Annotated in this window: 51 protein-coding genes, 1 tRNA gene and 1 riboswitch (2 of these 53 cut by a window edge); of the genes, 24 read left to right on the forward strand and 28 right to left on the reverse strand. The window is 69.9% G+C overall.

Annotated elements, in window-relative coordinates; translation table 11 throughout:
* Positions 1-510, reverse strand: partial view of an AI-2E family transporter gene (locus M3195_RS07020; protein ID WP_251585960.1) — the start only. Its footprint begins 687 nt before the window's first position; 510 of the gene's 1,197 nt are visible here — the first part of the coding sequence; the start codon lies at positions 508-510; its stop codon lies beyond the left edge, outside the window.
* 114 nt (positions 511-624) lie between these two features.
* On the opposite strand from M3195_RS07020, the gene M3195_RS07025 reads away from it, so the two are divergent.
* A complete protein-coding gene (locus M3195_RS07025) occupies positions 625-1,902 on the forward strand; it encodes a winged helix-turn-helix domain-containing protein (RefSeq protein WP_251585962.1) in 1,278 nt (425 codons plus the stop codon).
* Positions 1,899-2,378, forward strand: coding sequence for a hypothetical protein (locus tag M3195_RS07030; protein WP_251585964.1), 480 nt, complete (start codon positions 1,899-1,901; stop codon positions 2,376-2,378). The genes M3195_RS07025 and M3195_RS07030 overlap by 4 nt, the downstream gene beginning before the upstream one ends.
* 39 nt (positions 2,379-2,417) lie before the next feature.
* Here the strand turns inward: M3195_RS07030 and M3195_RS07035 are convergent, their stop codons facing one another.
* From M3195_RS07035 to M3195_RS07045, 3 genes are all read right to left on the reverse strand, one after another.
* Positions 2,418-2,984: a LemA family protein gene (locus M3195_RS07035; protein WP_050721493.1), complete on the reverse strand. Its 567-nt coding sequence runs from the start codon at positions 2,982-2,984 to the stop codon at positions 2,418-2,420.
* Between the two features lie 83 nt (positions 2,985-3,067).
* A complete protein-coding gene (locus tag M3195_RS07040) occupies positions 3,068-4,381 on the reverse strand; it encodes a D-arabinono-1,4-lactone oxidase (protein ID WP_251585965.1) in 1,314 nt (437 codons plus the stop codon).
* Complete coding sequence (locus M3195_RS07045) at positions 4,378-5,625, reverse strand: alanine racemase (protein WP_251585966.1); 1,248 nt, start codon at positions 5,623-5,625, stop codon at positions 4,378-4,380. Before M3195_RS07045 ends, M3195_RS07040 begins: the two co-directional genes overlap by 4 nt.
* 86 nt (positions 5,626-5,711) lie before the next feature.
* Here M3195_RS07045 and M3195_RS07050 point away from each other — a divergent pair.
* Positions 5,712-5,787 (forward strand) — tRNA-Leu (locus tag M3195_RS07050).
* 11 nt (positions 5,788-5,798) lie between these two features.
* Here M3195_RS07050 and M3195_RS07055 read toward each other — a convergent pair.
* The 9 genes from M3195_RS07055 to M3195_RS07095 form a co-directional block, all read right to left on the reverse strand.
* On the reverse strand, positions 5,799-6,584 hold the full coding sequence (locus M3195_RS07055) for a cation-transporting ATPase (protein ID WP_251585967.1): 786 nt from the start codon (positions 6,582-6,584) through the stop codon (positions 5,799-5,801).
* A 279-nt stretch (positions 6,585-6,863) separates the two neighbouring features.
* The gene (locus M3195_RS07060) at positions 6,864-8,441 is read right to left on the reverse strand and encodes an NAD(P)/FAD-dependent oxidoreductase (protein ID WP_251585969.1); all 1,578 of its coding nucleotides are present in this window, start codon (positions 8,439-8,441) and stop codon (positions 6,864-6,866) included.
* Between the two features lie 39 nt (positions 8,442-8,480).
* Positions 8,481-9,770 (reverse strand): S8 family serine peptidase, encoded by a 1,290-nt coding sequence (locus tag M3195_RS07065; protein ID WP_251585971.1) that lies wholly within the window; start codon positions 9,768-9,770, stop codon positions 8,481-8,483.
* Positions 9,767-10,309: a DUF501 domain-containing protein gene (locus tag M3195_RS07070; RefSeq protein ID WP_251585972.1), complete on the reverse strand. Its 543-nt coding sequence runs from the start codon at positions 10,307-10,309 to the stop codon at positions 9,767-9,769. The genes M3195_RS07065 and M3195_RS07070 overlap by 4 nt, the downstream gene beginning before the upstream one ends.
* Positions 10,310-10,370: 61 nt before the next feature.
* Positions 10,371-10,799, reverse strand: a complete 429-nt coding sequence (locus M3195_RS07075) for an FtsB family cell division protein (RefSeq protein ID WP_251585974.1) — start codon at positions 10,797-10,799, stop codon at positions 10,371-10,373.
* Positions 10,800-10,989: 190 nt separating this feature from the next.
* Positions 10,990-12,270 (reverse strand): phosphopyruvate hydratase, encoded by a 1,281-nt coding sequence (gene eno / locus M3195_RS07080; protein ID WP_251585976.1) that lies wholly within the window; start codon positions 12,268-12,270, stop codon positions 10,990-10,992.
* Positions 12,271-12,369: 99 nt separating this feature from the next.
* Positions 12,370-13,029 carry an O-methyltransferase gene (locus tag M3195_RS07085; RefSeq protein ID WP_251585978.1) on the reverse strand — a complete coding sequence of 220 codons (660 nt, stop codon included), beginning with the start codon at positions 13,027-13,029 and terminating at the stop codon, positions 12,370-12,372.
* A gap of 32 nt (positions 13,030-13,061) precedes the next feature.
* Positions 13,062-14,108 carry a DUF1648 domain-containing protein gene (locus M3195_RS07090; protein ID WP_251585980.1) on the reverse strand — a complete coding sequence of 349 codons (1,047 nt, stop codon included), beginning with the start codon at positions 14,106-14,108 and terminating at the stop codon, positions 13,062-13,064.
* On the reverse strand, positions 14,105-14,539 hold the full coding sequence (locus tag M3195_RS07095; protein WP_251585982.1) for a GntR family transcriptional regulator: 435 nt from the start codon (positions 14,537-14,539) through the stop codon (positions 14,105-14,107). Before M3195_RS07095 ends, M3195_RS07090 begins: the two co-directional genes overlap by 4 nt.
* Before the next feature lie 104 nt (positions 14,540-14,643).
* Here M3195_RS07095 and M3195_RS07100 point away from each other — a divergent pair, with 104 nt between their 5' ends.
* Both M3195_RS07100 and M3195_RS07105 read left to right on the forward strand, forming a co-directional pair.
* Positions 14,644-15,114 carry a DUF4442 domain-containing protein gene (locus tag M3195_RS07100; RefSeq protein WP_251585984.1) on the forward strand — a complete coding sequence of 157 codons (471 nt, stop codon included), beginning with the start codon at positions 14,644-14,646 and terminating at the stop codon, positions 15,112-15,114.
* 58 nt (positions 15,115-15,172) lie between these two features.
* Positions 15,173-16,429, forward strand: coding sequence for an APC family permease (locus tag M3195_RS07105; protein WP_251585986.1), 1,257 nt, complete (start codon positions 15,173-15,175; stop codon positions 16,427-16,429).
* Here M3195_RS07105 and M3195_RS07110 read toward each other — a convergent pair.
* The 3 genes from M3195_RS07110 to M3195_RS07120 form a co-directional block, all read right to left on the reverse strand.
* Positions 16,395-17,222, reverse strand: a complete 828-nt coding sequence (locus M3195_RS07110) for an SGNH/GDSL hydrolase family protein (RefSeq protein WP_251585987.1) — start codon at positions 17,220-17,222, stop codon at positions 16,395-16,397. The genes M3195_RS07105 and M3195_RS07110 overlap by 35 nt on opposite strands.
* A gap of 51 nt (positions 17,223-17,273) precedes the next feature.
* The gene (locus tag M3195_RS07115; RefSeq protein WP_251586449.1) at positions 17,274-18,545 is read right to left on the reverse strand and encodes a histidine--tRNA ligase; all 1,272 of its coding nucleotides are present in this window, start codon (positions 18,543-18,545) and stop codon (positions 17,274-17,276) included.
* Positions 18,546-18,608: 63 nt separating this feature from the next.
* Positions 18,609-19,214 (reverse strand): MazG family protein, encoded by a 606-nt coding sequence (locus M3195_RS07120; RefSeq protein ID WP_251586451.1) that lies wholly within the window; start codon positions 19,212-19,214, stop codon positions 18,609-18,611.
* Positions 19,215-19,363: 149 nt separating this feature from the next.
* On the opposite strand from M3195_RS07120, the gene M3195_RS07125 reads away from it, so the two are divergent.
* Together M3195_RS07125 and gdhA are read left to right on the forward strand one after the other, a co-directional pair.
* A complete protein-coding gene (locus tag M3195_RS07125; protein WP_251585988.1) occupies positions 19,364-22,051 on the forward strand; it encodes a phosphoenolpyruvate carboxylase in 2,688 nt (895 codons plus the stop codon).
* A gap of 100 nt (positions 22,052-22,151) precedes the next feature.
* A complete protein-coding gene (gene gdhA, locus M3195_RS07130) occupies positions 22,152-23,477 on the forward strand; it encodes an NADP-specific glutamate dehydrogenase (RefSeq protein ID WP_374209313.1) in 1,326 nt (441 codons plus the stop codon).
* 83 nt (positions 23,478-23,560) lie between these two features.
* Here the strand turns inward: gdhA and M3195_RS07135 are convergent, their stop codons facing one another.
* From M3195_RS07135 to M3195_RS07150, 4 genes are all read right to left on the reverse strand, one after another.
* A complete protein-coding gene (locus tag M3195_RS07135; RefSeq protein ID WP_251585992.1) occupies positions 23,561-24,988 on the reverse strand; it encodes an APC family permease in 1,428 nt (475 codons plus the stop codon).
* A gap of 151 nt (positions 24,989-25,139) precedes the next feature.
* Positions 25,140-28,070 carry an aminotransferase gene (locus tag M3195_RS07140; protein ID WP_251585994.1) on the reverse strand — a complete coding sequence of 977 codons (2,931 nt, stop codon included), beginning with the start codon at positions 28,068-28,070 and terminating at the stop codon, positions 25,140-25,142.
* Positions 28,067-28,684, reverse strand: coding sequence for a gamma carbonic anhydrase family protein (locus tag M3195_RS07145; protein ID WP_251585996.1), 618 nt, complete (start codon positions 28,682-28,684; stop codon positions 28,067-28,069). Before M3195_RS07145 ends, M3195_RS07140 begins: the two co-directional genes overlap by 4 nt.
* Before the next feature lie 39 nt (positions 28,685-28,723).
* Entirely contained in the window at positions 28,724-28,885 is a 162-nt protein-coding gene (locus tag M3195_RS07150; RefSeq protein WP_251585999.1) for a hypothetical protein, read from the reverse strand.
* A 170-nt stretch (positions 28,886-29,055) separates the two neighbouring features.
* Here M3195_RS07150 and M3195_RS07155 point away from each other — a divergent pair, with 170 nt between their 5' ends.
* Both M3195_RS07155 and M3195_RS07160 read left to right on the forward strand, forming a co-directional pair.
* Positions 29,056-29,937, forward strand: coding sequence for an SDR family oxidoreductase (locus tag M3195_RS07155; protein ID WP_251586001.1), 882 nt, complete (start codon positions 29,056-29,058; stop codon positions 29,935-29,937).
* A gap of 46 nt (positions 29,938-29,983) precedes the next feature.
* Positions 29,984-30,349: a VOC family protein gene (locus tag M3195_RS07160; RefSeq protein ID WP_251586003.1), complete on the forward strand. Its 366-nt coding sequence runs from the start codon at positions 29,984-29,986 to the stop codon at positions 30,347-30,349.
* A gap of 6 nt (positions 30,350-30,355) precedes the next feature.
* Here the strand turns inward: M3195_RS07160 and mfd are convergent, their stop codons facing one another.
* Complete coding sequence (gene mfd / locus M3195_RS07165; RefSeq protein WP_251586005.1) at positions 30,356-33,946, reverse strand: transcription-repair coupling factor; 3,591 nt, start codon at positions 33,944-33,946, stop codon at positions 30,356-30,358.
* A 212-nt stretch (positions 33,947-34,158) separates the two neighbouring features.
* On the opposite strand from mfd, the gene M3195_RS07170 reads away from it, so the two are divergent.
* From M3195_RS07170 to M3195_RS07200, 7 genes are all read left to right on the forward strand, one after another.
* Complete coding sequence (locus M3195_RS07170; protein ID WP_251586007.1) at positions 34,159-34,725, forward strand: GNAT family N-acetyltransferase; 567 nt, start codon at positions 34,159-34,161, stop codon at positions 34,723-34,725.
* 48 nt (positions 34,726-34,773) lie between these two features.
* A complete protein-coding gene (locus tag M3195_RS07175) occupies positions 34,774-35,637 on the forward strand; it encodes an Fpg/Nei family DNA glycosylase (protein WP_251586008.1) in 864 nt (287 codons plus the stop codon).
* Positions 35,638-35,718: 81 nt separating this feature from the next.
* A riboswitch (FMN riboswitch) is annotated at positions 35,719-35,864 on the forward strand.
* Between the two features lie 64 nt (positions 35,865-35,928).
* Positions 35,929-36,993, forward strand: a complete 1,065-nt coding sequence (ribD, locus tag M3195_RS07180) for a bifunctional diaminohydroxyphosphoribosylaminopyrimidine deaminase/5-amino-6-(5-phosphoribosylamino)uracil reductase RibD (RefSeq protein WP_251586009.1) — start codon at positions 35,929-35,931, stop codon at positions 36,991-36,993.
* Positions 36,993-37,622 (forward strand): riboflavin synthase, encoded by a 630-nt coding sequence (locus M3195_RS07185; RefSeq protein WP_251586010.1) that lies wholly within the window; start codon positions 36,993-36,995, stop codon positions 37,620-37,622. The genes ribD and M3195_RS07185 overlap by 1 nt, the downstream gene beginning before the upstream one ends.
* Positions 37,619-38,887 carry a GTP cyclohydrolase II gene (gene ribA / locus M3195_RS07190; protein WP_251586012.1) on the forward strand — a complete coding sequence of 423 codons (1,269 nt, stop codon included), beginning with the start codon at positions 37,619-37,621 and terminating at the stop codon, positions 38,885-38,887. Before M3195_RS07185 ends, ribA begins: the two co-directional genes overlap by 4 nt.
* Positions 38,884-39,360 carry a 6,7-dimethyl-8-ribityllumazine synthase gene (gene ribH / locus M3195_RS07195; protein WP_251586014.1) on the forward strand — a complete coding sequence of 159 codons (477 nt, stop codon included), beginning with the start codon at positions 38,884-38,886 and terminating at the stop codon, positions 39,358-39,360. The genes ribA and ribH overlap by 4 nt, the downstream gene beginning before the upstream one ends.
* Before the next feature lie 101 nt (positions 39,361-39,461).
* Complete coding sequence (locus tag M3195_RS07200) at positions 39,462-39,821, forward strand: Fe-S protein (protein WP_251586016.1); 360 nt, start codon at positions 39,462-39,464, stop codon at positions 39,819-39,821.
* A gap of 145 nt (positions 39,822-39,966) precedes the next feature.
* Here M3195_RS07200 and M3195_RS07205 read toward each other — a convergent pair whose 3' ends face one another.
* Positions 39,967-40,950, reverse strand: coding sequence for a LacI family DNA-binding transcriptional regulator (locus M3195_RS07205; protein ID WP_251586453.1), 984 nt, complete (start codon positions 40,948-40,950; stop codon positions 39,967-39,969).
* 158 nt (positions 40,951-41,108) lie between these two features.
* Between M3195_RS07205 and M3195_RS07210 the strand changes: the two genes are divergently transcribed.
* The 4 genes from M3195_RS07210 (at position 41,109) to M3195_RS07225 (ending at position 46,149) form a co-directional block, all read left to right on the forward strand.
* Positions 41,109-42,026 (forward strand): carbohydrate ABC transporter permease, encoded by a 918-nt coding sequence (locus M3195_RS07210; protein WP_251586018.1) that lies wholly within the window; start codon positions 41,109-41,111, stop codon positions 42,024-42,026.
* A 1-nt stretch (position 42,027) separates the two neighbouring features.
* The gene (locus M3195_RS07215; RefSeq protein ID WP_251586020.1) at positions 42,028-42,918 is read left to right on the forward strand and encodes a carbohydrate ABC transporter permease; all 891 of its coding nucleotides are present in this window, start codon (positions 42,028-42,030) and stop codon (positions 42,916-42,918) included.
* 65 nt (positions 42,919-42,983) lie between these two features.
* Complete coding sequence (locus M3195_RS07220; RefSeq protein WP_251586023.1) at positions 42,984-44,339, forward strand: ABC transporter substrate-binding protein; 1,356 nt, start codon at positions 42,984-42,986, stop codon at positions 44,337-44,339.
* Positions 44,340-44,400: 61 nt separating this feature from the next.
* Positions 44,401-46,149 carry a glycoside hydrolase family 35 protein gene (locus M3195_RS07225; RefSeq protein WP_251586025.1) on the forward strand — a complete coding sequence of 583 codons (1,749 nt, stop codon included), beginning with the start codon at positions 44,401-44,403 and terminating at the stop codon, positions 46,147-46,149.
* Between the two features lie 37 nt (positions 46,150-46,186).
* Here the strand turns inward: M3195_RS07225 and M3195_RS07230 are convergent, their stop codons facing one another.
* Both M3195_RS07230 and M3195_RS07235 read right to left on the reverse strand, forming a co-directional pair.
* Positions 46,187-46,681: a GAF domain-containing protein gene (locus M3195_RS07230; RefSeq protein WP_251586026.1), complete on the reverse strand. Its 495-nt coding sequence runs from the start codon at positions 46,679-46,681 to the stop codon at positions 46,187-46,189.
* Positions 46,678-47,175: a metallophosphoesterase family protein gene (locus M3195_RS07235; RefSeq protein WP_251586028.1), complete on the reverse strand. Its 498-nt coding sequence runs from the start codon at positions 47,173-47,175 to the stop codon at positions 46,678-46,680. Before M3195_RS07235 ends, M3195_RS07230 begins: the two co-directional genes overlap by 4 nt.
* Before the next feature lie 141 nt (positions 47,176-47,316).
* Here M3195_RS07235 and M3195_RS07240 point away from each other — a divergent pair, with 141 nt between their 5' ends.
* Positions 47,317-48,777, forward strand: a complete 1,461-nt coding sequence (locus M3195_RS07240) for an MFS transporter (protein WP_251586030.1) — start codon at positions 47,317-47,319, stop codon at positions 48,775-48,777.
* A 61-nt stretch (positions 48,778-48,838) separates the two neighbouring features.
* On the opposite strand, the gene M3195_RS07245 is transcribed toward M3195_RS07240, so the two are convergent.
* Complete coding sequence (locus tag M3195_RS07245; protein WP_251586032.1) at positions 48,839-49,465, reverse strand: HAD family hydrolase; 627 nt, start codon at positions 49,463-49,465, stop codon at positions 48,839-48,841.
* A gap of 119 nt (positions 49,466-49,584) precedes the next feature.
* Here M3195_RS07245 and M3195_RS07250 point away from each other — a divergent pair, with 119 nt between their 5' ends.
* A complete protein-coding gene (locus M3195_RS07250) occupies positions 49,585-49,791 on the forward strand; it encodes an AsnC family protein (protein ID WP_251586034.1) in 207 nt (68 codons plus the stop codon).
* A gap of 74 nt (positions 49,792-49,865) precedes the next feature.
* Positions 49,866-51,752 (forward strand): ABC transporter ATP-binding protein, encoded by a 1,887-nt coding sequence (locus M3195_RS07255; RefSeq protein WP_251586036.1) that lies wholly within the window; start codon positions 49,866-49,868, stop codon positions 51,750-51,752.
* Positions 51,753-51,991: 239 nt separating this feature from the next.
* On the opposite strand, the gene M3195_RS07260 is transcribed toward M3195_RS07255, so the two are convergent.
* Positions 51,992-53,854, reverse strand: coding sequence for a phosphoenolpyruvate carboxykinase (GTP) (locus M3195_RS07260; protein WP_251586038.1), 1,863 nt, complete (start codon positions 53,852-53,854; stop codon positions 51,992-51,994).
* Between the two features lie 110 nt (positions 53,855-53,964).
* Between M3195_RS07260 and M3195_RS07265 the strand changes: the two genes are divergently transcribed.
* Positions 53,965-55,407, forward strand: coding sequence for an XRE family transcriptional regulator (locus tag M3195_RS07265; protein ID WP_251586039.1), 1,443 nt, complete (start codon positions 53,965-53,967; stop codon positions 55,405-55,407).
* A 76-nt stretch (positions 55,408-55,483) separates the two neighbouring features.
* Here the strand turns inward: M3195_RS07265 and M3195_RS07270 are convergent, their stop codons facing one another.
* A complete protein-coding gene (locus tag M3195_RS07270) occupies positions 55,484-56,539 on the reverse strand; it encodes a winged helix DNA-binding domain-containing protein (RefSeq protein WP_251586041.1) in 1,056 nt (351 codons plus the stop codon).
* 138 nt (positions 56,540-56,677) lie between these two features.
* Positions 56,678-57,116, reverse strand: partial view of a glyceraldehyde-3-phosphate dehydrogenase gene (locus tag M3195_RS07275; protein WP_251586043.1) — the 3' end only. Its footprint extends 1,010 nt past the window's final position; only the last 439 of its 1,449 coding nucleotides appear in the window; its start codon lies off the right edge, out of view; it ends in the stop codon at positions 56,678-56,680.

Below are 57,116 nucleotides of genomic sequence, written 5' to 3' on the forward strand. Positions count from 1 at the left end.
CTGGGCCTGCTCGTTGATGATCTGCAGACCCTGATCGATGTACCCCTGGATCTGAGCCTCGCTCAGGTGAAGAGGTCCGTTCAGGAGGAACTGACGGAAGTCCTGGATCGCCTGCGTGCTGCGCTGCTGCACGTCCGGCAACTGCTGGCGGATCTGCCAGACGACCAGCCACATGAGCACCGTCACGATCGCGATGGTGCCGATGATGGAGATCGCCACCGCTGCCCACCGCGGGAAGCGGTGTCGCAGCATCCATTGGAACGCCGGCCACAGCAGGGCGGTGATGAGGATGCCGATCATGAGCGGGATCACGAGCAGTTTCAGCTCGATCACGAGCCAGATGAACCCGGCGGCGACGGCCGCGATGAGGAGCAGTCGCCATGCGTAGGCGGCGGTGATGCGCAGGCCGCGCGGTACCGCCTCATCGGCTGCCGTCGTGACCGTGCGCTCGGTCGAGGTCGGACGCGGACGGAAGAGGTCTCTCAGCCGCGGACGCTGCTCTTCGCTCATCGCCCAAGTCTACGGCGCTGGACCAGGCTCCCCCGACGCGGTTCGGCAACATGACGAGGCGTCGAGGGCCGTCGCCGAGGCCCGGATGTCGGAGCACCTGGATACGCTGGCCGGGTGACCGACACTCTCAGCTCAGCGCAGGCGCGTCGTATGGCCCTCGCGGCTCAGGGCTTCTCCCGCGCCCGTCCAGCGGCGCCCTCGACGCGTCACATCCACCGGGTCATGGAGCGTCTGGGCGTGCTGCAGATCGACTCGGTCAACGTGTTCGCCCGGTCGCACTATCTTCCCCTCTTCTCCCGTCTCGGTGGCTACGATCCCGCACTGGTCGACCGGATGTTCCTGTCGCGCGCGACCCGCTACGTGGAGTACCTGGCCCACGAGGCGACGTTCATGCCGATCGAGGACTGGCCGCTGTGGCGTTTCCGCATGGAGAGGTTCCGGCGGCGCGGGGCGGACCCGGAGTCGTGGGCGAGTCAGAACGCGCAGACCATCTCCTGGGTCCTCGACGAGCTCCGCGCCCAAGGCCCGTTGCGACCGGCCGACCTTCGAGCGGACGCTCCTCGCGAGCGCGGCACCTGGTGGGACTGGGACGACGTGAAGCTGGCGCTGGAGCATCTGTGGCGTACGGGTGACGTGGCGATCAGCGGAAGGAAGGGGTTCGAGCGGAGCTACGCCCTGGCCGAGAACGTCATCCCCGACAGCATCCGTTCGCGCGAGCTGTCGTACGACGACTCCATCCGCGAACTGATCCGCCGGGCGGCACGCTCGTCGGGCGTCGCCACGATGGCCGACCTCGCCGACTACTACCGGATCCGCGATCGGGCCACGATCTCCCGGGCTGTCGCGGACCTCGTCGATGAGGGTGAGCTCCTCCCCGTCCGGGTGCTCGGATGGGAACGAGCCGGCCGTCCCCTGGCGGCGTGGCGGCACCGCGATGCCGTGCTCCCCCGCCGCATCGACGCGGCCGCACTGCTCACGCCGTTCGATCCCGTGGTGTGGTTCCGCGAGCGGGCGCTCCGCGCCTTCGAGCTCGACTACCGCATCGAGATCTACGTCCCTGCGGCCAAGCGTCGCTACGGCTACTACTCGCTTCCGGTGCTGGTCGGCGACCGGGTCGTCGCCCGCGTCGATCTGAAGGCCGAGCGGGCCACGTCGACGCTGCAGGTGCAGTCGGCATGGTGGGAGCCGCAGGCGCATGCCGAGGCGGACGCCGAGCGCATCGCGAGCGAGCTCGTGCTCGCTGCGTCGTGGCAGGGCCTGGAGCACGTCTCGGTCTCGGGCTGGGGAACGGCCGCGGAGGCCCTTCACAGCGCCCTCAGCGCTCTGTCCGTCGCCGCCGGGTCCGCCGTCTCGGTGCGTCGACACGTCCACACCAGAGAGGCGACTCCGTGACTCGGCGCGCGAAGTGGATCCTCGGCGGCGCGGCGCTGGTCGTTGTGATCGTCGCGATCGTCGCGATCGTCTGGTCGACGGCACGCCCGGCACCGGAGGCATCAGCGAGTCCGGCTCCGACGCCGACCCCTTCAATCGACCTGCTCGCCTCCGCTCAGGCTGAAGTGGACGAGCACCTCGAGCAGTGCGCGGCCGCGGGTGCGCCCGATGGTGTCATGCCGGAGGCGTGCGGAATTCGCATCCCGTGGGGAACAGAGTTCGCAGCCGTGTCCGACGCACGGTTCCGCATCGAGCGGATGCCGGAGGTCTCCCTCACCGATGACGGTTTCGTCGCGCAGGGCGGCGAGCTGATCGCCACGGTCACGGGCACCGGTCAGGACGGCGCCCCGCGCACCGAGACCTATCGCACGCAGAACTGGTCGGTGCGCGGCGATGCCGAGCGCACGAGAACGGGCGTCGACATCACGGTGTGGTGAGGTCGTCGCCCGCTGTCGTCAGGTGAGAGGGCCGTGCGGTCAGAACTGCACGCGCGGCGGCTCGGAGATCGCCCCGCTGTCGGCGACCTCGAAGAACTCGCGCTCGGTGAATCCGAGTCCCTTGGCGAACAGATTGTTCGGGAAGACCTTGATCTTCGTGTTCAGCTCGCGCACGCCGCCGTTGTAGAACCGACGGGCCGCCTGGATCTTGTCCTCGGTGTCGACGAGAGCCTGCTGCACCTGCAGGAAGTTCTGGCTCGCCTGCAGCTGCGGATACGCCTCGGCGACCGCGAACAGACTGCGCAGTGCCTGCTGAAGGTGCCCCTCCGCGATGCCGGCCTCGCCCGGTCCGCTGGCCGACAGCGTCTCCGCGCGGGCGCGCGTGACGTTCTCGAACACCGCCTTTTCGTGGGAGGCATAGCCCTTGACCGTCTCGATGAGATTCGGGATGAGGTCGGCTCGGCGCTTGAGCTGCACGGTGATGCCGCTCCACGCCTCGTCGACGCGGACGTTGAGCTGCACCAGCGAGTTGTACGTCGCCCACAGGTAGATGCCGACGAGCAGGATCACTCCGACGACGATCAGTACCGGCACGAGCCATTCCATCAGAGGCCCACCCTTCCTCGTGTTTCTCTCATCCTATCGGCGCAGTCTGCGCGTCGACTGGGCGCATGACGGTGCGCTCCGGGTCAGGCGCCGAGGACGCGGTCGAGGTAGCGGTTGGCGAAGCGTCGCTCCGGATCGAGTCGGTCTCGGAGAGCGACGAAGTCGTCGAACCGCGGGTAGCGCTCACGCAGCTGCTCGGCGGTCAGTGTGTGCAGCTTGCCCCAGTGCGGCCTGCCGTCGTGCTCGAGCATGATCCGCTCGACCGCCTCGAAGTACTCGGTGGGGTCGGCCCGCCAGTAGCGGTGCACGGCGATGTATCCGCTCGCACGACCGTGCGCGGTCGAGAGCCACCGGTCATCGGCCGCGGCGAAGCGCACCTCGATGGGGAACTCGATGCGCCACCCGCGCTTCGCGATCAGGGCCTGCACTTCTCGGAACGCCGGCACCACGTTCTCGGCGGGCAGGGAGTACTCCATCTCCCGGAAGCGCACGGTACGGCTCTGCGTCAGCACACGGTGCGACAGATCGGTGTACTCGCGGTCGCCGGTGACCTTCACGGCGAGGCGGCTGAACGGCGGCGTGACCGCCGGAACCACCTGCCCTGCGGCACAGGCGGCTCGATAGACGCCGTTGGATAGCAGGGTCTCATCGACCCATTTCCCTACGCGGGGCAGGGGCTGACGTCGGGTCGACTCAGGGAGGCGGGTCTGCTGCTTCGTCAGTGCGACCTCGGTGTGCGGGAACCAGTAGAACTCGAAGTGGTCGGATGCCGCGACCCGCTGATCGAGCGACTCCAGCACCTCCTCGAGCGGCTCCGGCCGGTCGACTGCCTGCAACACGAAAGCCGCGACGCACTGCAGCGTGACCTCGACGATGATGCCGAGTGCGCCGAGACCGAGCGCGACAGCGGGGAGCATCTCGGGCTGGTGGTCTTCGTCGATCCGCAGGAACTCCCCTTCCGCGGTGACGAGGGTCACGCCGACCACCTGGGTCGCGAGGCCACCGAACCCGGCGCCGGTGCCGTGGGTGCCGGTCGAGATCGCGCCGGCGATCGACTGACGATCGATGTCTCCGAGGTTCTGCATCGCGAGGCCGTGCGCCGCGAGCAGCCGCGGGACGCGGTGCAGCCGCGTGCCGGCGAGAAGCGTGGCGCGGCCGGTGGCGGCATCCGCTGAGACGAGTCCCTGCATGTCGTCGAGCTCCAGCAGCACCCCGGGAGCGATCGCGATTCCCGTGAAGCTGTGCCCGGCGCCGACGGCCTTGATGCTCAACCGCTGGGCGAGGGCGGCCTTCACCGCGCGCTGAACGCCCTCCGGACTGCGTGGGCGCTCGACGCGCAGCGGCTTGACCTGCGCCGACCGCCCCCAGTTCTGCCAGGTGCCGCCGATCCGCGTCATAGGAACGCCTTCCCCTCGCCGCGGTAGGTGGGCAGCTCGTCGACGACCTCGTCCCCCGACACCAGGTGATAGCTGTCGATGCGCTCGGCCGGTTCGCCGCTCTTCGCGTGACGGAACCACACCCGGTCGCCCACCCCGAGCGTCGCGGCCTTCGGCCCCTGCAGCGGCGTCTGGACTTCTCCCGCCGCTTCTCTCGGCAGCGTGCGGAGACCAGCGGGCCAGACCGGCTTCGGTTGCCGCGAGGCCACTGCCGGTCCGGAGGCGATCCACCCGCCGCCGAGCACGGTCGCGATGTCGGCGGTCGGGCGGCGGACGACATCGAAGGCGAAGGCGGCCGCAGGGGCGGGCTGGAAGGACCGGTACCCGTCGAAGAGGTGACCGCCGAGCAGACCGCTCCCCGCGCTCGCCTCCGTGAGCGATTCGTCGCTGCCCGTGAATTCGAGGGATCCGGTGCCGCCGCCGTTGAGGAACTCGAGATGCGCGATGCCGGCGAGCGCTCCGACGATCTCGGCCCGCCGATCACGCAGCTCGGCCCGCGAACGCGCCTGCATCAGGCGGATCACGGGGGCGTCCGGTCCCGCCGCGTCGCCCTGGCCGGCGATCTGCGCCTCGTACATCTGCAGACCGACGAGGCGGAAGCCGGGACGACGCACGATCGTCCGCGCGAATGCCGCTACCTCGTCGGCCGAGAACAACGCGGATCGCCGGACGCCGATGTGACCGAGCGCCGCAGATCGGAGCGAGGCGTCGGCGTCGATCGCGACGCGGATCTCAGGTCTGCGCTCAGACGAGGCGACGCTGTCGATCAGATCGAGCTGTGCGGGATCGTCGACCATGAGGGTGATCCGGCGCGCCGCCTGCTCCGATGCGAAGAGCTCCGCGAGGGCGGCCCGATCGACGGTCGGATACCCGATCACGATGTCGTCGTGCGTCTCGGCGAGCCAGAGCGCCTCCGGCAGGGTGAAGGCGAGGATGCCGCGATAGCCGGGCAACTGCAGCACGGCGTCGAGCACGGCGCGCACGCGCACGGACTTCGACGCCACGCGGATCGGGAGTCCTCCCGCCCGCACCAGCATGTCGAGGGCATTGTGGCGGAGCGCCTCGCGATCGATGACGGCGACCGGGGCCGGCAGGTGCCCCGTCGCCGCGGACAGGCGCGGCCAGTACCGACCGGGGTCGTGCCATTCGGGGGCGACCGGGGACTGCTCCGGTGCGGGGCTCAGGTCGGCGGTGAGGTCGAGCACTCCCCCACCATACGACCTGGGTGCACTCGGATTCACCCTTTGCGGAACCGGGTCGCAGGCGAGCCCGGCGGTAGGCTGGCGGTCGTGCCCCCGTAGCCCAATGGCAGAGGCAGGCGACTTAAAATCGCTTCAGTCTGGGTTCGAGTCCCAGCGGGGGCACCACCGCGCCCGGCTCAGCGACCGAAGAGGTCGCCGATGCCGGGGATCCCGAGGTCGCCGAGCTTCTGCCCCCATTCGCTCGCCGTGTCGCCGAGTCCCGCGACCGTTTCGCCCGCGGATCCCATGAGGCCCTCGGCCGCTCCGGTGAGTTCCTCGGCGCCCAGACCGCTCGCGATCGCGTCCAGATCGACGCCCTGCGCCAGCGCGTCGAAGTCGACCCCGAGACCCGCCGCCTGCTCGAGCAGCGGCGCGGCGACCGCGCTGCCGACCGCTCCAGCCGCCACGACGCCCAGCGCGCCGACTGCGGCGCCGCCCACCACCCCGGCGGCTCCGAAGCCGCCGACGCGCGACAGGAGGCCGCGGATGCGTCCGGGGCGCGCCGCCTCGGTGCGCCCCGCGGCTCGCGCCAGATCGTCGGGCGACGACGAGGCGGGTCGCTCGCCGGGCGAGAGCTCGGCGGTCATGCGCTGCTGCACCTGAGCACGCTGCGCCGGTGAGAGCCGGGCGAACGCCTCGCGGTGGATCTGCTCGACCCGGTGCGGATCGGCGGTCTGCAGCAGGTAGTCGTAGCGCGCGATGGCCGCGCGGTCGGCATCCGTCCCCTGCCGCGTCCCGGCGGGTGGCGGTGCGTACCGGCCGCGCGGCGCGGGCGGTGCGTACGGGTCAGAGGCAGCAGGGGGCGCGTAGGACTGCGACGACGGTGGCTGGTGCGGAGCACGCGACGTCGTCTCGCGGTTACCGGTGCCGTCGAGGTCGAGCGCCTTCGCGGCCATTCCGAGCAGGCGGTTCAGCTTTCCCATGGTGGCGGTTCCTTCGTGTGACGAGCGGACCGCCCGGAACCGGTGGCGAAGGTCCGCGGCCGTCCGCGCTGATACGGACGCCCGGTCTCCTCCACCCTCGCGGGCCGATGGGCCGGGACATGATCACATGTCCGTAATGACGACGCCATCGCAGACGGGAGTACTCCCCTTGCAGAAACCACGGTAGCCGTCCCGCCTATGAGTGCGGTGCGAGCCGAGATCCCACCGAAGACGACGAACGCCCCGACTCCCAAGGGGTCGGGGCGTTCGTCGAGCAGCTTACTTCGCGGCGGCCGTCTCGGCCGGCTTCTCGACAGCGGCTTTCTTCGCGGCCGGCTTCTTGGCTGCGGGCTTCTTGGCCGGAGCCTTCGCCCCCGAGGCCTCGGACGCGGGCTTCTCCGCAGGAGCGTCGTCGCTCACCGGCTCATCGGCGTCCGGAGCCTTCTCGGCGGCGGCGATGGTGGTCGCCGGCTCCGAGGAGTGCGATCCGGGCAATGCCGGAGCGGCCGGGGCGGCGGGCGCCGGAGCGTCGGCGGCCGGACGCGGGCGCGCGGCGAACTCCTCGAACACGTAGCGCGGGTTCTGCACGGTCTGCAGGTTGACGAGGTCGCGACCCAGCCACAGGTTGTTCCACCAGCCCCACAGCACCCGCCACTTGCGCTCCCAGGTGGGCATGGCGAGACCGTGGTAGCCGCGGTGTGCGACCCAGGCGATGAAGCCCTTGAGCGCGATCTTGCCGGACTGGAAGACACCGTTGTAGAGACCGAGGCCCGCGACGGCACCGAGGTTCTTGTGGAAGTACTCCTTGGGAGCCTCACCGCGGAGCACCGCGACGAGGTTCTTCGCGAGGAGCTTCGCCTGACGCACGGCGTGCTGCGCGTTCGGCACGCAGAAGCCGCCGACGCCGCCGCCCGAGAGGTCGGGCACTGCGGAGACGTCACCGGCGGCCCAGGCACCCTCGACGAACGCCTCGGCAGTGCCGACGCGCAGGTCGGCACGGGTCTGGATGCGACCGCGCTCCTCGACGGGCAGGTCGCCGCCGCGAACGACGGTCGGGTTCGCCATGACGCCGGCGGTCCACACGATGAGATCGGTCGGGATGACCTCGCCGGTCGACAGCTCGACGTTGCCGTCGACCGCGCTCGTGAGCTGCGTGTCGAGGTGGATGAACGCACCCCGCTTGCCCAGGTCCTTCATGACCCACTTGCTCGTCTCGAGCGAGACCTCGGGCATGATGCGGCCCATGGCCTCGATCAGGTGGAAGTGCGTGTCGTCGAACGTGAGCTGCGGGTACTTGCTCACCAGCGACGACGCGAGAGAGCGCAGCTCCGCGAAGACCTCGATGCCTGCGAAGCCGCCGCCGACGACGACGACGGTCAGCAGACGATCGCGCTCGGGACCGGCCGGCAGCGTCGCCGCCTTGTCGAAGTTCGACATGAGGCGGTCGCGGATCGCGACGGCCTCTTCGATCGTCTTGAGGCCGATCGCGTTGTCGGCGATACCCGGGATCGGGAACGTGCGCGAGACCGCTCCGGCCGTGACGACGATCTGGTCGTATGCGAACTCGTACGGCTCGCCCAGCGGCGGCGTGATGGTCGCCGTCTTCTCGGCGTGGTTGATGTTCGTCACCTTGGCGGTGAGCACGTGCGTGCGCTTCAGGTGGCGACGGTGGGCGACCACCGAGTGGCGGGCCTCGATCGAGCCGGCGGCCACCTCGGGGAGGAACGGCTGGTACGTCATGTACGGCAGCGGGTCGACCATGGTGACGTCTGCTTCACCCTTGCGAAGGTGCTTCTCGAGCTTCCACGCGGTGTAGAAGCCTGCGTAGCCTCCACCGACGATCAGAATCTTGGGCACAGTGCTGTTCTGAGGCACGGGGGAAAAACTCCTCGGGAGTCAGGAATGTGGCGTGCGAGCGCGCGCCGATCGGATGCGCCGGGCAGCAGCGGTGACGCCAAGCGCTATCAGGATACCAGGGACTGTGAGCGCGATGAGCGGCAGGGTACCGTAGCGCAGTGAATCAGCGCTGGGAAGCAGCGGTGAACCGGGCTCGGTCGGCGCGTCGGCCGCCGGCAGCGGCGGGATCGCGATGGGGGTCGCGGTGGGCTCGGGCTGGGGAACCGTCTCGGCCCGCCGGTACAGGCGCACCCACTCGGCGAGGTCGCCCATCGGGTTCTCGCCCACCCTCGGGAGGTCCGCGGTGACGGCCGCCTGCGCATCGATCAGCCCGTATCCGTAGAACGGGTCGGGCACTCTCGCCATCCCCTCGACGGGGATGGCCGTTCTGATGATCCGGTTGATGACGTTCGCAGCGTCGAGGTCGGGGTGCGCCGCCCGGATCAGCGCGGCGATGCCCGCGACGATCGGCGCCGCACCGCTCGTGCCGCTCCACGAGACGAGCTTGCCGTCGGCCGAGACGCCGAGCAGCCCCTCGCTGGGTGCGGCGACGCCGATCGTGATGCCCTGCGTCGACGCCTCGATGCTGGCGGTGCCCGTCTGGTCCACTCCCCCGACCGTGAGCACGCCGGGGATCGTCGCCGGCGCGCCGATGATGTCGGTGCCGCTGCCGCGGTTGCCCGCCGCGACGACCACGACGACATCGTGCTCGAACGCATAGAGGAACGCGTCGTCCCAGCTGCGGTCCCAGTCGAGCGTGTTGGTCGTGAAGGAGAGGTTGATGATGTCGGCCCCGTTGTCGACCGCCCACTTCATGGCCTTCGCGACCTGCTCGGTGAACGGCACAGCGGCCGCCGCACCGAACCCCACCGAGACGGACAGCAGGTTCGCCTCGGGGGCGACGCCGATCATGCCGGTGCCGTCCGGTGCCCCCCGTCCAGCGGCCAGGGAAGCCACCCACGACCCGTGGTTGCCGTCGACCGCCCCCAGGGGGGTGCGCCCGTCCGGTGAGCCGGCGCCGGACACGTCGGTACCGCCCACCACGGCGCCGTCGAACGTGCCTGGCACCTTGCCGATACCCGTATCGATCACCGCGATCGTCACACCCTCGCCCCGGGTCGTCTGCCAGGCCTCGCGGATCCGCGCGCCGTCGAGCCAGTACTCCGCCGCGCGGGTGGGGTCCTGCGGGTCGTCGGCGACGGGAGGCGGCGTCGCGGCACCGAGCAGCAGCACGGATGCCACCACCGTCGCGGCCGCGATGGCGCTGTGCAGCATCCGCGCCGGTTTCATGCCGATGACGCCTCGGGGTCGCGGAGCGCCGCGCCGGGGTCTTCGCAGCGGCAGACGGCGGGAGACCAGCTGGAGCGCGCGAGCGCCTCGTCGCCGATCGGGTTCACCCCCGGCCCCGCGGCCAGCGCATGTCCGGCGAGGGCGTGCAGGCACTTGACCCTCGTCGGCATCCCACCGGCGGAGACCCCGTCGATCTCGGGCACGTCGCCGAACCCGGCACGGTCGGCGAGGTACGCCTCGTGCGCAGCCAGGTAGGCCGCGGCGATGTCGGCGTCATCGGCGAGCAGAGCCGCCAGCTCAGGCATCACCTGTGTGGCCTCGAGGGTCGACATGGCCGCCGTCGCAGCGGGATGCGTGAGGTAGTAGAACGTCGGGAAGGGGGTGCCGTCCGGCAACCGCGGGGTGGTCGCGACCACGGTCGGATTGCCGCACGCGCAGCGCGCCGCGATGCCGACGACTCCGCGCGCCTGGCGCCCCAGCTGGGCCGAGACCACGGCGATCTCGGCGGGTGTGGGGGCAGGGAAAGGCGGCGTGGTCACCCGACAAGCGTACGGGAGCAGTCGGGGAGGATGCTCGGAGCCGCGCGGGCTGCGACCGCGGTCAGCGCGCGACGACAGCGGTGTCGCTGAGGCCGGCCGAGGTGAGCGTGCGCAGCAGCTGCGGCATCCAGTCCGAGGGCTTCTCCTCGAGCGTTTCGCTGATCGGCCCCTGTTCCTGGGGCAGCGCGGCGGGGTCGAGGTCGTTGTCGATGAGGTAGACCACCTCGCCGGGCTTCACGTAGTAGAGGCGCTCGCGCGCCTGCGTCGTGATGTACGCCGGGTCGTTCCAGCGCTCGCGTTCCGTCTGCAGCGCCGTGATCTCGTCCTCCGACACCTGGATCGAGTGCTCGAGCGCGCCGATCTTCTGGCGCTGGTCGATGTACGTGCCGAGTGTCGGCACGAGCACCCACGCGCCCAGCACGACGAGCGACAGCATGATCACGGAGAAGGCGGAGAGCCGGATGCCGGACGCCCACTCGCGCACGTCCACGCGCCGCTCGCCGGCACCGCGCGTTGCAGCGGTTCCTCGGGGTGTCGAGGCGCGCCCGCCGCGCGGAGCAGTGGGCGCCGTGGGGGCGCGCGACGTGCCCGCAGACGCCGAAGGAGGAGCCGGTCGTCGTGCCACGGCTCCTCCTCCGGGTTCAGACCGCAGGGGTCTGGTGGATCGTCTTCAGCTGCACTCAGCCCTGGTAGCGGGGGAAGGCGGAGCGGCCGGCGAACACCGCGGCGTCGCCCAGCTCCTCCTCGATGCGCAGAAGCTGATTGTACTTCGCGACGCGCTCGCTGCGAGCAGGCGCACCCGCCTTGATCTGACCCGCGTTGGTCGCGACGACGAGGTCGGCGATCGTGGTGTCCTCGGTCTCGCCCGAGCGGTGCGACAGCATCGCGGTGTAGCCGGAGCGCTGTGCCAGGCTGACTGCGTCGAACGTCTCGGTCAGGGTGCCGATCTGGTTCACCTTGACGAGCAGCGAGTTCGCGACGCCGCGCGTGATGCCGTCGGCGAGGCGGCTCGGGTTGGTGACGAACAGGTCGTCGCCGACGAGCTGGACCTTCGAGCCGAGCGCGTCGGTGAGGAGCTTCCAGTTGTCCCAGTCGTCCTCGGCGAGGGCGTCCTCGATCGTGACGATCGGGAAGTCGTTCACCAGGCCCTGGTAGTACTCGATCAGCTCGGGGCCGGTCCAGTCCTTGTTGTCGAGGCGGTACACGCCGTCCGAGAAGAACTCGGTCGCGGCGACGTCGAGGCCGAGCGCGATGTCGGTGCCGGGCGTGAAGCCGGCCTTCTCGATCGCCTTGACCAGGAAGTCGAGGCCCTCGCGGTTGCTGGGCAGGTCGGGGGCGAAGCCGCCCTCGTCACCGAGGCCCGTCGCGTAGCCGGCGGCCTTCAGCTCGCTGCGCAGCACGTGGTAGGTCTCGACACCCCAGCGCAGCGACTCGGAGTAGGTCTCGGCGCCGATCGGCGCGAGGAAGAACTCCTGCATGTCGATGCCGTTGTCGGCGTGCTCGCCGCCGTTGATGACGTTGAAGAGCGGCACGGGCAGGACATGCGCGTTGGGTCCGCCGAGGTAGCGGAACAGCGGGAGGTCGGCGGAGTCGGCGGCTGCCTTCGCCACGGCGAGGCTCACGCCGAGGATGGCGTTGGCGCCGGTGCGCTGCTTGTTGTCGGTGCCGTCGGTCTCGATGAGGATCTCGTCGACGATGCGCTGCTCGCTCGCCTCGACGCCCTCGAGGGCCGGGCCGAGCTCGTCGATGACGGCCTCGACGGCCTTGAGGACGCCCTTGCCGCCGTAGCGGCTCTTGTCGCCGTCACGCAGCTCGTACGCCTCGAACGCACCGGTGGATGCACCGGAGGGGACGGCGGCCCGCTGGACGACGCCGTCATCGAGGAGCACCTCCACCTCGACGGTCGGGTTTCCGCGCGAGTCGAGAATCTCGCGTGCGCCTACAGCCTCGATCAGTGCCACTGATGTGCTCCTTATTCAGAGAGGAAGATGTGTGGAGCGTCGTCGATCCGCGCCCAGTCTAGCTCGCCGTCCGCTCTGGCCCAGGGGTCGCGTCCGGGGTCAGACGACGATGGCGAGAGCGATGCCGTCCCACCCCTTGACGCCCACGGTCTGCAGGGCGGTGGCGTCGAAGCGGGGGTCCTCGCCCAGCATCCGCAGGCCCGCGCGCGTGCCGATCACCTTGGGGTCGGTGGTGTCGTCGCGCACGATCTCGCCGTCTCGGCCGATGTTGTCGAGCACCACGACGGTGCCCGGATGCCCGAGTGTCGCGGCCCAGTCGAGGTAGAGCGTGTTCGACTCCTTGTCGGCGTCGATGAACACGAGGTCGAAGCCGCCCTCCAGCGTCGGCAGCACGTCCTCCGCCCTGCCGACGCGGATGTCGACGCGGTCGCCGACACCGGCCGCATCGATGCTCCTGCGTGCGACGGCGGCGTTGTCGGCCTCGGCCTCGACCGTGACGACCAGGCCATCCGGTCCGACGGCCCTCGCCATCCAGATCGTGGAGTACCCGCCGAGCGTGCCGATCTCGAGCACCCGCCGGGCGCCGCTGATGCGCACGAGCAGGTTGAGCAGCTTGCCGCCGACCGGCGCGACCTCGATCTCGGGCAGTCCGGCCTCGCGCTGGGCGTCGAGCGCGGCCTCCAGATGCGAGTCGTGTCCGACCAGGAGGTCGGCGAGATAGCCGTCGGCGTCCGACCAGGCGGAGGGCGTGGATTCCATGCCCTCAGCCAACCGCGATGCGGCTGAGGGCGTCAAGGGCCGACAGCCGGGGGTGCCGGCGCTTCGGCTCCCCGGTCGACGTAGGTCTGCAGCAGCGCCGCACCCTCCTCAGCTCCATCGACCGTGACGAGGAAGGGCTTGCGCTCCCGTCGCGACACCTCGATCGCCGGACCGCGACGCGTGACGATGCCCGTGCGGCCGTCGACGGAGATGCGCCAGCCCCAGCCCCCGAACTCCCCGACGGGCGACACCTCGATCGCGCGCGCCCCGGCGACCTCGTCGAGCGGGATGTCGACGCGCGGCCGTCCGAGCAGCGATCGGGCGGCGAATCCCTCGGGCGTGATGCTCACGCGGTACGAGGCGGTGGCGGCGATGGCCAGCGCGACGACGACCACCACGACCGCGACGATCCACCCGCCGGCGACGCCGGTGGCGATCAGCACCGAGGCGAGCGCGACCATTCCGGCGAGCACGAGAGCGAGCAGCAGGAGGATTGCTCGCGGCATGGTTGCGGTGGCGAGCCAGACCACGCGCTCGCCGGCGCCGACGCGCACGTCCCGCCGCGGCGCGAGAACCCCTCCGTCGGGAGTGCGGTAGCGCGGTTGAATCACCCAGGCGAGACCGCCGAGGACGACGAGACCTGCCAGCCCGAGCCCCATGACTCCGCCGATGCCGGGCACCTCTGCGCCGGGGGCGAGATCGCGCTGGATCCACAGCGAGCCCAGGCTCATGACGGCCGCGAACGCCGACATCCCTGCGGCGAGCGCGCCCATCAGCCGGGCGGCGGCGCCCCACTGGTCGCGCGCCGACACGAGGGTCGTCACGGCCATCAGCAGCGGCACGCCGAACCCGATGCCCACAAGCAGCCAGAGGTAGGTGGATGCCGGGCCGAAGCCGTCGGCCCCGCCGACGCCCCAGTGCGTGGCGACGGGTTCGGACAGGCCGGGGAGCCAACCGACGAGCACGACGGCGGCGACGGCGACGACGATGGCGGGCACGACGAGCGCGACAAGGAGGAAGAGCAGTCGCGCTCGCCTCAGCGACGTCGCGGATCGGGGTCGGGGGTCGGTGGACGTCATGACGGTTCCTCCTGGGGATCGGCTGTCGCTGGAGATGTCTGGCTTCGAGGAGCGCTCAGCAGGTCGCTCGGAACAGGTCGGGCATCGGCGTGGGTGCGGATGATCCCGGCGAGGATCTCGGCGGAGACCCCCATCTGGGCGGCGCGGGCAACGAGGTCGTCGATCTCGTGCGCGAGGTCGGCGAGCGGCGCGGCTGCCGCCGAGATCACTGCTCCTCGCCCGCGCCGGAGATCGATCAGCCCTTCGTCGCGGAGCCGCTGGTACGCGTGCAGGACCGTGTGCTGGTTGATGCGCAGCGCCGTGGCGACGTCGCGCGCGGCGGGCAGTCGGTCTCCTGGCGAGAGGGCGCCCGCGAGCAGATCGGCGCGGATGGATGCCGCCACCTGGTCGTACAGCGGCCGGGGGCTCTCGGGGTCGACCCTGATCAGCATTCGCGCTCCTCTCTTCTTCCCTAGTAATTCTAGGAGAACTATAAAAACTGTGGCAACCTCCAGAAGAGTTCGGATGCGGCGCTCCCCTGCCGCACACTGACGAGATGCGCATCACCCCGCGCCGTCTCGCGATCGGCATGAGCCTCTGGGCACCGAACCTGTTCAGCGGCATCCGCGTCCGTCGGTTCGCGGACGACTGGACCCACGCGACCGTCGAGCTGCACGTCAACGTCCTCACCCGCAATTACGTCAAGACCGCGTTCGGCGGATCGATGTCGGCGATGACCGATCCGTACTTCTTCATGCTCGTGATGCACCAGCTCGGCCGCGACTACGTCGTCTGGGACACCCGCGGCGAGATCGAGTTCGTGAAGCCGGGTCGATGTGTGCTCACGGCCGAGTTCGAGGTCTCACGCGAGAAGGCTGCGGAGCTGCGGGAGCGTGCTGCCGGCGGCGCCAAGGTGCTCGAGTGGTTCGAGACCGTGATCACCGATCGCGAGGGCGACGTCGTGGCGCGGGTTCGGCGCGAGGTGTACGTCCGCGAGAAGAAACGGGTCACCGCCTCCCGCGGCTGAGATCCCCTCCGACATGCCGCGATACCGCCCGTTCACCCGCCCGTGACACGATGACCTCGTGCCCCTTGCCCGCCGCCTGAGCCTCGCTGATGCCGTCGTCATCGGCCTGGGCTCGATGATCGGCGCCGGCGTCTTCTCGGTCTGGGGCCCCGCGATCGGGGTCGCCGGCAACGGCATCCTCATCGCGCTCGGAGTCGCCGCGGTCGTGGCATACTGCAACGCCACCGCCTCGGCCCAGCTGGCAGTCGCGTATCCCGTCGCCGGCGGCACTTACGCGTACGCGCGGGCGGAGATCGGCCCGTGGTGGGGTTTCGTGGCCGGGTGGAGCTTCGTGATCGGCAAGATCGCGAGCTGCGCGGCGATGGCTCTGACCTTCGCCGCCTATGCGGCCCCTGCGGGGTGGCGGATACCCGTGGCGGCGGCGGCCGTCGCCGCGCTCGTCGCGGTGAACTGCTTCGGAGTGACGCGCACGGCGCTGCTCACCCGCATCCTCGTCGTGTGCTCTCTTCTCGGACTGGCGGTCGCCGTCGCGATCGGCGTGGGTTCGCTGCCCGGCGGCGACCCCGCGCCGTTGTCCGACACGAACGCGTACGGCGTGCTGCAGGGTGCGGGACTGCTGTTCTTCGCATTCGCCGGGTATGCGCGCATCGCGACGCTCGGCGAGGAGGTGGTGGACCCCGTTCGCACGATCCCGCGGGCGATCGTGCTCGCCCTGGGCGGCGCCGTCGTCGTGTACGCCGCGGTGGGGATCACGGTCACACTCACGCTCGGCGCGGACGCCGCGGCCACCGGCGCTCCGCTCGCGGAGGTCGTCGCGGCGAGCGAGTGGTCTGCACTCGGTCCCGTGGTGCGGATCGCCGCATCCGCCGCGTCGCTCGGAGCGCTGCTCGCCCTCCTCACCGGTATCGGTCGCACGACACTGGCGATGGCACGGCAGAGCGACCTGCCGCGTGTCCTCGCGCACATCGACGAGCGGTGGCAGGTCCCCCGCCGCGCGGAGATCGCCGTGGGCATCGTCGTCATCGGCATCGTGCTGCTCGGCGATCTGCGCGAGACCATCGGATTCTCCTCGTTCGGCGTGCTGCTGTACTACCTGATCGCCAACGCCGCGGCATTCCGGCAGACGGGGCCGACGCGTCGGTATCCGCGCGCACTGCAGGTGATCGGCGCGCTCGGATGCCTGCTGCTCGTGAACACGCTTCCGGTCATGGCGTCGCTGATCGGTACGGCCGTGGTGCTGCTCGGCATCCTGTATCGCGGCATCAGGCTGCGGATCGGGATCAGCGCGGAGGCGTCGCACGGCGCCGAGCGCTGAGCGCCGCCTCCGCAGCACGCTGGACGTCGGGAAGAAGCGCCTCAGCCGTGCGGCGGTAGCCGAGAGGGCTCGGATGGAATCGGTCCATGCTGAACATCGCGTCAGGGTCGTCGAAGAACAGTGCTCCCACCGCCCGCCGGAGGTCGACCGGTCGAGCGCCCGCGACCCGTGCGGCCCCGGTCTGCGCGGCGGCCAGCCGGCGCGACATGCTGGAGATCAGGCGCCGGAGCGGTTGCGGGACCGGGCGCAGCGCGCCGAGGTCGGGGCAGGTGCCGACGACGACCTCCGCGCCCCGCTGACGCAGGCGGAGGATCGCGTCGTGCAGGTGCTGCGTCGACACCGCGACCGGCACTCGGTGCGTGACGTCGTTGCCGCCGACGATGATGACGGCGACGTGCGGCGCGTAGTCAGCGGGCAGGCCGTCGAGCTGGGCGGCGAGGTCGGAGGACTCGGCGCCCACCACCGCGCCCGTGCGCAGATCGACGGGTCGCCCCGTGCCGCGCGCGAGTCCCTTCGCGAGCCGCCCACCGAGCGTCTCCTTGCGGCGGAGGGCACCGAGACCCGCCGCCACCGAGTCGCCCAGCACGAGAAGTTCGAACGGTCGGCCGTCCAGCCTCCGTCGCCACACCCGGTCGGCATCGAGCGAGTCCTCGCCCAGCGGCTTCCCGATCCGGCGGCGTGCGACGGCCGCCTGACGCGTCAGGACGGCTCGGATGCCGGCGGCGAGCGCCACCGTCGCGACCCCGAGCCCGAGCCCGACGCCCACTCCGGCGACGAGGGACGAACGGCTCACGCTCTGATTCGACCGGACCGCCGTGAACGCGACGTGAACGAGCGCGCCTTCTCAGCTGAGCGGCTTGAGCTCCAGGTCGGAGGCGCCGGCGCTCACGGTCGCGAAGGCCGTGTAGCCGTCGGCGGCAGAGCGCTCCAGCAGCGCCTTGACGTTCTTGGTGCGCCGTTCGAGCCGCACGCGGGCGCCGGACGCGACGAGCGCGGCCTTGTGCGAGACGAGCTCCCCGACCGGCACGTCGGCGTCGTGGATCAGCACCACGGCGCGCTCCTCAGCATCCGTCCCGTCCGCGACGAGGTCGACGAGCCGCTCGAAACCGAGCGAGAATCCGACCGCCGCGACCTGCTGTCCGAGGAACCGTCCGATCATGCCGTCGTAGCGGCCGCCGCCGCCCAGCGAGTAGCCGACCGAGGGATGCGCCAGCTCGAAGATCGTGCCGGTGTAGTAGCCCATGCCCCGCACGAGGAACGGGTCGAAGACGAGCGGGACGTCGGCGGGTTCGGCGGAGGGGGCGACCGGAGCTCGACCCGCCGACACAGCCTCGCCGATGCCGACGAGGTGCGCGACGATCTCGTCGGGCGCACCGTCCGGCAGCGCTTTGCGGATCTGCCTCTCGCCGAACGGGTTGTACTCCATGGTCTGCGGGCGCCGCAGGAACGCCTCGAACGCATCCACAGCGGATGCCGCGGCTCCCCGCTCGCGGAGCTCGGCCGCCACGCCCTCGACGCCGATCTTGTCGAGCTTGTCGATCGTGATGAGCACGCCGGGGCGCTCCTCGGCGGTGAAGCCGAAGCTGTCGAGCATCCAGTCGAGCGCGCGACGATCGTTGATGCGCACCGTCGCGCCCTCGAGCCCCAGAGCGTCCACGGCGTCGAGCGAGGCCACCATGAGCTCGGCCTCGGCCCGCGACGAGTCGTCGCCGATGATGTCGATGTCGCACTGCACGAACTGGCGGTAGCGCCCCTTCTGCGGACGCTCGGCGCGCCAGACCGGCCCGATCTGGATCGCGCGGAACACTCCGGGAAGCTGTCCGCGGTTGCTCGCGTAGAAGCGCGCGAGCGGCACCGTGAGGTCGTAGCGGAGTCCCAGGTCGGCGAGCGCCCCCTGATCGTCGGCGGCCGCCTTGATGGCCTCGGCGTCGAGTCCGCGGCGCAGCACGTTGTAGGCGAGCTTCTCGTTGTCTCCGCCGATCCCGGCGTGCAGACGCGAGTACTCCTCGAGCGCGGGGGTCTCGATCTCGTCGAACCCGTGCACTCGATAGCGGTCGCGGATGACGGAGAGCACCCGCTCGCGGCGGGCCTTGTCGGCGGGGAGGATGTCGCGCATGCCGCGCGGCGGGTTCACAGTAGCCACGTCTCCATCTTCCCAGGTCGCACCGGGTGCCTCCGGTCAGCGAGCGGCCTCGGCGGCACGCACCTCGCCCTCGAGGCCGCGCAGACGCTCGCGCAGTGCGCGCTCGGCATCCCACCCGCGTTCGCGGGCCAGCGCGACGAGGGCGATCATGGCATCGCCGAGCTCGGCTTCGCTCGAGGGCGCGGCCGCGGACTCCGTCGCGGCGGGCTCGACGCCGACACCGGCTGCGCGTCCGACCAGCTTCTGGGCGAGGGCGAGCGCCGGCATCCCGCGCGGCACGCCGTCGAGCACGCTGGTCCTGGTGCGCTTCTCGGCCGCCTTCGCCGCGTTCCAGTGCACCAGCACCTCTTCGGGCGTGTTCGCGACGTCACCCGCGAAGACGTGCGGATGCCGCCTGACCATCTTCTCGGTGAGGGTCTCGGCCACATCGTCGATGTCGAACGGGTCGTACGGATCCTGCGCCGCGACAGCAGAGTGGAACAGCACCTGCCACAGCAGGTCGCCGAGCTCTTCACGCAGGTCGTCGCTCGTGCCGCTCTCGACGGCCTCGATCACCTCGTGCGACTCCTCGATGAGATAGGGCACGAGGTCGCGATGGGTGATGCGCTGCGACCACACGCAGCGCTCTCTGACGGCGCGCATGGTGTCGGCTGCAGCCCGCAGCGGATCGGTCTGGGAGTCTTCGGTCACGGCTGCTCCTCGGTGCGGATCCTCGGTTCGGATCGACTCTCTCACGTCTCGCGCCGTCATGCGTGCAGGGCACCGCTCCCGACCCGGCTACGCTCGTGTGCGTGACCCCCGCACAGAGTTTTCCCGAGCCCACCGACACCTCGGCCATCCGCATCATCGGCCGATTCGAAGCGGGCCGCGGCATTCCGGACGCCATGCGCTCCGACGTGAGAATGCTCGGCGGTCTCCTCGGCCAGGTGCTGCGCGAAGCCGGAGGCGACGAGCTGTTCGCCGATGTCGAGCGCCTGCGTCTCGCCACGATCCAGGCGTACGACGAGGAGACGTCCGACGCGTTCGACCGCGCTGCGGCGATCGCGGAGTCGTTCACGATCGAGCGTGCCGACGAGGTCGCCCGCGCCTTCACGTGCTACTTCCACCTGGTCAACCTCGCCGAGGAGCACCAGCGCGTGCGCGTACTGCGCGAGCGCGCCGGCCAGCCCGGCCGCGAGGACGCCGCCGACACCGTCGCGACCGCCTACGCCCGGCTGAGGTCAGAGGTCGGCGACGACGAGGCGCGCCGTCGTCTGCGGGGTCTGCGCTTCCACCCCGTGTTCACCGCGCACCCGACCGAGGCCCGGCGCCGCGCGGTGTCGTCGAGCATCCGCCGCCTGTCGGAACTGCTGACCCAGCACGACGCGGCGAGCGAGAGCGGCGCGGAGCAGCGTCGCGCACGCCGCCGCATGCTCGAGGAGATCGAGACGCTGTGGCGCACGGCCCCGCTGCGCGCGCAGAAGCCCTCGCCCACCGACGAGGTGCGCACCGTCATGGGAGTGTTCGACGAGACGCTGTTCACGACCGTGCCGCACGTGTATCGCCGTATCGACGACGCCCTGCGCGGCGACGACTCCGGCGCCAGCGAACCCGTCGTGCCCGCGTTCGTGCGCGTCGGGTCGTGGGTCGGCGGCGACCGCGACGGCAACCCGTTCGTCACGGCATCCGTCACCAGGGAGGCGTCGCAGATCGCCTCCGATCACGTGCTGCGCGGACTCGAGCGCGCCCTGGAGCGCATCGGCCGCACGCTGACGCTGGATGCCGAGGGCACGCCGCCGAGCGACGAGGTGACGGCCCTGTGGGAGCGCTTCGCGGCGGCCGAGCCCGGCCTCGCCGACGAGCTCGCCGCGCGCTCGCCCGGCGAACCGCACCGCCGAGTCGTCCTCGCCCTCGCGCACCGTGTCGGCGCCACCCGTCGAGGCGACGACGAGCGCTACGGGGCGCCCGAGGAGCTCCTTGCCGATCTTCGCGCGGTGCAGTCGTCGCTGGCGGATGCCGGCGCCCGTCGTCACGCGTTCGGCGGCGTCCAGCACCTGATCTGGCAGGTCGAGACGTACGGCTTCCACCTGACCGAGCTCGAGGTGCGCCAGCACTCGCAGGTGCACGCCAAGGCACTCGCCGAGCTGTCCGGCGACGAGCCGGTGAGCGCGCAGACCGAGGAGGTGCTCGAGGTCTTCCGCGCGATCGCCGACATCCAGCGCGACCGCGGCCTGCGAGCCGCCGGTCGCTATGTCGTGTCGTTCACGCAGGCGGCGTCCGACCTCGCGAACGTGTACGCGCTCGCTCGCCACGCGCTCGGCGACGACGCCCCGGTGCTCGACGTCGTCCCGCTGTTCGAGACCTTCGCCGATCTGCAGGCCGCGCCCGCCATCCTCGCCGAGGCCGTCACGTTCCCCGAGTTCCGCGAGCGGATGGCCGCCACCGGCAACCGCCTCGAGGTCATGCTCGGGTACTCCGACTCGTCGAAGGACGTCGGCCCGGTCGCCGCCAACCTCGCGCTGTACGAGGCGCAGGAGAAGATCGCGCTCTGGGCCACCGAGTCCGGCATCGAGCTGACGCTGTTCCACGGTCGCGGCGGTGCTCTCGGCCGCGGAGGCGGACCCGCGAACTCCGCGATCCTCGCGCAGCCGCCGCACTCGGTCGACGGCCGCTTCAAGCTCACCGAGCAGGGCGAGGTCATCTTCGCCCGCTACGGCGAGCCGGCGATCGCGATGCGTCACATCGATCAGGTCGCCGCGGCGACCCTGCTCGCATCTTCGCCCACCGTCGAGCAGCGCACGAGCGATGCCGCCCGACGGTTCGCCGACATCGCCGAGGTCATGGACCGGTCGTCGCGCGAGCGGTTCTTCTCGCTCGTGAAGGCCGACGGCTTCGCGCCGTGGTTCGCGACCGTGACCCCCATGGAGGAGATCGGCCTGCTCGCGCTCGGCTCGCGTCCCGCGCGTCGCGGCCTGTCGGTCGAGTCGCTGGAGGACCTCCGGGCGATCCCGTGGGTCTTCGCCTGGACGCAGGCGCGCATCAACCTCGCGGGATGGTTCGGACTCGGCACGGCACTCGCCGCCGTCGGCGACGAGCAGCGTCTGGCCGAGGCCTACCGCGAGTGGCCGCTGCTGCACACCATGATCGACAACGTCGCGATGAGCCTCGCAAAGACCGACGAGCGCATCGCCCGCCAGTACCTCGCACTCGGCGACCGCGACGACCTCGCGCAGCTCGTGCTCGACGAGCTGGCGCTCACCCGCGAGTGGGTCATCCGCCTCACCGGCGGCGTCGGCCTGCTCGAGAACAAGCCGATCCTGCAGCGCGCGGTGCAGCTGCGCACGCCCTACGTCGACGCGCTGTCGCTGCTGCAGCTGCGCGCGCTCCGCGCTCTCCGCGACCCGGCCGAGGCCGTGGGCTCCGGGTCGGAGGACGAGCAGCGCCGCCTGCTCCTGCTCTCGGTCAGCGGCGTGGCCGCGGGCCTGCAGAACACCGGATGACGTCGCGCCGCACCGCGCCCTCGTCGTCCCGATCAGAAAGTCCTCTCGCGTGACCGCTTCCGCCCCGCCCTCACCCGACTTCGCCCCGCTCCCCGGCGCCGTGCAGCCCGTGTTCGACACGGTGCTGACGCGCAGCGCTCACGAACCCGAGTTCCAGCAGGCCGTGCACGAGGTGCTGACCTCGATCGCGCCAGTGCTCGACCGGCATCCGGAGTACGTCGACGGCGGCATCGTCGAGCGTCTCGTCGAGCCCGAACGGCAGATCCTGTTCCGGGTGCCGTGGGTCGACGACTCCGCAAGGCTGCAGGTCAACCGGGGCTACCGCATCCAGTTCTCCTCCGTGCTCGGACCGTACAAGGGCGGACTGCGCTTCCACCCCTCGGTGAACCTGTCGATCATCAAGTTCCTGGGCTTCGAGCAGATCTTCAAGAACGCGCTCACCGGCCAGGGCATCGGAGGCGGCAAGGGCGGCTCCGACTTCGACCCGCATGGCCGGTCGGATGCCGAGATCATGCGCTTCTGCCAGTCGTTCATGAGCGAGCTGTACCGACACCTCGGCGAGCACACCGACGTCCCTGCCGGCGACATCGGGGTCGGTGGCCGCGAGATCGGCTACCTGTTCGGCCAGTACCGCAAGATCACCAACCGCCACGAGTCGGGCATGTTCACCGGCAAGGGCACCGGCTGGGGCGGCGCCGAGGTGCGCACCGAGGCGACCGGTTACGGCGCGGTGTTCTTCGCGCAGGAGATGCTCGCCGTGCACGGCGACTCGCTCGACGGCAAGCGCGTCGCGGTGTCGGGGTCGGGCAACGTCGCGATCTACGCCATCCAGAAGGCCGCCCAGCTCGGAGCGACCGCCGTGACGGCATCCGACTCCTCGGGATACGTGGTGGACGACGCGGGGATCGACGTCGATCTGCTCCGTCAGATCAAGGAGGTCGAGCGGGCCCGCATCGTCGAGTACGCGAACCGCCGACCCGGCGCGCGCTTCGTCGAGGGCGGCAGCGTGTGGGAGGTCGCCGTCGACATCGCGGTTCCCTCGGCGACTCAGAACGAGCTCGACCACGACGCCGCGCAGGCGCTGATCGCGAACGGCGTGCGCGCCGTCTCGGAGGGTGCGAACATGCCGTGCGTGCCCTCGGCGATCGACGCCTTCCAGGCGGCCGGCGTGCTCTTCGCCCCCGGCAAGGCCGCGAACGCGGGCGGCGTCGCCACCTCGGCGCTCGAGATGAGCCAGAACGCCTCTCGGCAGCGCTGGAGCTTCGACGCGAGCGAGAGCAAGCTGCGGGAGATCATGGGCGACATCCACCGCGCGGCGTTCGAGGCCGCCGAACGGTACGGCGCCCCCGGCGACTATGTCGCGGGGGCCAACATCGCCGGTTTCGAGCGCGTGGCCGCCGCGATGCTCGCCCAGGGCGTGATCTGACGCCTTGGGCGTTTCGAATCGCGTGAATGGCAGCTCCCACCCGGGGAATGCTGCCATTCACGCGATTCGAACCGGCCGACGCCTCAGCGCTCGTCGACCGGAACCTTCACGACCTTGTTGAATCCGGTCACTGCCTGGTTCTCGTCGAACGCGACGACCTTCTTGCGGAAGCCCTTCGTGATGACCGCGAGGTAGATGAGGCCGAGCACGGTCCAGGTGATGCCGCCGATCAGCGCGTCGGGGTGCAGGTTGACCCACAGCAGGCCGGTGAGCAGCGTGCCGATCGCGGGCATCACGATGTACGAGAAGATCTCCTTCGGCGTGCGACGCATGCCCTTGCGGATCGCGAACCACGCGATCACGGAGATGTTCACGAACGTGAAGGCGATCAGGGCGCCGTAGTTGATCCAGGCGGCGATGAGCTCGAGCGTGAACGGGATCGCGAGCAGCGAGATCGCCCCGACCAGCACGATGTTGAACGTCGGCGTGTGGGTGCGGCGGTTGATGTAGCCGAATGCTCGCTGCGGCAGCACGTTGTTGCGGCCCATCACCAGCAGCATGCGCGACACCGAGGCGTGCGAGGCGAGGCCGGACGCCAGTGTGGCGCAGAAGCCCGCCGCCGTGAGAACGGCCATGAGGACGTTGCCGCCGACGAGCTCGCCGATGATCGGCAGGGTCGAGTCCTCGACGAACTGCATGTCGCCGCCGGGGGCGAACTCGTTCCAGTCGGGGAACCGCAGCTGCGATACGTACGAGGCGACGAGGAAGATGCCACCGCCGATGAGGACGGTGAGGAGGATCGCCTTCGGCATGATCTTCGGGTCCTTCGCCTCCTCGGCGTACATCGTGACCGCGTCGAACCCGATGAAGGAGAAGCAGACGATCGTCGCACCGGTCAGCACCGCGCCGAGGGTCACGTCGTCGTGCAGGAAGGCGCCGACCGACAGGATCGTCGCCGCTCCGTCACCGCGCATCAGCTGCGCGACGACGAGCACCACGAACACGACCATGACGACGATCGAGAAGACGAGCAGGATCATGTTGAGATTCGACGTGCCGCGCATGGTCATGTAGATGACGCTCGTGACCGCGATGCAGTACAGCACCACCCAGATCCACGCGGGGACGTCGGGGAACATCGCCTCGAGATAGCTCTTGATGATGAGGCAGTTCACCATCGGCAGCAAGACGTAGTCGATCAGCGACGTCCAGCCGACCATGAAGCCGAGGTTCGGATGGATCGACTCGCGCACGTAGGTGTAGGCCGAACCGGCGCTCGGGATGGCGCTCGCGATCTTGCCGTAGCTGATGGCCGTGAACACCATCACGACCAGCGCGACGAGGTAGGCGGCGGGGACGACGTCGTTCGTGTCGCGGGCGACCATTCCGAAGGTGTCGAACACCACGGTCGGCGTCATGTATCCGAGTCCGAGACCGACGATCGCCCAGAGACCGAGATTGCGCCGAAGGGTCCCGCCGCCGTGCGCGAGCGGCTTCGTCTTCTCTGCCATGTGTACTCCTCGGGGAAGCGCAGGGGCCGGACTTCGGGTCGTCCGACGCTGAGCATCAGTATGGACCCGGGATATTCGTCAGCGGAAGAGCAAATCTCGTTCGAAATACGCATTTAACATGACGCACGAAGGAGGGATTCGAAGGCCCGCGTCACCAGCCTTCCGAGAGCACCCGATCGAGCGATGCGAGCATATGATCGGCGCTCTCCTGCGTCAGGCAGAGCGGCGGCTTCACCTTCAGCACGTTCGATCGCTCCGAGGTCGCGAGGATCACGACCCCCAGCTCCCGCATCCGTTCGCAGATCGCCGCCGCCTCGGCATCCGCCGGCTCCATCGTCTCCCGGTCGCGCACGAGCTCCACGCCGAGGTACAGACCCGCCCCGTGCACGGGTCCGACGAGCTGATGCCGTCGCGAGAGCTCCCGGAACCCTGCCGCCAGCCGATCGCCGATCTCGCGTGCGTTGCTCTGGAGCCCGTCCGCTTCCATCGCGTCGAGCACCGCGATGCCCACCCGACAGCTCAGCGTGCTTCCGCCTGCGGAGGAGAAGAACTGCCCCTGGCTGCTCAGCGCGTCGGCGATGCGCTTCGAGGTGATGACGCCGCCGATCGGGAATCCGTTGCCCATGGGCTTCGCGATCGTGACGATGTCCGGCACGACACCGGACTTCTCGAAGCCCCAGAACGTCGAGCCCATGCGCCCGAACCCGACCTGCACCTCGTCGGCGATGCAGAGCCCGCCGCGAGCGCGCACACGTTCGTAGGCTCCGGCCAGGTATCCGTCGGGGAGCAGCACGCCCCCGGCATTGCCGAGCACGGATTCGCAGAGGAAGGCCGCGACGTCCCGCCCCTCGGCGGCGAGTCGGTCGAGGTCGGCGTCGAGGTCCGCGAGGTAGCGGTCGGCGGTGTCGTCGCCGCGGTAGGTGCCTCGGTAGCGATTGGGCACGTCGGCGACGTGCACCCAGTCGGGGCGCGTCTCGAGCGCGAAGGGGTTGTCGTAGGCGCTGGTCGTGACCGCGTCGCTCGCCATGGTCCAGCCGTGGTACGCCTCCCGGAGCGCGACGACCGTTCGACGCGCGGTGGCCGCCTGCGCGAGCCGGAGGGCGAGATCGACCGCCTCCGACCCGCTGTTGACGAGCAGCACCGTGTCGAGCGCGCTGCCCGCCGGCATGAGGGCGATGAGGCGCTCGCTGTATTCGGCGAGGTCGCGGTAGAGGAACCGCGAGTTGGTCGCGAGGGTGCGCAGCTGACGGCTCGCGGCCTCCGCCACGAGAGGGTGCGCGTGACCGAGGCCGGCGACGTTGTTCACCATGTCGACGTACGTGCGACCCGTCGTGTCGATGAGGTGGTGGCGCCATCCGCGCTCGATCTGCGGCGGACGCTCGTAGTACCGCTCCTGCGCCTCGGCGAAGATGCGCTCCCGCCGGCGCAGTTCGTCCTGTGCCTCGTCACGCTCCGCGTGCGATCGGATGCCGAGAAGCGGGGCCGGATCAGACGTGAGGCGCCGCCACGCGGGCACGCGTTCCGGCGTGACGAGCGCTGCTCCGTCGTCGGAGAGCTCGAGCTGCGGCGCGTCCGTCCGTCGGATCCCGATCACGAGCACCGCGGAACCGTCGGTCGAGGCGACGGTCGCGATCTCCTCCCCCGCGCCCACCTCCCGGCCGGCGGACCAGACGCGCAGTCCAGCGCTTCGCACCTCCAGCACCCACCCGGGGTCCGCGACGAGGCGGAATCCTGAGTCGATCTCCTGCACCTCTCCAGTCCACGGTGCGACCACGCGCGACTCCCGCCCAGGAACGAGATGCAGCTCGGTCTCGACCGGCCACGTCGCCGCCGGGTGGGCGGAGTCGACCGCCGCACGGGTGAGGCGGAACGCCCCGTACGGCAGCACCGCGACGTCCGCGCCCCGCGCGTGCGCGTCGGCGACGAGCCGGGCCTCGGCATCGGCATCCATCCAGCGTCCGGCGTCGAGCTCGGCCGACTCGATGCCCGCGTCGACGACGACCAGCGAGCCGACGAGGTCGGGGAGCAGTTCATGTGTCGACTGCGGCTGACCGGCGGCCGGGGCGATGTCCACCCGCTCGAGGACGTGCGCGACGGCTTCGACGAGCGGTACAGCGGTCGCGGCGTCGAAGATCGCCTGCTCCGTCGCGATGCGTTCGCGCGCGTAGTCGTTGGCACCGTCGATCGCGAGCTGCCGCCATCCGCTGGCGACGAGCAGCGCCGCCCGCAGCACGATGAGCGGCCAGACGGCTTCCGCCTCCTCGCGGTGCAGCGGCACGCGCTCGTGGAAGGCTGCGATCGTCTCGAGCACCCGGAGCGGACGCTCCGGCTCGTGGTGCAGCATCGATGAGGCGCATACCGCGAGCTCCGCGACCCGCCATCCCAGTCCGAGGTCGCCGAGGTCGAGAACGACGTGCGGATGCAGCCGTGAGTCCGCTCTGCGGACGCCCGTCGTGTTGTCGTCGGTGAGGTCGCCGTGGATCGGCTGCACCGGAAGGTCGGCCCCTACCGTGGCGACGACCGCGTGCGCCTCGTCCGCCGCCGACAGCACGCGCTGTCGCAGGTCGGCGTCGCCGATCGCGTCGGCGAGCCCGCGGATCTGGTCGTACGCGACACGCATGTCCCACATCTGATCCCGCTCGAGTCCCGGATGCCGCAGGTCGACGAGCGCCGAGACGGATGCCGCGGCGAGCGCGCCGAACTCGGCGAGCACGACCGGAGCGAGGTAGCCAACATCGACGATCGGCTCGCCCTCTGCGTACTCGCTGCGCCGCACGGCGAACCCCCGCCAGCGCTGGGTCAGCCGTCCGTCGAGACCGGGGAGCACGGCCGGCACGCGAACACCGGCGGCGCGGTACGCCTCGAGCGCGGCGTGCTGGGCATCGCGCGCCTCGTCGCCGAACACGGGATTGTCGACCCTCAGCACGCTGCGCCCGCCACCCGCCGCGTGCAGCACGAAGTTCCGGTCCTGGTTGCTGCCGAGCTCGGTCGCCCGCACCTCGACGCCATAGCACTCGCGGGCGATCGCCTCCGCATCCTCCGTCGTGACGTCCGGGCGGACCAGGCCTGCGCCGACGCTCACTCCCCACCCGCCGGGCCGTCGACGCGGACGTCGTGGGCGTGCCGCGCCAGCGAGCTGCCGTAGCGCTCAGTGAGCTGCACCATGAGGTCGGGGGTGTCGCGGTCGACGCCGAAGACGTGGCCGGGGAAGTCGAGCTCGGGCTGAGCGGCGGCGATCTCGTCCTCCCGGTCCGGCGAGAGGAGCTGCACGGGGTCGCCGACGGCCACCCAGCCGATCGGCACGACGGTCCCCGACGGCAGCACCGCACGCCGGTGCACGATCGCGTTCACGCGCACCTCGCAGCGGTCGCCGACGATCGCGCCGTTGAAGATCCTCGCGCCAGAGGCGAAGAAGACCTCCTCGCCGACCGTGGCACCCGCGATGCTGGCGAGGGTGCCGACGAGCGTATGCGGCCCGATGTGCACGGCATTCGCCGCGGTCGCCCTGATGAGGGCGTTCTCCATGACGATCACGTGCTCACCGAGGGTGATCGGTCCGCCCTCGGCCGTGATGACGGCCCCGTGCAGGACCTGGCAGCCGGGCCCGATCTGCACGTCGCCGGAGATCACGGCGGTCGGAGCGATGACGGCGGTGTCGTGGATCTGGGGGCGAGCCCCGAGGTGCTCGTACAGCATGAGGTCAGCGTAGCGCCGACTGCCCCTCGGCCTGGAAGGCTATTCCTTGGTCGCGGCGGAGCGGCGCAGCATCCCGATCACGAGCGTGGCGAGGAACAGCACGATTCCCAAGACCGCCAGCCACAGCAGCCCCTTGATGACGAAGCCGAAGACCGCGAGACCGGCCCACAGGACGAGGAGGATGATCAGCAGTGCCCACATGGGTTCAGCATCCCTCCGCGGCGCAACGTCGGTCACCCCGTTGACGTGCGGCTCGCCCGTCGCTAGAGCCACTGCTACGCTCGCTCACATGGCAGGCCTCTGACTCGATCCCATCCCCGCCGCTCGGCTGCGTTCCGCACGCCCCGGCGCCTCCGATCGAAAGGCACCCCATGCACGCTTCCCCTCTCCCCCTGCTCGGCAGGACCGCCCTCGTGACCGGCGTCTCGCGACGGCGCGGCATCGGCTTCGCGACCGCCGCCCGCCTCGCCGCCCTCGGCGCCAACGTCGTGATTCAGCACTATCGTCCGCACGACCTCGAGCAGCCATGGGGCGGGGATGACCTCCAGGCGGTCCGCGCCGGGGTCTCCGACGCTCTCGCACCGGAGGCCGTGATGAGCGATCACCACGCCGATCTGCGCGATCCGGCGACGGTCGAACCGCTGCTCGACGCGGCATCGGCCCTGACGGGCCGCCTCGACATCCTCGTGTGCAATCAGGCTCTGACCGGTGGGGACGGCTCGATCTTCGACATGACCGCCGAACGGCTCGATGAGCACTGGCAGACCAACGCCCGCGCGTCGCTGCTGCTGACCGCGGGTCTCGCGCGGCGGCGGCGGTCCGAGCTCGGGGGTGCGGATGCCGGCGTGGCTCGACCGGGAGATCGTGTCGCCGACCTCGGCCCCTTCGACGCCCCGACCGGTCACGTCGTCTGGATGACCTCGGGGCAGGGCCACGGCGCGATGGTGGGCGAGATCGCCTATGCGACGAGCAAAGCCGCCCTGGCAGGCATCACGCGGTCGGTCGCGCGAGAGCTGCTCGACGTGGGGATCGTGTTGAACACGGTCAACCCCGGTCCCGTCAACACCGGCTACCTCGACCCCGACACCACCGACCGGGACCTGTCGGGCGTCGCAGACTGGATCAGCGCGCAGCCGTTCGGCCGGGTGGGGCGGCCGTCCGACCCCGCGAGCCTGATCGGTTGGCTCTGCACCCCGGAAGGGTCGTGGGTCGTCGGGCAGGTCCTCACGTCGGACGGCGGCTTCTCGCTCTGAGGCGGTGGCCGTTGATCGGCATCCGCCCGCGCCCTACCCTGCCTCCATGGGCGTATCGAATCTGTTCCCGATCCTGCGCACGCCGGACCTCCCTCGTCTCAGTCGCTTCTACGAGGAGGCGTTCGGCGCGACCGTCACCTATCGCTACACGCACGAAGGTGCCGACGTGTACATCGCCCTCGCGGTGAATGGGGGCGCGCTGGGAATCGGGCTCGACGCCGACGTCACCCCCGGCAACCCGATAGCGATCTGGCTGTACGTCGACGACGCGGACGCCACCTATGCGACGACCCTCGCCGCCGGCGCGGAATCGATCGCAGCACCCGAGAACCTGCCGTGGGGCGAGCGGGTCGCCCAGATCCGCGACCCGGACGGCAACCTCCTGTACGTCGCGACGCTCCCGGCCGACTAGCTCCCCTCACTCGGCCTTGACGGGCTCCGGGAAGATCGCGGTGAACAGCTGGCCGACCCACTCGAGCAGCTCGGCGTCGGGCAGGGGCTCGAGGCCCACGCCCACGGCGGCCGGCACGGTCGGCACGGGCACGACCAGCGCCTCGCCGCCCGCCACGAGCTTGGCCTTCGGGTACAGCCGCTGCAGGCGGACCTTGATCGAGTCCTCGAGGCGCGCGGGAGCGATGCGCAGGTTCGATCCCATGACCACGACGTCGGCGAGACCGGCCCGCGCCGCGCGTCGCCGCAGGCGGGCGACGGCGATCAGACCCTCGACCTCCTCCGGAGGCGTGCCGTAGCGGTCGGTGAGCTCGTCGATCACGAGATCGATCGCGTCGTCTTTGGCGGTCGCGGCCGAGGCGGCCGAGAGCTTCTGATAGGCCTCCAGGCGCAGACGCTCGCTGTCGATGTAGTACTCGGGGATGCGGGCGTCGAGCGGCAGTTCGAGTCGCAGCTCCTGACCGCTCTCGACCTCGTCGCCGCGGAACGTCGCGACGGCCTCGCCGATCATCCGCAGATAGAGGTCGAAGCCCACGCCGGCGATGTGCCCTGCCTGCTCGGCGCCGAGCATGTTGCCCGCTCCGCGCAGCTCGAGGTCCTTCAGGGCGACCTGCATGCCCGAGCCGAGGTCGTTGTTCACGGCGATGGTCTGGAGCCGGTCGGCCGCCGTCTCCGAGAGCGGCTTCATGTCGTCGTAGAGGAAGTACGCGTAGGCGCGCTCGCGTCCGCGGCCCACGCGCCCGCGGAGCTGGTGCAGCTGACTGAGACCGTACTTGTCGGCACGGTCGATGATGATGGTGTTCGCGTTGGAGATGTCGAGACCGGTCTCGATGATCGTCGTCGAGACGAGCACATCGAACTTGCGCTCCCAGAAGTCGTCGACGACCTGCTCGAGCTGGTGCTCGCCCATCTGTCCGTGGGCGACCGCGATCCGAGCCTCCGGTACGAGCTCGGCGAGCTGCGCGGCGACCCGCTGGATCGACTGCACCCGGTTGTGCACGAAGAACACCTGGCCCTCGCGCAGGATCTCGCGGCGGATGGCGGCGGCGATCTGCTTGTCGCTGCGGGGCCCGACGAACGAGAGGATCGGATGGCGGTCCTCGGGCGGGGTCGCGAGCGTGGACATCTCGCGGATGCCGGTCACGGCCATCTCGAGCGTGCGCGGGATGGGAGTCGCGCTCATCGCGAGGATGTCGACGTTGGTCTTCATCTTCTTGAGCGCGTCCTTGTGCTCGACGCCGAACCGCTGCTCCTCGTCGATGATCATCAGGCCGAGGTCTTTGAAGATGACCTGGTCGGTGAGGATGCGGTGCGTGCCGATGACCATGTCGACCGTGCCGTCGAGCAGGCCCTCCAGCGTGAGACGGGCCTCCTTGTCGGTCTGGAAGCGCGACAGCGGCCGCACCTTGACCGGGAAGCCGGCGAACCGCTCGGTGAAGGTCTCCAGGTGCTGCTTCACGAGCAGGGTGGTCGGCACGAGCATGGCGACCTGCTTGCCGTCCTGGATCGCCTTGAACGCCGCGCGCACGGCGACCTCGGTCTTGCCGAAGCCCACATCCCCCGACAGCAGGCGGTCCATGGGGATGGGCCGCTCCATGTCGGCCTTGATCTCGTCGATCGTCTGCAGCTGGTCGTTCGTCTCGGCGAACGGGAAGGCCTCTTCGAGCTCCCGCTGCCACGGGGTGTCAGGGCCGAACGCGTGGCCCTTCGCGCTCATGCGCGCCGAGTAGAGCTTGACGAGCTCGACAGCGATGTCGCGCACGGCCTTGCGCGCCTTGCCCTTCGCCTGAGCCCAGTCGCTGCCGCCCATCTTCGACAGGGTGGGGGCCTCGCCGCCCACGTATTTCGACAGCAGGTCGAGCTGGTCGGTCGGCACGAAGAGCTTGTCGCCCGGGTAGCCGCGCTTCGACGGCGCGTACTCGAGCACGAGGTAGTCGCGCGTCGACTTGGTCGCGTTGCGTCCGCCCGTCGACACCTCGCGCTTGGTCATCTCGACGAAGCGCCCGATGCCGTGCGTGTTGTGCACGACGAAGTCGCCCTGCTTGAGCTGCAGCGGATCGACGACGTTCTTCCGCCGCGACGCGAGCTTCTTCACGACGCGCTGGTCGCCGCCGATCGTGCGTCCGTAGAACTCGTTGTCGGTGAGGACGGCGAGCTTGGCGTCGGCGATCTGGAAGCCCGACTCGACGGCTCCCGTCACGAGCGTCGCGACACCGGCGTCGGGGAGCTCGGTCAGCTGCTCGACGACGCGGGCGGCGATGCCCCGGTCGGAGAGGACGTCGCGCGCCCGGTCGACGAGACCGGGGCCGGTCGCGATCACCACGACGCGCCACCCGTCCGACACCTTCGCGTCGACGAACGAGATCGCGCCGTCGACGTTGCCGTGGAACGAGGGGATGACGGCGGCGTCGATCGTCTCGGCATCCTCTCCGCCCATCGCGAAGGGGCTGAGGCGCCACCACACGCCTCCGCGGTCGCGCACGATCTCGCGGAGCCGGGCGATGGTGAGGAAATCGCCCGCGCCGAGGTCGATGGGCGCGGAGGCACCGGAGGTCGCGGCGCTCCACGCGGCGTCGAGGAACTCGCGGTTGGTCTCGCCGAGCGTGATCGCGCGGGCGCTGGAGCGCTCGGGGTCGACCACCGCGGTGGCGCTGCCCTCGGGGAGGTACTCGACCAGCGACTTCAGCGGACCCGCAACGGCCGGCAGCAGGGACTCCATCCCCTCGACGGGGATGCCCTCGGCCATCTTCTCGAGCATCCCGGCGATCGCGGGGAAGCCGCCGATCAATGCGCGCGCGCGGTCGCGCACGTCCTGCGTGAGCAGCAGCTCGCGGCTGGGTGGCAGATCGACGAGCGCCACGTCGCCCGGGAGCGAGCGCTGGTCTGCCACGGAGAATGCACGGATCTGGTCGACCTCGTCGCCGAAGAACTCGATGCGGAAGGGGTGCTCGGACGTCGGCGGGAACACGTCGAGGATGCCGCCGCGCACCGCGAACTCGCCGCGGCGCGACACCATGTCGACGCGGGAGTAGGCGCGCTCGACCAGCTGCTCCGCGACGTGGTCGAGCTCGTACCCCCGGGTGCCGACGGAGAGCTCCAGCGGTGCGATCTCGCCGAGGTTGCCCGCAATCGGCTGCAGTGCCGCACGGACGGATGCCACGACGACGAGCGGCCGCTCTCCCGACCACTCGGCGATGCGACGGAGGGTCTGCAACCGCTGGCCGACCGTGTCGGGGCTGGGGCTGAGCCGCTCATGCGGCAGGGTCTCCCATGCCGGGAAGGTGACGACCTCGGCCTCGGGCAGGTAAGCCGCAAGAGCCTGCGAGAGCGACTCGGCCCGGCGGCCCGTCGGGACGACAGCGAGCAGCGACGCGGGCTGCCCGGCGGCGCGGCGCTTGTCGAGCAGCCCGGCGGCGCGGCGCTTGTCGAGCAGCCCGGCGAGTGCGGGCGCGTCGAGTCCGTCGACCAGTCCGAGGTCGGCGTCGGTCTGCGCCCAGCGGAGGGCGTCGCGGTACAGAGACGCCTCTTCCAAGGCGCGCAGAATCCCCGGAACAGTCACCTGACAAGCCTAGCCGCGGCGTCGGACATCGGCTCCCGGTCGCAAGCTCACGGGCGCGCGCGTCCGCCGTGCGCGCCCTCGCGCCCGCGCCCTCGTTCCACGTCCGCCTTCGCCGAGCCACCCCTTAACGTGCGAACCACCCCCCTCGAGCCCGTCCATAAAGGGGCCGCTCGGGCGCAAGAGGGCCGCTCGGCGATCAGTAGGCTTTCCGGATGGAACCCGTCACCCTCACCACCGAGCGCCTCGTGCTGCGCGCGCCTGACGCCTCCGACGTCGACGCGATCACCGAGGCGTGCCAGGATCCGGAGATCCAGAGGTGGACCACGATTCCCAGCCCCTATTCCCGTGCAGACGCTGAAGACTTCGTGCGGCTCATCGGCGAATGGTGGGCTGACGGCAGCCAGACGGTCTGGGCGGCGTACCGTGAGGGCGAGCTCGTCGCATCGATCGGACTGCATCACATCACCGACGCGGTCGGCGGCGGTCATGCCGAACTGGGATTCTGGGTGACCGCCTCCGCTCGCGGCAACGGGTACGTCGTCGAGGCGGCGAGGGCGGTCGTCGACCACGGGTTCGGTGAGCTCGGCCTCGCACGCATCGTCTGGCGCGCGGTCCTCGGCAACGTGCCGTCGGCACGTGCTGCCCGAGCGCTGGGTTTCCGTTACGAGGGGCTGTCACGGCAGGGTCTCACGAGCCGACGCGGACGGGACGACGGCTGGGTGGCGGGTCTGCTCCCCACCGACGACCGCACACCCGTGCCCTGGCCTGTGCTGGACTGATCCGCCGGATCCTGGCCCCGTGTCGGACCCGGGTGGCAGGATGGGCGCATGCCGGAGATGCCGGAAGTACAGGGCCTGACGACCTTCCTCGCCGACCGCGTGGTGGGGCGCACGATCACACGAACGAGCGTCGGGGCGATCGCCGCGCTCAAGACCTACGATCCGCCGAATACAGCGCTGCACGGTGCCGAGATCACGGCGGCCACGCGGCGGGGCAAGTTCGTCGTGCTGTCGGCGGGCGACGACCTGCATCTGGTCTTCCACCTCGCGAAGGCCGGCTGGCTGCGGTGGTACGAGATGCTGCCGACCACGCTCATCAAGCCGGGCAAGTCGCCGATCGCCCTGCGCGTGGCGTTCGACGACGACAGCGGGTTCGATCTCACCGAGGCGGGAACGAAGAAGTCGCTGGCCGTGTACGTCGTGCACGACCCCGAAGAGGTTCCGGGCATCGAACGGCTCGGGCCTGACCCCCTCGATCCCGAGTTCACCCGCGAGGCGTTCGGAGATGTGCTCACCGGGCGGCGGATGCAGATCAAGGGCCTCCTCCGCGACCAGGGTGTGATCGCGGGGATCGGTAACGCCTACTCCGACGAGATCCTGCACGCGGCGAAGATGTCGCCGTATGCGATCGCCGACAAGCTGACCGCAGACGAGGTCGACCGGCTCTACGCCGCCATGCACAGCACGCTGACGGACGCCGTGGCGCAGGCGTCAGGAAAGCCTCCGGCCGATCTCAAAGACGCGAAGCGGAGGGGGATGCAGGTGCACGCCCGCCGCGGCGAGACGTGTCCCGTCTGCGGGGACACCGTACGGAGCGTGTTCTTCGCCGACCGCTCAATGGAGTACTGCCCGACCTGCCAGACCGGCGGCAAGATCCTCGCCGATCGCCGGCTCTCGCGCCTGCTGAAGTGACCCGCCCGACGAGAGTCGTATGAACGCTTTCATTACGGGGAATGAAACGTGCTCCCGCGCGACTTGTACACTCAGAACATCAACGTGCTCCGGGGTCGGTGAGAATCCGAACCGGCGGTGACAGTCCGCGAGCGTCTCGATTCGTCGAGGTGCCGATCCGGTGGAAATCCGGAACCGACGGTGATGCGAGGCCCGGCCTCGCTAGTCCGGAAGGGAGGCAGCACGGTGGGCCGCCGCATGCGCGTTCCGCCATCTCCTCCCTGCGATCCCTGAGTCCAGAGAGGAACACGGATGGCAGTGAACGAGGCGGAACGCCGGGCGATGACCCGCGCGCTCGAGCTCGCGACCCTGGGCCCGCGCGGGGTGAACCCGCAGGTGGGTGCCGTGATCCTCTCCCCCGACGGCGAGGTTCTCGCCGAGGGCTGGCATCGCGGGGCCGGCACGCCTCACGCGGAGGTCGACGCGCTGTCGAAGCTCGCTCCGGGCGCCGCTGCCGGTGCGACCGCGGTCGTCACGCTCGAGCCCTGCAATCACACGGGACGCACGGGGCCGTGTGCGGTCGCCCTGATCGAAGCCGGCGTCGCGCGGGTCGTCTACGCGCTCGACGACCCCGGCGCCGTCTCGGGCGGCGGAGCCGAACGGCTGCGCGCTGCTGGCGTGAGCGTCGACTCCGGCGAGCAGGCCGACGCCGCGCACCGGATCATCGACGGCTGGCTCACCGCCCAGCGGCTCGGACGTCCGCATGTCACGGTGAAGTGGGCGCAGAGCCTCGACGGCCGCGCCGCGGCATCCGACGGCTCCAGCCAATGGATCACCGGACCGGAGGCGCGCGCCGACGTGCACCGCCGTCGCGCGGTCGCCGACGCGATCGCCGTCGGCACCGGCACCGTCCTCGCCGACGACCCGTCGCTGACGGCTCGCGAAGGCGACGATCTCTACCCGACCCAGCCGATCCCGGTCGTGATCGGGACCCGTCCCGTTCCCGCCGAGGCGGCGATCCGCCGTCATCCGCACTCCCCCCTCGCCTACGACACGCATGACCTGCACGCCGTGCTCGCGGATCTGCACGCTCGCGGCATCCAGTCGGTCTTCGTCGAGGGAGGACCGACTCTCGCGAGCGCTTTCCTCGCCGCAGGGCTGGCCGACCGCGTGCTCGCCTATGTAGCCCCTGTCCTGCTCGGCGGCGATCGCGTCGCGCTCACCGACATCGGGGTGCGATCCATCGACGAGGCACGTCGTCTGACGGTCGACGAGTGGATGCCGCTGGGCGCCGACCTGCTCGCGATCGCACACCCCGCGGTTGCCGGAGACCTCGCACCGCACGCTGTGAAGACCTCACGAGAAGGAGCACGCTGATGTTCACGGGAATCATCGAGGAGATCGGCGAGATCACAGCGATCACGCCGTCCGGCGACGGGTGGCGGCTCACCGTTCGCGCCCCGAAGGCGGCGGCGGATGCCGTGCATGGCGAATCCATCGCGGTGTCCGGCGTGTGCCTCACGGTCGTCGCGTCGACGCCCGTGTCCTTCGACGCCGACGTCATGAAGCAGACACTCGACGTGGCGGCGCTGGGCTCGGCATCCGTCGGCACGCGCGTCAACATCGAGAAGGCGATGCCCGTCGGGGCCCGCCTGGGCGGCCACATCGTGCAGGGGCATGTCGACGGAGTCGGCGTGGTCGTCGACGTGCGCCCCGGCGAGCAGTGGAGCGTGCTGCGGATCTCGCTGCCGGACGACCTCGCCCCGCTCGTCGTCGACAAGGGCTCGATGTCGGTCGACGGCACCTCGCTCACCGTGAGCGCGGTGAGCGACCCGAGCACTTCGGACGCCTGGTTCGAGGTGTCGCTCATCCCGGAGACCCTCGCGGCCACGACCCTCGGATCCCGCGCGGTCGGAGACCGCGTAAACCTCGAGACCGACATCCTCGCCCGGCACGTCGAGCGGCTGCTCGCTTTCCGGGCCGCACCGGAAGGAGGCTCGCGATGAGCCTTTCCACCATCCCCGAGGCGCTCGAGGCGCTCCGCGCCGGACGCCCGGTGCTCGTCGCCGACGACGAGAACCGCGAGAACGAGGGCGACGTCGTGCTCTCCGCCGAGCTGGCGACACCCGAGTGGGTCGCGTGGACCGTGCGCTGGTCGTCGGGTTTCATCTGCGCTCCGATGCCCGCCGACCTCGCCGACAGCCTGAATCTCCCGCCGATGGTCGCCGCGAGTGAAGACGCCCGCTCGACCGCCTACACGGTGAGCGTGGATGCCGCCGAGGGCGTCACGACGGGTATCAGCGCGCACGACAGGGCGCACACCCTGAACGTCCTGGCGAACCCGGACTCCACGGCCACGAGCATCATCCGCCCCGGGCATGTTCTCCCGCTGCGCGCGGTCGACGGCGGCGTGCGCGAGCGCAACGGACACACGGAGGCCGCGGTCGAGCTCATGAAGCTCGCCGGCCTGAATCCGGTCGGCGCGATCGCCGAGGTGGTCGCCGAGGATGGCAGCATGATGCGCCTCCCCGGACTCCTCGAGCTCGGAGCGCGCGACGGAGTGCCGGTCATCACCATCGAGCAGCTCATCGCGCATCTCAACGAGATCGACCCGGACGGGGCCACCCCGGGGGTCGGGAGCCGCCGCGTGAGCCTGCGCGCCGATGCCACCGTGCCGACCGAACACGGGTCGTTCCGCTTCCTGGCGTACAAGGATCGCGTGACCGGGACCGACCACATCGCGGTCGTCTCCGGCGAGCTGAGCGAGACCGCGCTGGTGCGCGTGCACTCTGAGTGCCTGACGGGCGAAGCGTTCGGGTCGTTGAAGTGCGAGTGCGGCCCGCAGCTCGATGCGGCGCTCGATGCCATCGAGCAGGACGGCGGCGTGGTGATCTACATGCGCGGCCACGAGGGGCGCGGGATCGGCCTCATCAACAAACTGCGCGCCTACAGCCTGCAGGAGGAGGGGTTCGACACGGTCGACGCCAACCTCGCGCTCGGCCTCCCGGCAGACGCCCGCGACTACGCGGCGGCGGCCGGCATCCTCTCCGACCTCGGGGTGTCGAAGGTGCGGCTGCTGACGAACAACACCGACAAGGTGAACCAGTTGCGCACCCTCGGCCTCGACGTCGTGGAGCAGGTGCCGCTGATCGTGGGGGTCGGGCCGAACAACCACCAGTACCTCGAGACCAAGCGTGACCGCATGGGTCACATCATCGGAGAGGCGGAGCTGGCACAGGCTCTCGCCGACGGAAAGAAGGACGACGCATGAGCGGCGCAGGAGCAGCACCCCGCACGGAGAAGATCGACGGATCAGGCCTCGACGTCGTCGTGATCGCCGGCACGTGGCACGAGGTCATCACGAACGGGCTCATCGCCGGTGCGCAGCGCGTGCTCGACGACTCCGGTGCCTCCTACCGCGTGGTACGGGTCCCCGGCTCGTTCGAGCTCGCCGTGGCGGCGCAGGCCGCGTTCGCCGGCGGAGCGGACGCCGTCGTGGCGCTCGGCGTGATCATCCGCGGCGGCACGCCGCACTTCGAGTACGTGTCGGCCGCGACGACCGATGGGCTTACACGGGTCTCGCTCGACGCGGGCAAGCCGGTCGGATTCGGCGTGCTGACGCTCGACGACGAGAAGCAGGGCCTCGATCGGGCAGGCCTCGAGGGCTCGCACGAGGACAAGGGCGCGGAAGCGGCGGATGCCGCGCTGCGCACCGCACTTGTGATCAGGGAGCTTCGCGGCTGAACCGGCCGTGCTGCGCACGGCGCTCGTCATTCGAAAGCTGCGCCGCTGAGTGAGGCCGCCCTTGCTGGCGGAACATCGCCGCGCGTCAGTAGCGTGAGGGCATGGAGACCCTGCGCCACATCGTTCTCTTCGTCCACCTGATCGGCTTCGCCGTTCTCTTCGGAGCATGGGCGGTGCAGGCCTTCGGCGGCAAGCGCGAGTTCACACGCCTCATGAGCATCGGCATGACGATCGCCGCGGTCGCGGGGCTCGCGCTCGCCGCCCCCTGGGGGCTTCCTGAGGGAGCGGAGCTGAACTACGCCAAGATCGGCACGAAGCTCGTCGTGCTGCTCGCGATCAGCGCTGTGCTGGGGATCGGCACGGCTCGGCAGAAGCGCGGCGACGGCGTTCCCGCAGCGATGTTCTGGCTCGTCGGCATCCTGACCGCGGCGAACGTCGCGATCGCTACGATCTGGCGCTGAGCCTCCGGGGTCCCTCACCGCGTTTCGTCTCGCTCCGCTCGCTCAACGACCGGGGAGGGTTCGCTCGCGGGATCGTCACCGCGTTTCGTCTCGCTGCGCTCGCTCAACGACCCGAGAGACGCGCCCTGAGTGGGGCGTCGAGATCTCAGCGGCGCGGAGGCGCCGTGCTCCCCCGCACCACTAGCTCGGTGCCCACGAGCGGCGTCTGAGCCCGCTCTCCCCCGTCGAGCTCCGAGAGCAGGGCGTCGACGGCGAGCGCACCGACTCGCTCCGGGTGCTGCTGGACGGTGGTCAGCGGCGGCCACAGCTGTGCGGCATCGGGAAGGCCGTCGAAGCCGACGACGCTGACGTCCCCCGGGACGTCGAGACCGCCCTCTCGGAACGCGCGCACGACGCCGATCGCCATCTGGTCGTTCGCGACGAAGACGGCCGAGACGCCGTCGAGATCGCGCAGTCGCAGCCCGGCCCGGTATCCCGACTCCGCGGTCCAATCACCCTGCAGCGGTTCGGGTGCCACCAGGCCGCGATCCGTGAGGGTCCGCCGCCAGGACTCGCGACGACGCTCCGCGGAGTACGACTCGGCGGGACCCGCCACATGCCACACCGTGTCGTGGCCGAGATCGAGCAGGTGCTCCGTGGCGAGCCGTGCCCCCTGCGCCTGATCAGTGTCGACGTACGGGTGGGCCGACCCGCGGTTGGAATCGACGAGCACGACGGGCAGCCCGTCGGGGATCTCGACATCCGCCTCGTCGAGCTGATGCGCTTCGATCACGATGATGATGCCGTCGAGCGCGTGCTCCTCGAGACGCCGGAAGGCTCCGGCGACGGTCTCCCGCGCACTGGACTCGACGGGGATCAGCGTCAGCGCGTAACCCATCTGGGAGGCACGCACGGCGATCGCGTCAAGTGTGCGCTGATTGCCGTAGGAGCTGAACGAGAACATGACGACGCCGATCGCGCGGAAGCGTCCGGAGCGCAGCGCCCGAGCCGCGCTGTTGGGTCGGTACCCGAGCCGCTGCATGGCGGCCTCGACACGCTCGCGAGTGGCGGCGCCCACGTAGCCGCGCGCATTGACGACGCGGGACACCGTCTGCCCCGAGACCCCTGCCTCGCGCGCCACGTCCTCCATCGACGGATCGCGGCGACGCTGCGGCGCCTCTCCGAGCTGTTGCGATGTCACGTCACCCATCCGTTCATGTGTTGACGTTGACACACTAGCAGCGCATCGAATATGTTGACGTTGACACACGGCGCAGTGCGCCCCCGTTTCTCTCAGAAGGCCCGTCGATGACGACTCAGAACTCCGCGGTGATCGCCGATCACGGCATCCGCCGACGCGAGAAGCGCGACTGGAAGGGATGGGCGTTCGTCGGCCCGTTCATGATCGTGTTCGCGCTGGTGTTCCTCGCCCCGCTCGCGTACTCCGTGTACTTGAGCTTCTTCCAGGAGAAGCTGATCGGAGGGACCGCGTTCGTCGGCCTCGACAACTACGTGCGCGCCCTCACCGACTCGCAGTTCTGGGAGGCGTTCCTCCGCGTCCTGCTGTTCCTCGTCGTGCAGGTGCCGATCATGCTCCTGCTCGCCCTCGCTGCGGCGCTCGCGTTGGACAGCGCACGCCTGCGCGGGGCGTCGTTCTTCCGCATCCTGATCTTCCTGCCCTACGCGGTGCCGGCCGTCGTGGCGGTGCTGATGTGGGGATACATCTACGGCGACCAGTTCGGACTCACGAGCAACATCAACGACTTCCTCGGCGTCGACGCCATCACACCCTTCGCGAAGGAGTGGATGCTGGTCTCGATCGGCAACATCGTCACGTGGGAGTTCGTCGGCTACAACATGCTGATCTTCTACTCCTCGTTGAAGACCATCCCGACGGAGATGTACGAGGCCGCCGCCCTCGACGGCGCCGGCGCGTGGCGGACCATCTTCTCGATCAAGATCCCCTCGGTGCGCGGCGCCCTCGTGATCGCGACGATCTTCTCCATCATCGGCAGCTTCCAGCTGTTCAACGAGCCGAACATCCTGCGACCGCTCGCCCCGAACGTCATCACCACGTACTTCACCCCCAACATGTACGCGTACAACCTGTCCTTCGCCGGGCAGCAGTTCAACTACGCCGCCACCGTCGCCATCATCATGGGCGTCATCACCGCGGTGATCGCCTATGTCGTGCAGCTGCGCGGCTCGAAGTCGGAGGTGCGCTGACATGGCACTCCCCCTCGCCCGCACCAGCGCGAAGCGCAACGATCCGCTGAACCCGCGAAGGTCGAAGATCCTCCTCATCGTGATGATCGGGTACGCGCTGTACACGTTGATCCCGCTCGTGTGGCTGCTGTTCAGCGCGACCAAGACGCAATCCGGACTCTTCAGCTCGTTCGGACTCTGGTTCGCCGACGACTTCGCCTTCGTCGACAACCTCGTGGCGACGCTCACCTATCGCGACGGGATCTTCCTGCGGTGGCTCGGCAACACGCTGCTCTACGTCGTCGTCGGCGCGGGCGGAGCCACGCTTCTCGCGACGATGGCCGGGTACGGTCTGGCGAAGTTCCGCTTCCCCGGCCGCCGCGCGGTGTTCGCGATCGTGCTCGGCGCGGTCGCCGTGCCCGGTACGGCACTCGCCGTGCCCACCTTCCTGCTCTTCAGCGAGCTCGGGCTGACGAACACCCCCTGGGCCGTCATCATCCCGTCGCTCATCAGCCCGTTCGGCCTCTACCTGATCTGGGTGTTCGCCTCGGAGTCCGTTCCGACCGAACTGCTCGAGGCCGCCCGCATCGACGGCGCGGGCGAGTTCCGCACCTTCTTCACGATCTCGATGCGGCTGCTGGCGCCCGGCATCGTCACGGTCGCGCTGTTCACGGTCGTGGCGACGTGGAACAACTACTTCCTCCCGCTGATCATGCTCTCGGATCCCGACTGGTACCCGCTGACCGTCGGCCTGAACCAGTGGAGCGCGCAGGCCATCGGCGCCGGCTCCCAACCGATCTACAACCTCGTGATCATGGGCTCGCTGCTCACGATCATCCCGATCGTCATCGCGTTCCTGCTGCTGCAGCGCTTCTGGCAGTCAGGTCTCACCGCCGGAAGCGTCAAGCAGTAGCCTCCGGCATCCTCCGCACCCGAAAGCCGGTCCGACGCTGGACCGCACCCTGAAAGGACACAGCAATGAAGCACCTTCCCTCCCCCGCCGCGCGTCGCACCGTCGCGGTGCTCGCGGCAGGCACCGTGGCCGCGCTCGCGCTGGCCGGTTGCAGCACGGGCGGCGACGCCGGATCCGGCGCAGCCGGCGACGGATCGTTCGACTCGGTCGAAGCGGCTCTCGAGAAGGGCGGCGAGATCACGTACTGGTCGTGGACGCCGTCGGCCGAAGCCCAGGTCGAGGCCTTCGAGAAGGAGTACCCGAACGTGACCGTGAACGTGGTCAACGCGGGCACCAACAACGAGGAGTACACGAAGCTGCAGAACGCCATCAAGGCGGGTTCGGGCGCGCCCGACGTGGTGCAGGTCGAGTACTACGCCTTTCCCCAGTTCGCCCTGACCGACGCCTTCGTCGACCTCTCGCAGTTCGGGTTCGCCGACTTCGAGGACGACTACACGGCGTCGACGTGGAACTCCGTCACCGACGGCGACGCGATCTACGGCCTGCCGCAGGACTCCGGCCCGATGGCTCTCTTCTACAACAAGGCCGTGTTCGACGCCGCGGGCATCACCGTGCCCACCACGTGGGACGAGTACTACGAGGCGGCCAAGGCCATTCACGCAAGCAACCCGGACGCGTACATCACGAACGACACCGGCGACGCGGGCTTCGCGACGTCGATGATCTGGCAGGCCGGAGGCAAGCCTTTCGCGACCTCCGGCACCGACGTCACGATCGACCTGGAGGACGCCGGTACGAAGAAGTGGACCGAGAACTGGAACCGACTGGTGGAGGAGGGCCTCGTCGCCCCGACCAGCAGCTGGAGCGACGAGTGGTTCCGCGCCCTCGGCGACGGCAGCATCGCGACGCTCGTGATCGGCGCGTGGATGCCGGGCAACCTCATCTCCGGTGCCCCGGACGGCGCCGGCGACTGGCGCGTGGCGCCGATGCCGACGTACGACGGCACTCCGGCGACGGCTGAGAACGGCGGCGGCGGCCAGGCCGTCACGAAGCAGAGCGAGAACCCGGCGCTGGCAGCGGGCTTCCTGTGGTGGCTGAACAACTCGGAGGAGAGCATCTCGATCTTCCTGGAGTCCGGCGGTTTCCCCTCGACCACCGCGGAGCTCTCCAGCGAGGAGTTCCTCGCCGACGCACCCGAGTACTTCGGCGGCCAGAAGATCAACGAGGTGCTCGCGGCCGCGGCCGGCGACGTCGTCGACGGCTGGAGCTACCTGCCCTACCAGGTGTACGCGAACAGCATCTTCGGCGACACGGTCGGCCAGTCCTACCAGAACGGCACGGACCTGAACGACGGTCTCGCGTCCTGGCAGGAGGCGCTCACGCAGTACGGCGACGAGCAGGGCTTCACCGTCAACAAGTAACACCGCCGAGGGCCGGGCGGGGACCTTCTCCGTCCGGCCCTCCGACCGAAAGCACCGCATCGTGACCTCCTTCTCCATCGGCGAGACCGACTTCCTCCGCGGGGGCGAGCCCCACCGGGTGATCTCCGGCGCCATCCACTACTTCCGCGTCCACCCCGATCAGTGGGCGGACCGCATCCGCAAGGCCCGTCTGATGGGTCTCAACACGGTCGAGACCTACGTGGCCTGGAATGCGCACGAGCCGCGCCGCGGCGAGTGGGATGCCACGTGGTGGAACGATCTCGGCCGTTTCCTGGACCTGATCCAGGCGGAGGGGATGGACGCGATCGTGCGCCCCGGCCCTTACATCTGCGCCGAGTGGCACAACGGCGGGCTGCCCATCTGGCTGACGGCCGGCGGGCGGGAGCTCCGCTCGTCGGAGCCGACGTTCCTCGCCGATGTGAGCGAGTACCTCCGCCGTGTGTACGAGATCGTCGCTCCGCGGCAGATCGACCGCGGCGGCCCCGTGGTCCTCGTGCAGATCGAGAACGAGTACGGTGCCTACGGAGCGGACTCCGCCTACCTGGAGGCCCTCGTCGCCCTCACCCGGGACGCCGGCATCACCGTGCCGCTCACGACGGTCGATCAGCCGACCGATCGGATGCTGGCGGACGGCAGCCTCCCGTCGCTGCACAAGACCGCCTCGTTCGGGTCGCGCAGCGCCGAGCGTCTCGCGACGCTCCGCGCGCACCAGCCGACCGGTCCCCTGATGTGCTCGGAGTTCTGGGACGGCTGGTTCGACTGGTGGGGTGGCGTGCACCACACGACCGATGTTGCCGCGGCCGCTGCGGACCTCGACGCGCTGCTCGCCGCGGGCGCGTCGGTGAACATCTACATGTTCCACGGCGGCACGAACTTCGGCCTCACGAACGGCGCGAACGACAAGGGCCGCTATCTGCCGATCGTGACGTCGTACGACTACGACGCCCCGCTCGACGAGGCCGGCGAACCCACCGCGAAGTTCCACGCGTTCCGCGAGGTGATCGCCCGGTACGCTCCTGTGCCCGACGAGGTGCCCTCGCGCTCGGCTCCGGCCCTCGAGTTCTCCGCACCGCTCCGCGCGGTCGGTCCATGGACGGATGCCGCGGCGACCGCCGCGCCGACCGATGACCCCGCGACGTTCGACGCGCTCGAGCACGCGAGCGCTCTCGTCCGCTACGACGTGCCGCTGCCCGAGGGCCGAGGCGGCCTGCTGTCGATCGACGACGTGCGCGACCTCGCCTGGGTGAACGTCGACGGGCAGCCGGTCGGCACCCTGTCGCGCACCCGTCACGACCGGAGCCTGCCGATTCCGGCAGGTCGCATGCTCAGCATCCTGGTCGAGGACCAGGGGCGGGTGAACTACGAGCACAGGCTCGGCGAGGAGAAGGGGCTGATCGGCGCGATCACGCTCGACGGCGTCGCCCTCCGCGGGTGGCGGTCGACCCCTCTGGATGTCGCGGCGATCGCCGCGCGAGCGGCGCAGTCCCCCGCCGACGGCGCGACATCTTCGGGAGCTTCCGCCCAACCCCTCGCCTGGGTCGGCGAGTTCGACCTCGCATCACCGACCGACCTGTTCCTCGACACGGATCGCTGGAGCAAGGGATACGCGTTCGTCAACGGGTTCTTCCTGGGACGCTACTGGCGCAACGGTCCGACCCGGACGCTGTACGTTCCCGCACCCGCCACGTCTGCTGGAGCGAACCGGGTCGTGGTGCTCGAGCTCGAGCAACTGCTGGATCCCCGGGCGGCGTTCGTCTCCCGTGCCGATCTCGGCGACGTCGAGGAGTGAGCGCGTCGCGCACCATCAGGGCGGTGGCACTCGGCCCTCACTCGTCGGCGACCGCGTCCCAGACCGCCCGCGTCGGTGCGCCGACGCTCGTCGCGCGGATCCGCTGCCAGTTGCGACCGCCTCGGCCGAACGCGGCCTGCACGTCCGGCGGCACCATCTCATCGGCTATGGGCTCCGCGAGCCAGTCGCACGCGCGGACGTGCACGAGGTCGACGGCATCGGCTGCGTCGTCAGTGTCATACGCCCAGGGCCCGACGAGCCGGCCGAGATAGGTCAGCTCGTCGACATCTCTCGTCCAGACGAAGGAGCCGATCGGCGCCTTGGCGAATCTCTCGATACGCCATGCCAGTCGGATGCCGGACTGCGCGTCCGCCAGGGTGAGCGCGTCCTGCAGGGAATCCGGCGCAGGGTGCAGCCTCCCGCCGATCCCGCAGACTCCGAGGGCGAGCGCCCGTTCCGTCCCAGCCCCGCGCGGCACGGCGTCGTCGCGCGATCGCATCGGCGCGCGGTACACGAACGTCTCTTCCCTCATGCGATCGGCACCAGGTTCGCCTCGAGCCCGGATCCGTCGATCGTCACGGTCATCATGGTGCAGACCGGCTGACGACGGCGGTCCGTCGGCGAGCCGGGGTTGAGCAGCCGCATGCCCGACGGCGCGACCGAGTCCCACGGGATGTGCGAGTGGCCGAAGATCAGCAGGTCGGTCTCAGGGAACGCCTCGTCCATGCGCTGCTCCCGGCGAGCGGCCTGACCCGTCTCGTGAATCATCGCGACGCGCACGTCCTCGGCCTCGAACCGGGCGACCTCCGGGAGTCTCGCGCGCAGGTCGGCACCATCGTTGTTGCCGTACACGCCGTGGAAGACGCGCGACCGCGATTCGATGAGATCGAGGGTCGGCAGATCGACCCAGTCTCCCGCGTGCGCGACGACGTCCGCCTCGTCGATCGCATGCAGCACGGCGTCCGGCAGGCGACGTGCACGCTTCGGCACATGCGTGTCGGCGAGGAGCAGCATCCGGGTTGTCATCGGCATCCTTCCGCAGGGTTTTCCCCGACTCTACGCAGGTCGATCCCGGCGGCCGACCGTCATGCGCGCCCAGGAAACACTCAGGAAGGCGTAGGATCGCCCGGTGCGCCGGTATGCCGTCGCACGGATCTAAGGAGCAGCATGAGTACGTCCACAGCGCCCGCGAATCCACGCTCGCGGGTCATCACCGCCAGCCTCGTCGGCACCACGATCGAGTTCTACGACTTCTACGCGTACGCCACCGCCGCCGTGCTCGTCTTCCCCGTCCTCTTCTTCCCGACGGGCAACGACACCACCTCGCTCCTGTCGTCGTTCGCCGTGTTCGGCGCCGCGATGGTCGCTCGCCCGATCGGCGCCGTGGTGTTCGGCCACTTCGGAGACCGGTTCGGTCGCAAGGCCACGCTGGTCGCGTCGCTGCTGACGATGGGGATCGCGACGTTCGTGATCGGCCTGCTGCCCACCTTCCAGCAGATCGGGTGGTGGGCCGCGCTGCTGCTGCTCATCCTTCGTCTGTTCCAGGGCTTCGCGCTCGGCGGCGAGTGGTCGGGGGCCGCGCTCGTGGCCACCGAGAATGCCCCGGCGGGCAAGCGCGCCTGGTACGGCACGTTCCCCCAGCTGGGCGCTCCGCTCGGGTTCATCATCGCGAACTTCCTCTTCCTCGCCATCAACTGGCTGCTTCCGCACGCCGAGAACCCGGCGCTGAAGTCCGAGGCGTTCCTGTCGTGGGGCTGGCGGATCCCGTTCCTGTTCTCGGCCGTCATGGTCATCATCGGCCTGTGGGTGCGCCTCAAGCTCGTCGAGTCCGACACGTTCAAGAAGGCCGAGAAGGTTGGGGCGATCCGCAAGCTTCCGCTCGCGACGGTGTTCCGTCACCACTGGAAGGCACTGATCCTCGGCACGTTCATCATGCTGGCGACGTACGTGCTGTTCTATCTGATGACGAACTTCACTCTCGCGTACGGCACCAAGCCCGCGTCGCTGGAGACGGCATCGGCCGCAGCGCAGGCCGCTGCCGAGGCCGCGGGCAAGGACTTCGACGCATCGGCGTTCGCCGCCCAGTTCTACCCCGGCCTGGGCTTCGGCTACACCGACTTCGTGCTCATGCAGATCGTCGGTGTCGTGTTCTTCGGCATCTTCACGCTGCTGTCGGGTCCGATCGCCGACGCGGTCGGCCGCCGCAAGCTGCTGCTGTGGGTCACGGGCCTCATCATCGTGTTCGGCCTCACGTTCAACGCGTTCCTGCTGCCCGCGATGGACCCGAAGTTCACCGGCGCGCTCGCGCAGGCGTTCCTCGTGTTCGGCTTCATGCTCATGGGCGCCACGTTCGGCCCGATGGGCGCTCTGCTGCCGGAGCTGTTCCCGACGAACGTGCGTTACACGGGGTCTGCGATCTCCTACAACGTGTCGTCGATCCTCGGCGCCGCGGTCGCTCCCCTCATCGCCGTGTGGCTGTGGGAGCTCGGCGACGGCGCTCCCTGGCTCGTCGGTCTCTACCTGTCGGTCATGGGCGTGCTGACGTTCATCGCCCTCGTGCTCTCGCCCGAGACGAAGGACACCGACTACGAGTCCGACCTGGGAGTCGCCGCCGCCGTCGAGCTCTGACGGAGCCTCTCCCGCGAACGGCCGCATCCCGATCGGGGTGCGGCCGTTCCGTGTGTCCGGCTCAGCCTGCGGCGAGGAAGCTCTCGATCGCGGCGATCGTGGTGGTGTTGTCACGGTGCAGGATCCCGCGGATGCCGACGGCGACTGCCCCGTCGATCGCCGTCTGGTGGTCGTCGATGAACAGCACCTCGGCCGGATCGGCGTCGAGTGCTTGCAGCGTGCGCAGGTACGCCTGCGGCTCGGGCTTGGCGACACCCAGTTCGTGGCTGTAGCAGATCGGGTCGAAGATCGACGCGAAGCCGAAGCGGCGCTCCTCCTCCTCACGCGCTCCGTCGGCGGAGTTGGAGAGGATCGCGGTCCTCGCTCTCCCGCGCAGCGAACGGGCGTACTCGATCAGCTCGTGATTGCCCGTGCCGCAGTAGGCATCCCAGAAGTCGGCCCGGATGGCGGAGCGCTGCTCGTCGTCGAGGTCGAGGGCTCGGGCCAGCTCCGCCCAGAATGCGCCCTCCGTGCCGACGGTCAGGTCGATCCGCGGGAGGTCCGCTGCGGCGAGCCGCGCGTCGAGATCGTGCCACATGAGGCCCGAGACCCCGCGCACTCGCTCCCACCACTGTTCCTGCCAGCTGTCGTCGTCCACGACCTCCAGCACTCCCCCGATGTCGAACAGGATCCACGGCTTCTTCGGCATCCGCACACCCTATGCGATGCGTCTGCCAACCCCCGTTCGTCAATGAATGTTGACAATCCATTGCAAGTCAATGAAGATTGACGATGGCAACATCCCCAGATCACCCGTCGGAGGCTCTCATGTCACTCACGACCGCCCAGGCCCTCGAAGACCGCGGCGAGCCGATCGCGGAGCTGCACCGACTCGCGGCGCTCCGCTCCGAGATCGCACGCGCCGAAGAGTCCGAGGTCCGCCGCGCGCGCAACCTCGGTTACTCCTGGCAGGCGATCGCCGGCGCACTCGGCGTGAGCAAGCAGGCCGCCCACCGACGGTTCGGCAGCCGCTGACGCACAGCCCACCCACAGAATTCGCGCCCGCACGAAGTACGGTCGGAGTACCCCCTTTCAGAACGAGGTCACGCATGTCCAGCACGGCGACGTCACGCCGACGCGGACGGGGCGCATCGCAGGACGGTCCGCGCGCCACCTTCCGCCAGCTCCTCCCCTTCCTCTTCGAGCACAAGCGCACGCTCATCGTGGTCGCGATCCTCAGCGTGTTCGGCGCCGCGACCTCGCTCGTGCAGCCCCTGCTCGTCGGCCAGGTCATCGAGGCGGTGCAGTCCGACGCAGGCATCGGCATCCTCGTCTGGCTGCTCATCGGGTTCGTGATCGTCTCGTCGATCATCTCCGGCTATCAGCACTACCTGCTGCAGCGCACCGGCACCGCGGTCGTCTACTCGAGCCGCCGCAAGCTCATCTCGCGCATCCTGCACCTGCCGATCAGCGAGTTCGACGCCCGCCGCACCGGCGATCTCGTCTCGCGCGTCGGCACCGACACGACGCTCCTGTACGCCGTGCTCACGCAGGGACTGGCGGATGCCGTCGGCAGCGCCCTGCTGTTCCTGGGCGCTCTCATCGCGATGCTCGTGATCGATCCCGTGCTGCTCCTGCTGATCGTCGTGGTCATCGGTACGTCGGTCGTGGGCGTCACGCTCCTCAGCGGGCGGATCCGCACGGCATCCACCGCTCAGCAGGAGAAGGTCGGCGAGCTAGCCTCCGGAGTCGAGCGCGCCGTGGGATCGATCCGCACCGTTCGAGCCTCGGGCGCGACCGAGCGCGAGACCGAGTCCGTGTCGAGGCTGGCGTCGGAGGCGTACGGCATCGGCGTGCGGATCGCGAAGATCTCGTCACTGGTCGTTCCGATCGCCGGCGTCGCCCTGCAGCTGTCCCTGCTCGTGGTGCTCGGCGTCGGCGGCTTCCGCGTCGCCGACGGAGCGATCACGATCGCCTCCCTCATCACGTTCATCCTGTTCCTGTTCATGCTCGTGATGCCGCTCGCGACCACGTTCGGCGCGATCACCTCGGTCAATCAGGCACTCGGGGCGCTCGGCCGCATCCAGGAGGTCCTGGACCTGCCGACGGAGACCCAGCAGGACCCCGAGATGGCCGTCGGCATCCCGCGCGATGACGCCGACCCCGGTGCGCCCGCCATCGAGTTCCGCGACGTGCGGTTCCGGTATCCCGAGAACGTCGTCGCCGCTCGCGCCGCCGCCGAGAAGGAGGCACGGACGCTGCTCGCCGACGCGCATCTCGACCCGAACGAGGATGCCCCGGGCGTTGCGACCGATCGCGAGGTGCTCCGAGGTGTCTCGTTCGCCGTGCCACGCGGCGCGCGGGTGGCCCTGGTGGGCCCGAGTGGCGCCGGCAAGAGCACGATCCTCTCGCTCGTCGAGCGGTTCTATGACCCGACGGGCGGGTCGATCCGCCTCTACGGACACGACGCACGCACGTATCCGCGCGAAGAGCTGCGGGCACAGTTCGGCTATGTCGAGCAGGATGCGCCGACCCTCGCGGGCACGCTCGCCGACAATCTGCGACTCGCGTCGCCGGATGCCTCGGATGCCGACTGCGAGCGGGTCCTCCGAGCCGTCAACCTCGGCGACGTGCTCGAGCGCAGCCCGCGTCGCCTGCAGGCCCCGGTGGGCGAGGACGGCGTGATGCTGTCGGGCGGCGAAAGGCAGCGACTCGCGATCGCCCGCGCGCTGCTGACGGATGCGCCGATCCTGCTCCTCGACGAGTCGACGTCATCGCTCGACGGCGTGAACGAGCAGCGGATGCGGGAGGCCATCGACGCCGTGTCGACCGATCGCACGCTCATCGTGATCGCGCACCGCCTGTCGACGGTCGTCGACAGCGACCTGATCGTGGTTCTGCAGGACGGTGTCGTGGTCGGGCAGGGCACGCACGCCGAGCTCGTGGAGCAGGTACCGCTGTACCGCGACCTCGCGCGCCACCAACTGCTGGCGTAGGCGGCCGCTCCCGCGCCCGAGATCAGGAACATCGCTCCAGATCAGGATGATCCGCCGAGCATCGTCCTGATCTCAGGCGATCCCCCTGTTCCTAAGCGGGGCCGCACGCAAACGCGAGGGCGGGATGCCGGAGACCACTCAGCCATGGGTTCGTCTCTGACTTCCCGCCCTCGCGGGTCTGGGGTCCTCCTGGGTGGAGGGGTGTGGGGCGCCGGCTCCCCCGAACCGGCGCCCGGCTCTCACGCCTTGTCGAGGCGGTAGCGCAGGGAGGCGAGTTCGGCGCGCAGCGCCGCGGGCACCTTGTCGCCGAAGGTGTCGTAGAACTCCTCCGTGAGGTCGGCCTCGGTCTTCCACGCCTGCGGATCGATCGAGAAGAGTTCTTCGAGGTCGGCCTCGGGCACGTCGATCCCGTCGAGGTTGAGGTCCTCGATGCGCGGCAGGCGACCGATGGGGCTGTCGACGGCGGGCACGTCACCCGAGATGCGGCGGATGATCCAGTCGACGACACGCGAGTTGTCGCCGAATCCCGGCCACAGGAATCGGCCGTCGGAGCCTCGGCGGAACCAGTTGACCTGGAAGATGCGCGGCGCGCGGTCGAAGCGGAGCCCACGCCCGACCTTCAGCCAGTGTCCGAAGTAGTCGGCCATGTTGTACCCGCAGAACGGGAGCATCGCGAACGGGTCGCGGCGCAGCTCGCCCACCTTTCCCTCGGCCGCGGCGGTGCGCTCCGACGAGATGTTCGAACCGAGGAACACGCCGTGTGTCCAGTCGGTCGCCTCGACCACGAGGGGGACGTTGCTCGCGCGGCGTCCGCCGAACAGGATGACGTCGAGCGGCACGGCCTCCTCCCAGTCCTCGGAGATCTGCGGGCACTGCGCCGCCGACACCGTGAAACGGGAGTTGGGGTGCGCCGCAGGGCGTCCGGAATCCGGCGTCCACGCGTTGCCCTCCCAGTCGGTGAGCTGAGCCGGCGCGTTCTCGGTCAACCCCTCCCACCAGACGTCGCCGTCCGGCCGCAGGGCGACGTTCGTGAAGATCGTATTGCCCCAGAGGGTCTCCACCGCTGTGACGTTGGTCGCCTCGCCGGTGCCGGGTGCGACGCCGAAGAATCCGGCTTCCGGGTTGATCGCCCAGAGGCGTCCGTCCTCCCCGGGGCGGATCCACGCGATGTCGTCGCCGAGGGTCTCGACGCGCCAGCCCGGGATCGTCGGGCGCAGCATGGCGAGGTTCGTCTTGCCGCAGGCCGAGGGGAACGCGGCGGCGACGTGGTAGGCCTTGCCGCTCGGATCGATCACGCGGATGAGCAGCATGTGCTCCGCGAGCCATCCCTCGTCTCGGGCGATGACCGAGGCGATGCGCAGCGCGAAGCACTTCTTGGCGAGGATCGCGTTGCCGCCGTACCCGGAGCCGAAGGAGTAGACCTCGAGCGTCTCCGGGAAGTGCACGATGTACTTGTCGTCGTTGCACGGCCACTCGACGTCGGGCTCGCCCGCGGCGAGCGGCGCGCCCACGGAGTGAACGGTCTTGACCCAGGGCGCTCCCTCGGCGATCTGCCGCGTGACCGCGTCGCCGACGCGCGTCATGATGCCGATGGAGGCGACCGCGTACGCGCTGTCGGTGACCTGGACGCCGATGTGCGACAGGGGTCCGCCGACCGGTCCCATCGAGAAGGGCACGACGAACATCGTGCGCCCGCGCATCGAGCCCTCGAAGATCTCGGTCATCTTCTCTCGCATCTGCGCGGGGTCGGCCCAGTTGTTCGTGGGTCCGGCATCCTCTTCGCGCTCGGAAGCGATGAAGGTGCGGCCCTCTGTTCGGGCCACATCGCTGGGGTGGGAGCGGGCGAGGTACGAGCCGGGACGCCACTCGGGGTTGAGCTTGATGAGCTTGCCCTCGCTCACCAGCCCGCGCAGCAGCCAGTCGTTCTCGGCGCGCGACCCGTCGACCCAGTGGATCGAGTCGGGCTGCGTCAACGCCGCGATCTCGTCGACCCAGGCGGACAGCTCCTTCATCGCGGGCGTGTCATAGGCCGGCGCCGCCCCGAACGTGCGCAGGGGTGCGACGGATGCTGCGCGAGGGGTGAAGACTTCGGCGATCGCCATGACTGCTCTCCTTTGAAGTGGGGCCGTTGCATCCATCTTCTTGGGGGTTGAGCGCCACTTTTCACCAAAACCAGCGATAAGAATCGCTCTTCTTTCGCTAGTATCAAGGAATGGCACCCTCCGGCATCCATCTGGCGACCCTTGGGCACCGCATCCGCCACCACCGTCTCGCGAACGGCTACACGCTTGACGAACTGGGTGCGCTGGTCGGCGTCGCAGGATCGCAGCTCAGTCTCATCGAGAACGGCAAGCGCGAACCGAAGCTGTCCCTGCTGCAGGCGCTCGCGCAGGCGACGGGCACCGAGGTGACCGACCTGATCTCCGGCGAGCCGCCCAACCGCCGCGCCGCGCTGGAGATCGAGCTGGAGCGCGCGCAGGAGAGTCCGGTGTTCCGACAGCTCGGCGTTGCGCCCGTGCGTGTGACCAAGGGCATGAGCGATGAGACCATCGAGTCGGTCCTGGGTCTGCACCGCGAGTTGCAGCGTCGAGAGCGCGAGGCGATCGCGACGCCGGAGGAGGCGCGCCGGGCCAACACCGAGCTGCGTCTGCGCATGCGTGCTCAGCACAACTACCTCGGCGACATCGAGAAGCTGGCCGAGAAGCAGCTGCGGTCGGCCGGACACGTGCAGGGCGCTCTCACCCATCGCACCGTGAGCATCATGGCGGAGAAGCTGGGCTTCGAGCTCATCTACGTCAGCGACCTGCCGCACTCGACGCGCTCGGTGACCGATCTCGAGAACGGACGTATCTATCTGCCGCCGGCGTCGATCCCCGGCGGTCACGGCCTGCGCTCGATGGCGCTGCAGGCGATGGCGCACCGCCTGCTCGGCCACACGCCGCCGACCGACTACGCCGACTTCCTGCAGCAGCGGCTGGAGATCAACTACTTCGCCGCGTCGTGCCTGATGCCCGAGACCGCGGCTGTGGCGTTCCTGCAGCAGGCGAAGAAGGACCGCAACCTCGCGGTCGAGGACTTCCGCGACGCTTTCGGCGTGACCCACGAGGCGGCGGGCATGCGGATGACGAATCTCATGACACAGCACCTCGGCATGTCGCTGCACTTCCTGCGGGTGGACGCCACGGGCGCCATCACCCGCGTGTACGAGAACGACGGTCTTCCTCTGCCGATGGACGTGACGGGGGCTGTCGAAGGCCAGCGGGTGTGCCGCAAGTTCCAGGCGCGCAGCGCCTTCACCCAGCAGAACCGCACCACGGAGCACCATCAGTACACGGATACGCCGTCCGGCACGTTCTGGTGCTCGACGCAGACCGGGTCGTCGACCGACGGCGAGTTCTCGGTGACGGTCGGCGTGCCCTTCGACGACGCGCGGTGGTGGCGCGGACGCGAGACGTCGGACCGCGCCGTGTCGACCTGCCCGGACGAGGCGTGCTGTCGCCGCCCGCCGGCCGACCTGGCCGAGCGGTGGAACGGCAAGGCGTGGCCGAGCGCCCGCGTGCACACCCACATGTTCTCGCCGCTGCCGCGCGGTGCGTTCCCCGGGGTGGACGACAACGAGGTCTACTCGTTCCTGGGGCGGCACGCGAGCGAGTGACGGTTCCTCCTGCGGCGAGCATCTCCCCTACTCGTTCCTGGGGCGGCACGCGAGCGAGTGGTCCCAGCGCCCGCCTCTAATTCCTTAGGAACCTCGTGAATCGCGCGAGCGCCTCCTGCACGGCATCCTCGTCCACCGGCGGACCGCCTGTCTCGAAGAGCTCGGGGGGCGCGCCGAGGGATGCGGCGGCATGCGTCCAGCATCCGATCACCCTGCCGTCGGAGACGAGGGTCGCTCGCACCATGCCGTTCTTGCCGGGGCCCACGGCCGCAAGGTGCTCCGGGGCGCACACCGCCGTGCGGTCGGCGTAGGAGATGTAGTACTCGTCGAAGGCTCCGAGCGCGAACACGGATGCTGCGATGGGCGCCCGTCTCGGACGCGCGCTCGCGACGAAGACCCCCTCCTCGACCTCTGTGATCCGCCCGTCGGCGCGCTCGCGCGCCTCTCGTGACTGCCCGAGGGTGAGACCCGACCACCACGCGAAATCCGCGACCGTCGCCGGTCCGTGCCCGGCGATGTAGCGGACGAACAGCTCGGCGAGGGGATCGTCCGGTCGGGCGTGCTCGCGGATGTGACCGTCGACGAGCACGAACCGCTGCTCGCGCGTGATGCCGTCCCGTGCCACGACCGGCCCCTGGCACAGGAGACCCCTCAGGGTCAGCTCGCTCAGCAGGTGGATGCCGCGCTGCCCGCTGGGGTCGACCCCGATTCCGGCGAACACCTCGAACATCTCGGACCTCGTGAGTCCGCCGTCGCGCAGACGCGGCACGACCGCCGCTGTGACGACGTCGATCATGGCGTCGTCGATGCCGAGGTCGCGGCGGCGCCCGGCCGCCTGCTGGCGCTGTCGCTGCGCGGTGACCGACAGCACCCAGCTGAGGTCGCGCGCGGGAACGGTGTGCAGGGTACCGCGCATGGTCCACGCGCGCACGAGGTCGCCGCGGTCGAAGGCCCGGTCGACCGCGGCAAGTGTCGGCTCACCGCGGGTGCGGGACGCGAGAACCCACCGTCCTGCCGTGAAGTCCTGGCTCTGCACCGCGAGCATGTGCGCAGCCGCGTCGGACACGGTGCGCGCCGGGGCCGTAAGGCGATGCGAGCGGAGGCGCTCCGCCCGGAGGGTCGCGGTCTTCATGTCCCCATCATGGCGGGCACCTCCCCCGCCGACCCACCCCCTTCTGCGCGAGCCACCCCGTTCGTCGCCGTCGCAAGAGGGGTGGGTCGCTCAGAATGGGGTGGCTCGGCGTGCAGAGGGGGGTGGGGAACAGGGGGATCAGGCGTGCAGCGTGACCTCGCGGCGTGCGGGAAGCACGACGAGGTGCGACCCTGCCATGACCTCGAGCACGCGGATCACCTGGCAGGAGTAGCCGTACTCGTTGTCGTACCAGACGTACAGCACGACGTCGCGGTCGTTCGCGATGGTCGCGAGTCCGTCGACGATGCCGGCGCGGTGGGATCCGACGAAGTCCGTCGACACGACCTCAGGGCTCTCGACGTAGTCGATCTGCTGGCGCAGCCTGGAGTGCAGGGAGACGCGGCGCAGGTAGTCGTTGAGCTCGTCCTTGACCGCGGGGCGGTCGAGCGTCAGGTGCAGCACGGCGAGCGAGACGTCGGGCGTGGGCACGCGGATCGCCGACCCGGTGAGCTTGCCTTCGAGTTCGGGGAGGGCACGGGCGACGGCCTTCGCCGCGCCGGTCTCGGTGATGACCATG

It is taken from the genome of Microbacterium hydrocarbonoxydans, from assembly GCF_023715885.1.
Taxonomy (GTDB): Bacteria; Actinomycetota; Actinomycetes; order Actinomycetales; family Microbacteriaceae; genus Microbacterium; species Microbacterium hydrocarbonoxydans_C.

Excerpts from the sequence above, each read along its gene's own strand:
- M3195_RS07215 (WP_251586020.1), top strand. The coding sequence starts at position 42,028 with ATGGCACTCCCCCTCGCCCGCACCAGCGCGAAGCGCAACGATCCGCTG.
- M3195_RS07220 (WP_251586023.1), top strand. The coding sequence starts at position 42,984 with ATGAAGCACCTTCCCTCCCCCGCCGCGCGTCGCACCGTCGCGGTGCTC.
- ribA (WP_251586012.1), top strand. The coding sequence starts at position 37,619 with ATGAGCCTTTCCACCATCCCCGAGGCGCTCGAGGCGCTCCGCGCCGGA.
- M3195_RS07250 (WP_251586034.1), top strand. The coding sequence starts at position 49,585 with ATGTCACTCACGACCGCCCAGGCCCTCGAAGACCGCGGCGAGCCGATC.
- M3195_RS07210 (WP_251586018.1), top strand. The coding sequence starts at position 41,109 with ATGACGACTCAGAACTCCGCGGTGATCGCCGATCACGGCATCCGCCGA.
- M3195_RS07160 (WP_251586003.1), top strand. The coding sequence starts at position 29,984 with ATGGGCGTATCGAATCTGTTCCCGATCCTGCGCACGCCGGACCTCCCT.
- M3195_RS07135 (WP_251585992.1), bottom strand. The coding sequence starts at position 24,988 with ATGGCAGAGAAGACGAAGCCGCTCGCGCACGGCGGCGGGACCCTTCGG.
- M3195_RS07170 (WP_251586007.1), top strand. The coding sequence starts at position 34,159 with ATGGAACCCGTCACCCTCACCACCGAGCGCCTCGTGCTGCGCGCGCCT.
- M3195_RS07240 (WP_251586030.1), top strand. The coding sequence starts at position 47,317 with ATGAGTACGTCCACAGCGCCCGCGAATCCACGCTCGCGGGTCATCACC.
- M3195_RS07150 (WP_251585999.1), bottom strand. The coding sequence starts at position 28,885 with ATGTGGGCACTGCTGATCATCCTCCTCGTCCTGTGGGCCGGTCTCGCG.
- ribH (WP_251586014.1), top strand. The coding sequence starts at position 38,884 with ATGAGCGGCGCAGGAGCAGCACCCCGCACGGAGAAGATCGACGGATCA.
- M3195_RS07090 (WP_251585980.1), bottom strand. The coding sequence starts at position 14,108 with ATGACGTCCACCGACCCCCGACCCCGATCCGCGACGTCGCTGAGGCGA.
- M3195_RS07055 (WP_251585967.1), bottom strand. The coding sequence starts at position 6,584 with ATGGGAAAGCTGAACCGCCTGCTCGGAATGGCCGCGAAGGCGCTCGAC.
- M3195_RS07230 (WP_251586026.1), bottom strand. The coding sequence starts at position 46,681 with ATGAGGGAAGAGACGTTCGTGTACCGCGCGCCGATGCGATCGCGCGAC.
- M3195_RS07120 (WP_251586451.1), bottom strand. The coding sequence starts at position 19,214 with ATGCGCGCCGTCAGAGAGCGCTGCGTGTGGTCGCAGCGCATCACCCAT.
- M3195_RS07145 (WP_251585996.1), bottom strand. The coding sequence starts at position 28,684 with ATGCTGTACGAGCACCTCGGGGCTCGCCCCCAGATCCACGACACCGCC.
- M3195_RS07235 (WP_251586028.1), bottom strand. The coding sequence starts at position 47,175 with ATGACAACCCGGATGCTGCTCCTCGCCGACACGCATGTGCCGAAGCGT.
- ribD (WP_251586009.1), top strand. The coding sequence starts at position 35,929 with ATGGCAGTGAACGAGGCGGAACGCCGGGCGATGACCCGCGCGCTCGAG.
- M3195_RS07175 (WP_251586008.1), top strand. The coding sequence starts at position 34,774 with ATGCCGGAGATGCCGGAAGTACAGGGCCTGACGACCTTCCTCGCCGAC.
- M3195_RS07040 (WP_251585965.1), bottom strand. The coding sequence starts at position 4,381 with ATGACGCGGATCGGCGGCACCTGGCAGAACTGGGGGCGGTCGGCGCAG.
- M3195_RS07245 (WP_251586032.1), bottom strand. The coding sequence starts at position 49,465 with ATGCCGAAGAAGCCGTGGATCCTGTTCGACATCGGGGGAGTGCTGGAG.
- M3195_RS07085 (WP_251585978.1), bottom strand. The coding sequence starts at position 13,029 with ATGGAATCCACGCCCTCCGCCTGGTCGGACGCCGACGGCTATCTCGCC.
- M3195_RS07035 (WP_050721493.1), bottom strand. The coding sequence starts at position 2,984 with ATGGAATGGCTCGTGCCGGTACTGATCGTCGTCGGAGTGATCCTGCTC.
- M3195_RS07155 (WP_251586001.1), top strand. The coding sequence starts at position 29,056 with ATGCACGCTTCCCCTCTCCCCCTGCTCGGCAGGACCGCCCTCGTGACC.
- M3195_RS07205 (WP_251586453.1), bottom strand. The coding sequence starts at position 40,950 with ATGGAGGACGTGGCGCGCGAGGCAGGGGTCTCGGGGCAGACGGTGTCC.
- M3195_RS07265 (WP_251586039.1), top strand. The coding sequence starts at position 53,965 with ATGGCACCCTCCGGCATCCATCTGGCGACCCTTGGGCACCGCATCCGC.
- M3195_RS07270 (WP_251586041.1), bottom strand. The coding sequence starts at position 56,539 with ATGAAGACCGCGACCCTCCGGGCGGAGCGCCTCCGCTCGCATCGCCTT.
- M3195_RS07260 (WP_251586038.1), bottom strand. The coding sequence starts at position 53,854 with ATGGCGATCGCCGAAGTCTTCACCCCTCGCGCAGCATCCGTCGCACCC.
- M3195_RS07100 (WP_251585984.1), top strand. The coding sequence starts at position 14,644 with ATGCGCATCACCCCGCGCCGTCTCGCGATCGGCATGAGCCTCTGGGCA.
- M3195_RS07185 (WP_251586010.1), top strand. The coding sequence starts at position 36,993 with ATGTTCACGGGAATCATCGAGGAGATCGGCGAGATCACAGCGATCACG.
- M3195_RS07255 (WP_251586036.1), top strand. The coding sequence starts at position 49,866 with ATGTCCAGCACGGCGACGTCACGCCGACGCGGACGGGGCGCATCGCAG.
- M3195_RS07065 (WP_251585971.1), bottom strand. The coding sequence starts at position 9,770 with ATGAAACCGGCGCGGATGCTGCACAGCGCCATCGCGGCCGCGACGGTG.
- M3195_RS07095 (WP_251585982.1), bottom strand. The coding sequence starts at position 14,539 with ATGCTGATCAGGGTCGACCCCGAGAGCCCCCGGCCGCTGTACGACCAG.
- M3195_RS07115 (WP_251586449.1), bottom strand. The coding sequence starts at position 18,545 with ATGCGCGACATCCTCCCCGCCGACAAGGCCCGCCGCGAGCGGGTGCTC.
- M3195_RS07200 (WP_251586016.1), top strand. The coding sequence starts at position 39,462 with ATGGAGACCCTGCGCCACATCGTTCTCTTCGTCCACCTGATCGGCTTC.